This is a genomic window from Mycobacterium sp. NS-7484, from assembly GCF_001953975.1.
Taxonomy (GTDB): Bacteria; Actinomycetota; Actinomycetes; order Mycobacteriales; family Mycobacteriaceae; genus Mycobacterium.
On sequence record NZ_MBEJ01000083.1, the window covers coordinates 1 to 57671 of the forward strand.

The 57671-nt window shown below is 67.3% G+C and carries 55 protein-coding genes, 1 tRNA gene and 1 pseudogene (1 of these 57 running past the window's edge); 27 read left to right on the plus strand and 30 right to left on the minus strand.

The features are described from left to right. Window positions 1–59: 59 nt before the first annotated feature. The 4 genes and pseudogenes from A5733_RS28150 to A5733_RS14650 form a co-directional block, all read right to left on the minus strand. A pseudogene (locus A5733_RS28150) lies at window positions 60–1208 on the minus strand (hypothetical protein); the annotation flags it as partial. Between the two features lie 220 nt (window positions 1209–1428). After that, window positions 1429–2745: an ammonium transporter gene (locus tag A5733_RS14640; protein ID WP_076240645.1), complete on the minus strand. Its 1317-nt coding sequence runs from the start codon at window positions 2743–2745 to the stop codon at window positions 1429–1431. A gap of 375 nt (window positions 2746–3120) precedes the next feature. Then, window positions 3121–3687, minus strand: coding sequence for a dCTP deaminase (gene dcd, locus A5733_RS14645; protein ID WP_076240646.1), 567 nt, complete (start codon window positions 3685–3687; stop codon window positions 3121–3123). 16 nt (window positions 3688–3703) lie between these two features. Further along, window positions 3704–4885, minus strand: a complete 1182-nt coding sequence (locus A5733_RS14650) for a hypothetical protein (protein ID WP_076240647.1) — start codon at window positions 4883–4885, stop codon at window positions 3704–3706. A gap of 321 nt (window positions 4886–5206) precedes the next feature. Between A5733_RS14650 and A5733_RS14655 the strand changes: the two genes are divergently transcribed. Together A5733_RS14655 and A5733_RS27945 are read left to right on the plus strand one after the other, a co-directional pair. After that, window positions 5207–5280, plus strand: a tRNA-Gly gene (locus tag A5733_RS14655). Window positions 5281–5698: 418 nt separating this feature from the next. Then, the gene (locus A5733_RS27945; RefSeq protein WP_231965610.1) at window positions 5699–6034 is read left to right on the plus strand and encodes an MmpS family transport accessory protein; all 336 of its coding nucleotides are present in this window, start codon (window positions 5699–5701) and stop codon (window positions 6032–6034) included. On the opposite strand, the gene A5733_RS14665 is transcribed toward A5733_RS27945, so the two are convergent. Continuing rightward, on the minus strand, window positions 6031–6285 hold the full coding sequence (locus tag A5733_RS14665; RefSeq protein ID WP_231965612.1) for a tyrosine-type recombinase/integrase: 255 nt from the start codon (window positions 6283–6285) through the stop codon (window positions 6031–6033). The genes A5733_RS27945 and A5733_RS14665 overlap by 4 nt on opposite strands. Before the next feature lie 474 nt (window positions 6286–6759). On the opposite strand from A5733_RS14665, the gene A5733_RS14670 reads away from it, so the two are divergent. Beyond that, window positions 6760–7245, plus strand: a complete 486-nt coding sequence (locus tag A5733_RS14670) for a MarR family winged helix-turn-helix transcriptional regulator (RefSeq protein WP_067767074.1) — start codon at window positions 6760–6762, stop codon at window positions 7243–7245. 3 nt (window positions 7246–7248) lie between these two features. Next, complete coding sequence (locus A5733_RS14675; RefSeq protein ID WP_067767076.1) at window positions 7249–7866, plus strand: maleylpyruvate isomerase family mycothiol-dependent enzyme; 618 nt, start codon at window positions 7249–7251, stop codon at window positions 7864–7866. A gap of 175 nt (window positions 7867–8041) precedes the next feature. On the opposite strand, the gene A5733_RS14680 is transcribed toward A5733_RS14675, so the two are convergent. The 3 genes from A5733_RS14680 to A5733_RS14690 all read right to left on the minus strand — a co-directional run bounded on the left by A5733_RS14680 (window position 8042) and on the right by A5733_RS14690 (window position 10546). Further along, window positions 8042–8935 (minus strand): hypothetical protein, encoded by an 894-nt coding sequence (locus tag A5733_RS14680; protein ID WP_076240648.1) that lies wholly within the window; start codon window positions 8933–8935, stop codon window positions 8042–8044. A gap of 57 nt (window positions 8936–8992) precedes the next feature. Beyond that, on the minus strand, window positions 8993–9667 hold the full coding sequence (locus A5733_RS14685) for a hypothetical protein (protein WP_076240649.1): 675 nt from the start codon (window positions 9665–9667) through the stop codon (window positions 8993–8995). Window positions 9668–9820: 153 nt separating this feature from the next. After that, window positions 9821–10546: a GntR family transcriptional regulator gene (locus tag A5733_RS14690; protein ID WP_142254003.1), complete on the minus strand. Its 726-nt coding sequence runs from the start codon at window positions 10544–10546 to the stop codon at window positions 9821–9823. Window positions 10547–10724: 178 nt separating this feature from the next. Between A5733_RS14690 and A5733_RS14695 the strand changes: the two genes are divergently transcribed. The 4 genes from A5733_RS14695 to A5733_RS14710 are packed head-to-tail and all read left to right on the plus strand — an operon-like array spanning window position 10725 to window position 15090. Then, window positions 10725–11690, plus strand: coding sequence for a phosphate/phosphite/phosphonate ABC transporter substrate-binding protein (locus tag A5733_RS14695; protein ID WP_142254004.1), 966 nt, complete (start codon window positions 10725–10727; stop codon window positions 11688–11690). Window positions 11691–11696: 6 nt separating this feature from the next. After that, on the plus strand, window positions 11697–12509 hold the full coding sequence (phnC, locus tag A5733_RS14700; protein WP_076240651.1) for a phosphonate ABC transporter ATP-binding protein: 813 nt from the start codon (window positions 11697–11699) through the stop codon (window positions 12507–12509). Then, a complete protein-coding gene (gene phnE / locus A5733_RS14705; protein ID WP_076240652.1) occupies window positions 12506–14098 on the plus strand; it encodes a phosphonate ABC transporter, permease protein PhnE in 1593 nt (530 codons plus the stop codon). Before phnC ends, phnE begins: the two co-directional genes overlap by 4 nt. Further along, window positions 14074–15090 carry a zinc-binding dehydrogenase gene (locus tag A5733_RS14710; RefSeq protein WP_076240653.1) on the plus strand — a complete coding sequence of 339 codons (1017 nt, stop codon included), beginning with the start codon at window positions 14074–14076 and terminating at the stop codon, window positions 15088–15090. Before phnE ends, A5733_RS14710 begins: the two co-directional genes overlap by 25 nt. 11 nt (window positions 15091–15101) lie before the next feature. On the opposite strand, the gene A5733_RS14715 is transcribed toward A5733_RS14710, so the two are convergent. The 3 genes from A5733_RS14715 to A5733_RS14725 form a co-directional block, all read right to left on the minus strand. Beyond that, window positions 15102–15995 (minus strand): family 16 glycosylhydrolase, encoded by an 894-nt coding sequence (locus A5733_RS14715; protein ID WP_076240654.1) that lies wholly within the window; start codon window positions 15993–15995, stop codon window positions 15102–15104. A gap of 88 nt (window positions 15996–16083) precedes the next feature. Further along, entirely contained in the window at window positions 16084–16533 is a 450-nt protein-coding gene (locus A5733_RS14720) for a cupin domain-containing protein (RefSeq protein WP_076240655.1), read from the minus strand. A 47-nt stretch (window positions 16534–16580) separates the two neighbouring features. Then, entirely contained in the window at window positions 16581–18419 is a 1839-nt protein-coding gene (locus tag A5733_RS14725; protein ID WP_076240656.1) for an Hsp70 family protein, read from the minus strand. A 228-nt stretch (window positions 18420–18647) separates the two neighbouring features. Here A5733_RS14725 and A5733_RS14730 point away from each other — a divergent pair, with 228 nt between their 5' ends. Together A5733_RS14730 and A5733_RS14735 are read left to right on the plus strand one after the other, a co-directional pair. Continuing rightward, window positions 18648–20150 carry an FAD-dependent oxidoreductase gene (locus A5733_RS14730; protein ID WP_076240657.1) on the plus strand — a complete coding sequence of 501 codons (1503 nt, stop codon included), beginning with the start codon at window positions 18648–18650 and terminating at the stop codon, window positions 20148–20150. 31 nt (window positions 20151–20181) lie between these two features. Then, window positions 20182–20640 (plus strand): nuclear transport factor 2 family protein, encoded by a 459-nt coding sequence (locus tag A5733_RS14735; protein ID WP_067765195.1) that lies wholly within the window; start codon window positions 20182–20184, stop codon window positions 20638–20640. Window positions 20641–20643: 3 nt separating this feature from the next. On the opposite strand, the gene A5733_RS14740 is transcribed toward A5733_RS14735, so the two are convergent. After that, window positions 20644–21297: a L,D-transpeptidase gene (locus A5733_RS14740; protein WP_076240658.1), complete on the minus strand. Its 654-nt coding sequence runs from the start codon at window positions 21295–21297 to the stop codon at window positions 20644–20646. Window positions 21298–21375: 78 nt separating this feature from the next. Here A5733_RS14740 and A5733_RS14745 point away from each other — a divergent pair, with 78 nt between their 5' ends. Continuing rightward, window positions 21376–22839, plus strand: coding sequence for a bifunctional phosphatase PAP2/diacylglycerol kinase family protein (locus tag A5733_RS14745; RefSeq protein ID WP_076240659.1), 1464 nt, complete (start codon window positions 21376–21378; stop codon window positions 22837–22839). Here the strand turns inward: A5733_RS14745 and A5733_RS14750 are convergent. Continuing rightward, window positions 22793–23464 (minus strand): phosphatase PAP2 family protein, encoded by a 672-nt coding sequence (locus tag A5733_RS14750; RefSeq protein ID WP_067765115.1) that lies wholly within the window; start codon window positions 23462–23464, stop codon window positions 22793–22795. The two genes, A5733_RS14745 and A5733_RS14750, sit on opposite strands and share 47 nt — an antisense overlap. Window positions 23465–23522: 58 nt before the next feature. On the opposite strand from A5733_RS14750, the gene A5733_RS14755 reads away from it, so the two are divergent. The 3 genes from A5733_RS14755 to A5733_RS14765 all read left to right on the plus strand — a co-directional run bounded on the left by A5733_RS14755 (window position 23523) and on the right by A5733_RS14765 (window position 26378). Beyond that, entirely contained in the window at window positions 23523–24005 is a 483-nt protein-coding gene (locus A5733_RS14755) for a hypothetical protein (protein WP_067765118.1), read from the plus strand. Window positions 24006–24116: 111 nt separating this feature from the next. After that, entirely contained in the window at window positions 24117–25460 is a 1344-nt protein-coding gene (locus tag A5733_RS14760; protein ID WP_076240675.1) for a sulfatase, read from the plus strand. 78 nt (window positions 25461–25538) lie between these two features. Further along, window positions 25539–26378, plus strand: coding sequence for a Stf0 family sulfotransferase (locus A5733_RS14765; protein ID WP_076240660.1), 840 nt, complete (start codon window positions 25539–25541; stop codon window positions 26376–26378). An 11-nt stretch (window positions 26379–26389) separates the two neighbouring features. On the opposite strand, the gene A5733_RS14770 is transcribed toward A5733_RS14765, so the two are convergent. Continuing rightward, window positions 26390–27154 (minus strand): trans-aconitate 2-methyltransferase, encoded by a 765-nt coding sequence (locus A5733_RS14770; protein ID WP_076240661.1) that lies wholly within the window; start codon window positions 27152–27154, stop codon window positions 26390–26392. Between the two features lie 46 nt (window positions 27155–27200). Between A5733_RS14770 and A5733_RS14775 the strand changes: the two genes are divergently transcribed. Both A5733_RS14775 and A5733_RS14780 read left to right on the plus strand, forming a co-directional pair. Then, entirely contained in the window at window positions 27201–28100 is a 900-nt protein-coding gene (locus A5733_RS14775) for an amidohydrolase family protein (protein WP_076240662.1), read from the plus strand. Window positions 28101–28128: 28 nt separating this feature from the next. Continuing rightward, window positions 28129–29337 (plus strand): S9 family peptidase, encoded by a 1209-nt coding sequence (locus A5733_RS14780; RefSeq protein WP_076240663.1) that lies wholly within the window; start codon window positions 28129–28131, stop codon window positions 29335–29337. Here A5733_RS14780 and eccE read toward each other — a convergent pair. The 12 genes from eccE to A5733_RS14840 all read right to left on the minus strand — a co-directional run bounded on the left by eccE (window position 29293) and on the right by A5733_RS14840 (window position 44933). After that, a complete protein-coding gene (eccE, locus tag A5733_RS14785) occupies window positions 29293–30210 on the minus strand; it encodes a type VII secretion protein EccE (RefSeq protein WP_076240664.1) in 918 nt (305 codons plus the stop codon). The two genes, A5733_RS14780 and eccE, sit on opposite strands and share 45 nt — an antisense overlap. After that, entirely contained in the window at window positions 30207–31613 is a 1407-nt protein-coding gene (gene mycP, locus A5733_RS14790) for a type VII secretion-associated serine protease mycosin (RefSeq protein ID WP_076240665.1), read from the minus strand. Before mycP ends, eccE begins: the two co-directional genes overlap by 4 nt. 7 nt (window positions 31614–31620) lie before the next feature. After that, window positions 31621–33045, minus strand: coding sequence for a type VII secretion integral membrane protein EccD (gene eccD / locus A5733_RS14795; RefSeq protein ID WP_067765140.1), 1425 nt, complete (start codon window positions 33043–33045; stop codon window positions 31621–31623). A gap of 61 nt (window positions 33046–33106) precedes the next feature. Next, window positions 33107–33967, minus strand: a complete 861-nt coding sequence (locus A5733_RS14800) for an ESX secretion-associated protein EspG (RefSeq protein ID WP_076240666.1) — start codon at window positions 33965–33967, stop codon at window positions 33107–33109. A 30-nt stretch (window positions 33968–33997) separates the two neighbouring features. Then, on the minus strand, window positions 33998–34285 hold the full coding sequence (locus tag A5733_RS14805; RefSeq protein ID WP_067765147.1) for a WXG100 family type VII secretion target: 288 nt from the start codon (window positions 34283–34285) through the stop codon (window positions 33998–34000). Between the two features lie 29 nt (window positions 34286–34314). Then, on the minus strand, window positions 34315–34608 hold the full coding sequence (gene esxG / locus A5733_RS14810) for a type VII secretion system protein EsxG (protein WP_067765159.1): 294 nt from the start codon (window positions 34606–34608) through the stop codon (window positions 34315–34317). A gap of 61 nt (window positions 34609–34669) precedes the next feature. Further along, on the minus strand, window positions 34670–36244 hold the full coding sequence (locus A5733_RS14815; RefSeq protein ID WP_076240667.1) for a PPE domain-containing protein: 1575 nt from the start codon (window positions 36242–36244) through the stop codon (window positions 34670–34672). A 1-nt stretch (window position 36245) separates the two neighbouring features. Beyond that, window positions 36246–36557 (minus strand): PE family protein, encoded by a 312-nt coding sequence (locus tag A5733_RS14820; protein WP_067765164.1) that lies wholly within the window; start codon window positions 36555–36557, stop codon window positions 36246–36248. After that, complete coding sequence (gene eccCa / locus A5733_RS14825; RefSeq protein WP_076240668.1) at window positions 36557–40525, minus strand: type VII secretion protein EccCa; 3969 nt, start codon at window positions 40523–40525, stop codon at window positions 36557–36559. The genes A5733_RS14820 and eccCa overlap by 1 nt, the downstream gene beginning before the upstream one ends. After that, window positions 40522–42075: a type VII secretion protein EccB gene (gene eccB / locus A5733_RS14830; RefSeq protein ID WP_076240669.1), complete on the minus strand. Its 1554-nt coding sequence runs from the start codon at window positions 42073–42075 to the stop codon at window positions 40522–40524. The genes eccCa and eccB overlap by 4 nt, the downstream gene beginning before the upstream one ends. Then, window positions 42072–43841, minus strand: coding sequence for a type VII secretion AAA-ATPase EccA (eccA, locus tag A5733_RS14835; RefSeq protein WP_067765171.1), 1770 nt, complete (start codon window positions 43839–43841; stop codon window positions 42072–42074). Before eccA ends, eccB begins: the two co-directional genes overlap by 4 nt. A 186-nt stretch (window positions 43842–44027) precedes the next feature. Next, entirely contained in the window at window positions 44028–44933 is a 906-nt protein-coding gene (locus A5733_RS14840) for a class I SAM-dependent methyltransferase (protein WP_067765173.1), read from the minus strand. 70 nt (window positions 44934–45003) lie between these two features. Here A5733_RS14840 and A5733_RS14845 point away from each other — a divergent pair, with 70 nt between their 5' ends. Together A5733_RS14845 and A5733_RS14850 are read left to right on the plus strand one after the other, a co-directional pair. Further along, entirely contained in the window at window positions 45004–45261 is a 258-nt protein-coding gene (locus A5733_RS14845) for an antitoxin (protein WP_076240670.1), read from the plus strand. A gap of 6 nt (window positions 45262–45267) precedes the next feature. Then, the gene (locus A5733_RS14850; RefSeq protein ID WP_067765183.1) at window positions 45268–45693 is read left to right on the plus strand and encodes a type II toxin-antitoxin system VapC family toxin; all 426 of its coding nucleotides are present in this window, start codon (window positions 45268–45270) and stop codon (window positions 45691–45693) included. On the opposite strand, the gene A5733_RS14855 is transcribed toward A5733_RS14850, so the two are convergent. After that, window positions 45690–46595, minus strand: a complete 906-nt coding sequence (locus A5733_RS14855) for an oxygenase MpaB family protein (protein WP_067765185.1) — start codon at window positions 46593–46595, stop codon at window positions 45690–45692. The genes A5733_RS14850 and A5733_RS14855 overlap by 4 nt on opposite strands. Before the next feature lie 76 nt (window positions 46596–46671). Between A5733_RS14855 and A5733_RS14860 the strand changes: the two genes are divergently transcribed. Genes A5733_RS14860 through A5733_RS14870 form a run of 3 tightly spaced genes read left to right on the plus strand, consistent with a single transcriptional unit; the run spans window position 46672 to window position 49026 of the window. After that, on the plus strand, window positions 46672–47286 hold the full coding sequence (locus tag A5733_RS14860; RefSeq protein ID WP_067765187.1) for a TetR/AcrR family transcriptional regulator: 615 nt from the start codon (window positions 46672–46674) through the stop codon (window positions 47284–47286). Window positions 47287–47330: 44 nt separating this feature from the next. Further along, complete coding sequence (locus A5733_RS14865) at window positions 47331–48212, plus strand: alpha/beta fold hydrolase (protein WP_067765190.1); 882 nt, start codon at window positions 47331–47333, stop codon at window positions 48210–48212. A 28-nt stretch (window positions 48213–48240) separates the two neighbouring features. Beyond that, window positions 48241–49026 carry an SAM-dependent methyltransferase gene (locus tag A5733_RS14870; protein ID WP_067765192.1) on the plus strand — a complete coding sequence of 262 codons (786 nt, stop codon included), beginning with the start codon at window positions 48241–48243 and terminating at the stop codon, window positions 49024–49026. Window positions 49027–49160: 134 nt separating this feature from the next. Here A5733_RS14870 and A5733_RS14875 read toward each other — a convergent pair whose 3' ends face one another. Next, window positions 49161–49739, minus strand: coding sequence for a VOC family protein (locus A5733_RS14875; RefSeq protein ID WP_067766787.1), 579 nt, complete (start codon window positions 49737–49739; stop codon window positions 49161–49163). Window positions 49740–49836: 97 nt separating this feature from the next. On the opposite strand from A5733_RS14875, the gene A5733_RS14880 reads away from it, so the two are divergent. The 6 genes from A5733_RS14880 to A5733_RS14905 all read left to right on the plus strand — a co-directional run bounded on the left by A5733_RS14880 (window position 49837) and on the right by A5733_RS14905 (window position 55601). Continuing rightward, a complete protein-coding gene (locus tag A5733_RS14880) occupies window positions 49837–50466 on the plus strand; it encodes a TetR/AcrR family transcriptional regulator (RefSeq protein ID WP_067766784.1) in 630 nt (209 codons plus the stop codon). Continuing rightward, window positions 50463–51584 carry an alpha/beta hydrolase gene (locus A5733_RS14885; protein WP_067766781.1) on the plus strand — a complete coding sequence of 374 codons (1122 nt, stop codon included), beginning with the start codon at window positions 50463–50465 and terminating at the stop codon, window positions 51582–51584. Before A5733_RS14880 ends, A5733_RS14885 begins: the two co-directional genes overlap by 4 nt. Then, complete coding sequence (locus A5733_RS14890) at window positions 51560–52549, plus strand: 2-hydroxyacid dehydrogenase (RefSeq protein WP_197508203.1); 990 nt, start codon at window positions 51560–51562, stop codon at window positions 52547–52549. Before A5733_RS14885 ends, A5733_RS14890 begins: the two co-directional genes overlap by 25 nt. 86 nt (window positions 52550–52635) lie before the next feature. After that, window positions 52636–54855: an acyl-CoA dehydrogenase gene (locus A5733_RS14895; RefSeq protein ID WP_067766778.1), complete on the plus strand. Its 2220-nt coding sequence runs from the start codon at window positions 52636–52638 to the stop codon at window positions 54853–54855. Between the two features lie 261 nt (window positions 54856–55116). Next, the gene (locus A5733_RS27950) at window positions 55117–55272 is read left to right on the plus strand and encodes a hypothetical protein (protein ID WP_085980328.1); all 156 of its coding nucleotides are present in this window, start codon (window positions 55117–55119) and stop codon (window positions 55270–55272) included. 17 nt (window positions 55273–55289) lie between these two features. Next, window positions 55290–55601: a hypothetical protein gene (locus tag A5733_RS14905; protein ID WP_067766775.1), complete on the plus strand. Its 312-nt coding sequence runs from the start codon at window positions 55290–55292 to the stop codon at window positions 55599–55601. Between the two features lie 8 nt (window positions 55602–55609). On the opposite strand, the gene A5733_RS14910 is transcribed toward A5733_RS14905, so the two are convergent. Continuing rightward, window positions 55610–56392 (minus strand): SDR family NAD(P)-dependent oxidoreductase, encoded by a 783-nt coding sequence (locus A5733_RS14910; protein ID WP_067766772.1) that lies wholly within the window; start codon window positions 56390–56392, stop codon window positions 55610–55612. Between the two features lie 49 nt (window positions 56393–56441). After that, on the minus strand, window positions 56442–57671 hold the 3' portion of the coding sequence (fadD2, locus tag A5733_RS14915; RefSeq protein WP_067766770.1) for a long-chain-fatty-acid--CoA ligase FadD2. Its footprint extends 444 nt past the window's final position; the window shows 1230 of its 1674 coding nt (coding positions 445–1674); its start codon lies off the right edge, out of view; the stop codon is at window positions 56442–56444.

Here is a 57671-nt window from a genome sequence, read left to right on the forward strand (position 1 = left end):
GACCACCGAGATCTCCACGCGTAAGATCGTCGGCAGCGTCAGTTGTGTATAAGAGACAGGACATAGACCGTGCGGGGCGGGGCCTGCGGGGCCGGTGCCGGAGCTTCCTGGACCACCGGAATCGGCGCCTTGATGGTCTCCGGTGGCGGGGCCGGCGGCGGCGCCTGCTGGACGGGTTGGGCCTGCGGGGCCGGCGGCGCCGGCGCGGGCAGCTGCACCGGGACACTCGGCGCCACGGCGCCCTGCGCCGGAGACGGCCGCTGATCGACCGTCGGCCGGATGCTCACCGCGAGCGAAATGACCAGGGCCACAACACCCACCACGAACACCGAGGTCAATGCGCTGCCGACCAGCAGGAACGGTTTCCGTTCCTCCTCCAGCGGCATCTCGTCGGCGGCGTAATCGATGCCGTCGATCGGTTCGGCACCAACCGGGGCCATCTCGGTGGCCAGGCCGGCCAGCGAATAGGCACTGCCGGCGGTGGTGCCGTCGGGATCTTGCGAGTAGGCCAACCCGACGGTGGACGCCTCGAAGGCGGGCGCATTGGCCGAGGCCAGTGCCGCGCCCCGGGCCAATGCCATCTCCGGCTCGTCGGGAGCGCTGACCGGGAGGGACACCAGGTGTTCGAGGTGGGATTTGACCGAGGCGACATCCACACCGGAACCCAGAACGAACATGCCGTCCGGCGCGGTATCGGACGCCTCGACCGCGGCGGCCATGTCGGTGAGCACGGCCATCGCGTCGGTGCTGTGTAGAGACTGCGCCAGCACCTTGACCACCGAGCCGTCGTCGGTCTTGACCACCGACAGCGTCGCGGCGTCACGGTCGATGAACAGCAGGGCCGTCGTGTCGTAACCGACCGCTCGGCCGACCGCCTGTGCCAGTGCCGCGCCGGCATGACCCTCGGAGACGAGCATGACGTCGTCGATGCCGTGAGCGGCCAGCTTGTCACGCAGGGCGGAGGCATCGGAATGGTCGGTCCAGGTGACGCCGATCGCCTTCAGGTGGTGCCCACCCGTCGTGGCGCTCTCTTTCGTCCCGAGGATCGCGGCGAGCACCTGATCGGCCGCGCCGACGGTTGCCGAATCCTCACCGGCGGTCACGTCGAAGACGTCGTGATCGACGGTGACGCCGTCGGCTTTCTCCCCCTCGACCAGCACCATGCGGACCGTCGTAGGTGCCATCGCCACACCCAGTACGATGTCCACCAAGCCCTCCAATGTGTTTGCTGCACTGTCGTTGTCGCCATTGCGCACACATTCCGCACGAGCCGACAACTAGAACCTTCATCGGTGCAACCTGCTCGATCGTTACACCCGCACGTATTAGCTACAGCGCTGGATTCCGGTCGGACCGCGACGGCCTGGTGCACGCCGGCGCCGGTTAGTTAGACACTACTCGGTATTACGACAGATGGCGCCGACCGGTTCATCCCGCCGGCTCTTCTTCGGCCGGATCTGGGCGCTGCACGAGATGTCCGCCGAACGTGCCGGGCCGGCGCTGCGGCAGGTGCCCGTGCACGCCCTCGGCGTAGGCGGACTCGGCGTGCTGCGTGAAGTCGACGCCGGTGGTCTCGTCCTCCGGGCTGAGCCGGAAACCCATGAACCGATCGATCAGTTTGGCCAGACCGTAGGACACCGTGAAGGCGTAAGCGGCCACCACGACCGCGGCGAGCAGCTGCTTGGCCAGCTGGGTCAACCCGCCGCCATAGAAAAGGCCCTGTGGGCCTTGGGTCATCACTTCGGTGGCCAGGAATCCGATCAGCAGCACACCGACCACGCCGCCGACGAAGTGCACACCCACCACGTCGAGGGAGTCGTCATAGCCGAACCGGAACTTCAGGCCGATCGCGAACGAACAGACCACGCCGGCGGCCAGACCGACCACGACCGCGCCGAGGGTGTTGACTGTGCCACACGACGGCGTGATCGCGACCAGACCGGCGACCACACCCGAAGCAGCGCCGAACGTGGTCGGCTTGCCGTCGCGGACCTGTTCGACGGTCAGCCAGCCGAGCATCCCCAGGCAGCCGGCCACCAGAGTATTGAGGAAGATCGCCGCGGCGGTGCCGTTGGCGGCCAGCGCCGAGCCGGCGTTGAACCCGAACCAGCCGAACCACAGCAGGCCGACCCCGAGCAACACGAACGGCAGATTGTGCGGACGCATGGCGTCCTGCTTGAACCCGATGCGCGGGCCCAGCACCAGCGCCAATGCCAGCGCTGACGAGCCCGAGACGATCTCGACGACGAGGCCGCCGGCGTAGTCGAGCACACCGAGGCCGGCCAGCCAGCCACCCGGTCCCCAGACCCAGTGCGCGACGACGGCGTACACCGCGACCGCCCACACCGGCACGAACAGCATCCAGGCGGCGAACTTGGCCCGGTCCGCGATGGCCCCGCTGACCAGGGCCGCGGTGATGATGGCGAAGGTCAGCTGGAACGTCGCGAAGAGAAGTTCGGGCACCGAGCCGTGGGCCGTGGTCGGGGTGATGCCGAGCATCCCGAAGTGCTGCAGGCCGCCGATCAGACCGCCGCCTGCGTCGTCGGAGAACGCCAGGCTGTAGCCGACGAGCAGCCAGGCCACGGTGACCAACGGGATCGAGATGAAGCTCATCATGATCATGTTGAGCACGCCGGTGGTGCGCACCATGCCGCCGTAGAAGATGGCCAGGCCGGGGGTCATCAACAAGACCAGTGCAGTGCTGGCGAGCAGCCAGGCGGTGGCGGCCGGATCGATCTCGTGCATTTGGCGAGAATGTCGGCCGCGGGTTTCAACTGCGCGGCGGATGTGTTTCAGCCGTGTTTCTGACTTCTCACGCTGTGCGTTGGGCTTCTGTTTCTGTTTCTGGCGCGCGTTTCTGGCCCGCCGATTTCTACCCCAGGGCTGTCGATCGACGCTCGGCACAACCCTCTGGTCGAAAGCGGCGCAGACAAGAACCAACGCCCAACCCCAGCCCACCGATTTCTACCCCAGGGTTGTCGATCGACGCTCAGCACAACCCTCTGGTCGAAAACCACGCAGACATGAACCAACGCCCGACCGTGCCGCGCCGATTTCTACCCCAGGGCTACCGATCGACACTCAGCACAACCCTCTGGTCGAAAACCACGCAGGTGCTCGCTAGTTGACGAAGTTCAAATACGACCGCGACGGCGTCGGGCCACGCTGACCCTGGTATTTCGAGCCAACCTTGTCGCTGCCGTAGGGATGCTCGGCCGGGCTGGTCAACCGCAGCAGGCAGAGCTGACCGATCTTCATCCCCGGCCACAGCGTGATGGGCAGGTTGGCCACGTTGGAGAGCTCCAGCGTGATGTGTCCGGAGAAGCCCGGGTCGATGAACCCGGCCGTGGAGTGCGTCAACAATCCGAGCCGGCCCAGTGAGGACTTGCCTTCCAACCGGCCGGCGAGATCCTCGGGCAGCGTGCACACCTCCAGCGTCGACCCGAGAACGAACTCGCCGGGATGCAACACGAACGGCTCGCCTTCGGCCGGTTCGACCAGCGTGGTCAACTCGTCCTGCTGCTTGGCCGGATCGATGTGGGTGTAGCGGGTGTTGTTGAACACCCGGAACAAATTGTCCAGGCGGACGTCGACGCTCGACGGCTGCACCAGCGCATCGTCGAATGGCTCGATGGCGAGGCGTTTCGCAGCGATCTCGGCCCGGATGTCTCGATCGGAGAGCAGCACCCGACGAGCGTATCCGCTACTTACCGATCATCTCCGTCAGTGCCGGCAACGTGATGTCGGTGTGCGGGACGGTGATGGGCGTCTGCGCTGCATGCACCGCCGGTGGCACCACCTTCTGCGCGACGGCGTTGATCTGCGGGTTACTCAGCGCCGCGACGAGCAGCGGGTTGGGCGGCTGGGCCGGAGCCATCGGCGGCGGAGCCGCAGCGGGGGGTGGCGGCATCAGCACCGGCGGCGCTTCGGGAGCCGGTGCGGGCGGCGGGAGCGGCTCGGCACGCGCGGCCGGTTTCGACGCCTGCGGCGGCGGATCGCCGTCGCCCCCTTCCACGGCGAGCGCGACGAACAGTGAACCGGCCAGCACCAACACGGCGGTGACCACGACCATCGTCAGGGTTCGGACCAGTGGGTCTTTGGCGGGTGTCGGTGCGTCGGCGTCAGGCTCATCCAGTTCCGGCGCGACCGCCAGCCGGGCGGCGCGGGGAACGAAGATCGACCCGGTCGCCTCGTCGGTTTCGGGATGTTGGGTGCCCGCACTGGCAAGCAACGCACCACGACCCATCAGGAAGGCCGCGTCGTCGCTGAGTGCGACCGGGCGCTCCATCACCGAATTGACTTCTTCCACAAGGCTTTCCAGTCCAGGGTCAGATCCGGCGATGACGACGGCGTCGATCGGTTCACCGAAGCTGTCGCAGGCGCCGCGCAGCGCCAACACCGTGGCGGCCTGATCCGCGCCGTCGAGAAGGCGGCTACGCATGTGTTGCGCCCCGTCGTCGCTCACACCGGTCACCGCCAGCAGCGTCACGTCGGGTTCCACCACGCATAGCGCGATCGAGTCCCGGCCCGTCGTCGTGCACGTGTACTCGGCGGCCGCTTCGAGCGCATCGGAGGTGGGGGCCACCGCGACGTTGGTGATGCCGGCCTCGAGCAGGGAGTCGAGAACCAACTTGGCCTCGATGGAGACGGCGTCGGTCCAGGTCAGCGCCACGCGCACAACAGTGTTCCCATTCGCCGAAGCCGCGGCATACGTCCCGAGGACCGCGCTGACTACATGCTCGCTGAAGCCCGGTTGCTCGACGCCGGTGCGGGTGTCCACCTCGAACGAGTCGTGGTCGATCACCGCCCCGTCACCACAGCTGCCCTCCACCAGGAGCAGCCGGGCGTCACGCGACGTCATGGCAATACCGATGACAACATCCATTCGTTGAAATCCCTCGGTTGATTCGGACCCGACGGGATTCGACGCTAGCGACGGGCCCTGAGAACATCGGCCCGAGGATTTACACGACTCTCAGGGTGGGGCGCGATCGGCAATCATGTTTGTGGGCCGAATGTTTCGCCCCGGCTGCCTGGCTTCAAGATCCACACTGGACAGCACTGCGACGAGTGCGTCGGCGACCTTCGCCACGGGGCGGCAGTCGACGTAGGGCTTTCCCAGCGTCAATTTCTTAGACTCACCGGGTCGAGGCCGCACCGCCTTACCCATCGCGGCGGCCGGCTTGCTATCCTTCGTCAGCACCAGGCCGATGTAGTTCAATGGCAGAACATCAGCTTCCCAAGCTGAATACGCGGGTTCGATTCCCGTCATCGGCTCCACTGTTTTAGCAGGTCAAGCACTGTTTTCTGTCGCACTGTCGGCGCTCCACCACCTGCCTGTGCCCGCATTGCGCCCGTACTTGGGCAGTCGCTACCGCCGAACGCATCGGGATTACGTTTTGCTGAGCAGCTGGATCCTGCCCCGTAGAACGCTGGTAATCGCCTACATTGGGCAGTCGTCATCGCATCGCCAGGGGGAATCGTGACTCAGCCGACGCCCGAAAACCAAGAGCCACAGAACGCGCCTGGCGCGGTGCCGCCTCAACCACCGTATGGCGGCCAGGGCGGCTATGCCGGGTATCCCCCACCGGGCTACACGCAGCCTCCGTACGGATACCAACCGCCCAAGAAACGCCGTGTGTGGCCGTGGGTCCTCGGCGGGATATGCCTTGTCATGTTCCTTGGGATCGGCGGGTGCGTGGCATTCATCGGCGGGGTTGCGAAGAACATTGATGACGAATCCAAGCGCGAGGTAACGGTTACCTACAGCGTCACCGGTTCCGGCGAATCGGTGGCGATCACGTACTCCGGTCGAGACTTCAACACCGCCCAGGAGACAGACGCCAGCCTGCCGTGGAGCAAGGACGTCACGATTGATGGGCTGGGCAAGACGGTTACGCTCACCGCCACCAACGGTTCTGACGGCGGCACGATTACGTGCGAAATCTCTGCCAACGGCAAGACGCTCGCGCAACAAACATCCAGCGGCCCTTTCGCATCTGCGAGTTGTATCGGAAACGCGGGTGACGCCTAGCTAGCCGCCTCGGCGAATCGGCACAACGTTGTTCGCTGCTGCGACTGGCTTCGCGGGGTGTCATCGCGCCAAGTGCGCCCATCTCGTCCGCGTAGTCGTCGGCGAACAGGTGCATATAAATGGATTCCCGTCGTGCTCGGCTTCGCGTGACCCATGAACCGGCTCACCTTGACTGTCGGGATACCGGCAGCAACGCACAAGCTGGCGTAGGTGTGCCGCAGTGCATGAAACCCCAACGCGGGCGGAAGCACCGCATACCGGCAAGCCGGTTAGCACGCAGCACGGCGGGGCGGTAGACCGCTTTGGCTGGGGCCAAGGTAAGCGCGGCTGACCGGCAAGTCGCAGGCAACGGTCAACGCGGCCAGGGCTTGCCATACCACCGCGGTCGTTGTGACGAATGTGTAGCTTTTCGTCGCACATCGATCACTTCCACACCGATAACCGACACGTTCGTCACAGCGCAGTGCGCCCCATACCGCCCGCCCGAGGCAGCGAGAGTCCTCATCGGCAATCGAGGTTCACCGCTTTCGACGCCAGGGCGGTTAACCGCACGCGATCACAGCCGTGCGGTAGAAAGCGGCGCGATGGCGAGGACGGAGACAACTCACCCAATAGCGGTGCCCGCCAATAACTTCCACAAAATTGTGAAATCCGTTGCACAACTGGGCCGCGGACACGATGAACACTCACAGCCGCCACACGGCTTTGCGTGGGATACTCGCGGGATGGGCAGCGCGCCGCAGCACGAGATGACCCGCACACCGGTCGACGAACTGTCGGCGTTCGAAGTGGCAACCAGGGATCTGGTCGGCGTCGCCCTGCGCAGTGTGGACCAGTTGGAGATCTCGCTGCCGCAGTTCCGGCTGTTGCTCGTCCTGCATGAGCGCGGCACTTCCACCTCGACGGAGTGCGCCCAGGCGCTCGGTGTCGTCGGCTCGACGGTGACGCGCCTTGCCGACCGGTTGGACGCCAGCGGTCACCTGATCCGGGGTTCCGATCCCACCAACCGCAGCGTCGTCACCTTGGAGCTGACCAGCCAGGGCCGCAAGCTGGTCCGCCAGGTCAGCACCCGGCGCCGGCGGGAACTGAGCCGGGTGCTCGACCGCCTCGACCCGGCCGAGCGTGCGGCGTGCGCCTCGGCGTTGCGCCACTTCCACGAACTGCTCGCCGCCGACGACGCGGACGACCTGAATCGCCCGATCCCGCTGTAAGACATGGATTCTCAAGCGATTTGGCGCACCGTCGACGAGCAGCGGGCGCAGTTGGCCGATCTTCTCGACACGCTTAAGCCGGACCAGTGGGCGACACCGTCGCTGTGCCGGGATTGGACTGTGAGAGACGTCGCGGTCCATCTCACCCATACCGAGTTGAGCCGCGCGGACATGATCCGTGCAGTGCTCAGATCAGGTTTCCGATTCGACGCCATGATGCGCCGGTTGGCGCTTGAGGACCGCGCCGACCCGGCCAGCATCACCGCGCGCCTGCGCGCCATGGTGGGCTCACGCAAGCGTCCCCCGATGACCAAGGAGATCGATCCGTTGATGGATCTCCTGGTGCACACGCAAGACATCTGCGTGCCCCTGAACATCGATCGGGCCATGCCCACCGAGGCGGCCGTCGCCGTGGCAAAACACCTGTGGCAGATGAAGTTTCCGTTCGCCCCACAGCGGGATCTCCCCGGTTACCACTTCGTCGCGACGGACGCCGATTTCACCGTGGGCCCGTCGTGGGGTGCGCGGCGTGAGGCCCCGATTCGCGACATCGTGATGATGTTCGCGCGCCGACGCGACGTGCCGGATCCCGAACCTGAGCCCGACGCCGAAGACGACTGAGTCAAGCGCGGTCAGCCCCGGCGGGAGTCCGCGTCCCCGCCCACAGCGCAAAGGCCACCAGGCCGCCCGCCCACACCACCGCAACGAAACCCGGTGCGGGCGGTGCTGATCCGGCCATGGTGTGTCCTCACTTCTCGATCTGCGGACAAACCTAACGTCACCGGCTTTGAATCAGCTATGTCCCGGTATCGGGCACGGTCACCGGTGCATCGTCTTCGAAGAAGCGCCGGATCTCGACGAAGCCGCCGCGCCGGTACGCCTCATAGGCCCAGATCGCGGCGATGACCGGCAGCGGGCCGAACGCCACCCACCACCGCGCCGATGGCGGTACCAGTTCGGCGATCACCTGGGCACTGGGCCGCCCGTCGACGACGGCGGGCAACCATTCGTGCAGCAGGATCGTCAGCATGCGGGTGGCTTCGAATGGTCCGGCGGCGGTCGCCAGCACCCAACTGAGCGAGGCGATGATCAGCGCCCAGGGCCAGGCCAGCAGCAACGACTGGTTGTCGACGATGTCGGCGGCCGAGCGGATCGATTCGGCGACGAACAAGAATCCCAGCGCGACCAACAGCACACCGATCTGAGCGGCCAGCAGGTCGTCGAGCACCGAGTTGGCCAGTTCGTCCGCCTTGCGCGTCGGCAGCCCGAACGCCAGCGACAGCAGCCCGGCCAACAGCGCCAGCAGCGTCAGCGCGGACGTGGAATCGTCGATGCGCATGAAGGAGTCGGTCAGGATCCGCACCACCAGGCGTGAGGAGGACGACGGCGAGGTCCGATACAGGATCATCACCACCAGCCCGGAGATGATGATCGAGATCATCCAGGCCACCACGGCTGCGCAGATGATCACCAGCGCCAGCGAGCCGATCACCGGGACCAGTCGCGCGTTCTCGGTGTCGCCGTTGCGGACCACCAGGAGTGGCACCAGCCCGATGACGACCACACCCAGGACGCGCACCAGGATGGGCAGGGTGAAGCCGGCGATGTCGCCGGGGTCGAGGTCGGGATCGGAACGGCGGATGGCGGCGATTTCGGCGCTCATCACCGACCGGGCCCGGCGGAATGACATTCTGCGCGCCACGAGGGGAATTTAAGCCGATCCCTCAGCCGCGGGCTGATGACACGCTCAGCGCAGGTACAGCTCGCCGCCGGTCGGGTAGCCGCCACCTTTGGTGGTGAGGTGCACGTGGTCATAGTGGCCGTAACCGCCGGACTGCGCACCGCCGTCGGGCGTGTAGTAGGTGCCCCGCCAGATGGCGTCCTGCAGCGCGAACTTGTCGGCGTTTTTCAGCGCGTAGGCGACGATCCGGTTGCCCAGCTCGATGCCCGCGGCGCTGCTGGCGTTGGGAATCATCACGTCAAGCGCCAGGCCGTTGGGATGCCAGCGCAACGCGTCCGGACGGACGCCGCCGATCTCGTGGATCTGCGGGAAGTCCGCGCTGACGCTGCGGGCGGCGAGGATCGTCTTGACTTGCAGACCCCGCTCGGGGGCGACCCCGACGGGCAGCAGCTGCGGAATATTGATGACGCGCCAGCGCGAGGCCGTGCCGGGCTGCGTCTGCGCCGCGCTCAGTGCGATGGTCTGGGCGACGGCTGTCGACGCGGACGGTGCCGACACGATCTCCATACAGCAGGGCGGCGCCTCGGGCGCGGGAGCCGCGGCTGGTTTGGCGGACTCTTTGGCGGGGTACGGATGAGCATCGGCACCGGAGGCGAGGAACGCAGCGACCGGAGCGACGAGGACAGCCGCAACGGTCGGAAGTTTGCGCCGCCGCGGGCTGGCTAATGCGTGTCGGCCCACACGGGCACCATACGGGCACTTATGGCGGGTTGCAGCAACCCCTCCCCCGTTCTGAGAGTTTCCTTAACCGCCTGTCAAGCTTGCCGCCGGCGTGTTTCGGCAGGTCAAAGGTCACAAATTGGTCACGGGAAAACCGGCTTTTTAAGACCGCGCTCAGCGTGCTTCAGAGGCGTGCATCACCGCGGTGAACGTCATCCGATCACCCCGATACAGGGAGCGGCGCTGCTCGATCGGCACTCCATCCTGGTCGTAGGAGACCCGGTTGAGCAGAAACATCGGCGTGCGGCTGTCGACGGTGAGAAGTGCCGATTCGCGGGAGTCCGGAAGCGCGGTCTCGATGCTGTCGACAGTGCGCTCGAAGTGAATCCCGCGGCTGCGGATCTCGGCGTAGAGCGAGTCGCGGTAGTCGAACGTCTCGCGCAGGCCGGGATACCGCGCGGCGGGCAACTTGGTGGTCTCCAGCCCGACCCGCACGCCATCGGTGGTCAAGACACGTTCGAGCTGCAGGATGGGCGCCCCCACCTCGATCGCGAGTTGCGCCGCCAACAGGTCGTCGGCGGTCAGGTCGCTCCAGCCGACCAGGATGCGCCCACCGCTGCGGCCCTGTTCCTTGGCGGCCTCGGTGTACGAACCCATCGACAGCGGCTGCAGGATCTTGGGCCGCGCGACGACGGTGGTACGGCCGCGTCGTTCGATGCGGCCGGCCAGCAACAGCTCACGCAGCGCCTGACGGACGGTCTCGCGCGCGACGTCGAATCGTTCGGCGAGTTCCCGCTCGGCCGGGAACGGGTCACCGACCGCCAGATCATCGAGCAGTCGCTCGAGTTGGGCGCGCACCACCTGATGCTTGAGCACCCGGGGTTCTGCACTCGCGGACACCCGCTCACCGTAGCAAGCTTTGGTCTAGACCAAAGACGTTCAATGTTGTTAACCTCGCGGCCCCCTTCGGTGCACCAGTTGGTATAGACCAACCCACAGGGTGTGGGGCGTGGCAGAACCCCGTCCGCGGGGCCCTGCCCGTCAATCGTTCCCACCCCGAAAGGTCCCGCGCGCCATGATGTTCCGCACCGCCTGTACCGCAGCTGCCGCGGTCGCCGCCAGCGCCGCCCTCACACTGTCCGGGTGCTCAAGTTCTGAGGGCTCGGAGGCCACGACCGCTCAGGGCTTTCCACAGACCCTGACCTTGGCGGCGATCCCGGCCGAGAACTCCACCGATCTCAAGGCCAGTTACGAACCGCTGATCAAGCTGTTGGAGAAGGAGACCGGCGCCAAGGCCGAGTTCGTCCAGGCCTCCGACTACGCCGGGGTGGTCGAGGGAATCATCGCCGACAACGTCGACCTCGCGTTCTTCGGACCGTTCGCCTACGTGGTGGCCGGCGTCAACGGCGCCAAGATCACCCCGGTCGGTGCGGTGATCCAGGAGCCGGGCGCCCAACCCGGCTACCAGTCCTACGGGCTGGCCCGCGCCGACGAATCGAACATCAACGGCCTCAAGGACTTTGCCGGTAAGAAGGTGTGCTTCGTCGACCCCGGATCCACCTCGGGATTTCTCTACCCGACCGCCGGGCTGATCGAGGCCGGCGTGATCAAGTCCGGTTCCGAAGCCGACATCTCCTCGGCCATGTCCCCGATCTACGCCGGTGGACATGACTCCTCAGCCCTCGCGATCGCCAACGGTGACTGCGACGCCGGCTTCGCGTTCGACACCATGGTCGACAAGACCATGGTCGCCAAGGGCGATCTCAAGCCCGGCCAACTCAAGACCATCTGGAAATCGGAGATGATCGCCGGCTCGGTGGCCGCCGCCAACGACTCGCTGGGCAGCGCGGCCATCGACAAACTCAAGACGATCTTCACCGACAAGGCCAACGTGGCCAACCTTGAGGCAGAAGGCTTTTGCCAAGGTGACGCGTGCCGGATGACCGACGAACGCGCCTGGGGTTTCGCACCGGCCAAGGATGCCGACTACGACGGAGTACGTCACGTCTGCGATGTCACCGGCTCCGAGAAGTGCAAGGGCTGACAACCCGTGAGCACCCCTGACCCCCACCATCCCGTCGCGGGCGACGATCTCGTCGTCCTCGCCCGCGACGTGACCAAACGCTTCGGGGACACCCTGGCACTGGACCGGGTCAGCCTCGAGGTCCGGCGCAGCGAGATGCTGGTGCTGCTGGGCCTGTCCGGCTCGGGCAAATCCACCCTGCTGCGCTGCCTCAACGGACTGCAGCCCGTCACCTCCGGCAGCGTGGAAGTCGGTGGTACCCAAGTCGATACCGCGTCGGCCAGACAACTACGCGCACTGCGCCGCAATGTGGGCTTCGTATTCCAGCATTTCAACCTGGTCGGACGGTTGAGCTGTCTGGAGAACGTCCTGATCGGCGGGCTCGGGCAACTCCGACTCCCCCGCTACGGCGCGTTGACCTACCCGAAGGCCATGCGGGCCGAAGCCTTGGGACATTTGGACCGAGTCGGTCTGGCGGATTACGCCGACCGGCGGGCCGACACCCTCTCCGGCGGTCAACAGCAGCGCATCGCGATCGCGCGGACCCTGATGCAGCGGCCCGGCCTGCTGTTGGCCGACGAACCCGTGGCGTCGTTGGATCCCGAGAATGCCGATGTGGTGATGGATCTGCTGTTCCGGGTGTGCATCGAGGAAAAGCTCACCGTGGTGTGCACGCTGCACCAGGTCGACCTCGCGTTGGGGTGGGCACACCGACTGGTCGGTCTGCGCAACGGCCAGAAGATCCTGGACCGCCCCGCCGTCGGGATGACCCGCGACGACGTCATGGAGATCTACCAACGCGTCGACCCCACAGCACGTTCGGCGGCCCGGCCGTCGTGAGCACCGACCTCACGGAACGCCCGGCCCCGCCCGCGCCGTCAGCCCAGCGCCCGCCGCTGCCCGGCCTGCTTCACCTGATCACCCTCGGCGCGCTGCTGGCCACCCTCGTCGCCGCCTGGTCGATCGACTTCGCCCCGACGACGCTGCTCAACGGTTTCGACGAGGTAGCGGCGCTGCTGCAACGCATGCTCCCGCCGCGCCTGGACGACCCGGGACGTATCACCGGACTGGCCGTCGAGACCCTGCTGATGGCGGTCCTGGGCACTGTGCTCGCCGCGATCGTCTCGGTGCCACTGGCCTTCCTGGCCGCCCGCAACACCACACCGCATCCAGCGGTACAGGCGGTGGCGCGGGCCATCATCACCTTCTGCCGGGCCATGCCGGACCTGTTGTTCGCCGTGCTGTTCGTCCGCGCCCTCGGGATCGGCGTGCTCCCAGGCATCCTCGCGCTGGCCCTGCATTCCGTCGGCATGCTCGGCAAGGTGTTCGCCGATGCTATCGAACAGACCGATCCGGGACCACGCGAGGCGGTGCGCAGCACGGGCGCGGGCTACTTCCGCGAGATGCTCAACGCCGTCGTGCCGCAGGCGATCCCGTCCTGGATCGCGACGTTCATCTACCGCATCGACATCAACCTGCGCATGTCGGTGGTGCTCGGCTTCGTCGGCGCGGGCGGCATCGGTTTCGCGTTGCAGGATGCCTTGCGCGGCTTGATCTATCCGCGGGCGCTCGGCATCGCCTGCGTCATCCTGGCGATCATTGCCGCGATGGAGTTGCTGTCCATCGTCATCCGGCGCATGTTGCTGGACTCCGGCCACTCGAGCCCGGTCCGCGACCGCATCGCCCGGTTCGTGTTCGGCGGTGCCCTGGCCGGGGTCTGCCTGGCGTCCCTGGTGGTGCTCAAGGTCAGCCCCATAGCCCTGATCACCTGGATTGGGCCGGCCATCGAGGTGTTCACCCGGATGATCCCGCCGAACTTTTCGGCGCTGGGCAGCGAATTGTTCACCGCCGCCGGACAAACCGTTGCGATCGGGGTGGTATCCACGGCGATCGGCCTTGTGTTGTCGATCCCCGTCGGAATCCTGGCGGCCCGCAACATCACTCCGCATCCGGCGGTGTACTGGGCGGCGCGGGCCTGGATCCTGGCGGTGCGGGCGGTGCCCGAACTGGTCCTGGCCGTGGTGTTCGTAGCCGCATTGGGTCTCGGTCCGATCGCCGGAACGTGCGCGCTGGCCATCGGGTCGGTCGGCTTCCTGGCCAAACTGGTCGCCGACGCGGTCGAGGAGATCGACCCCGGACCGCTGGAGGCAATCCGGTCCGTGGGCGGCGGTTGGTGGAAGACGTTGTTCGCCGGGGTGATTCCGCAAGCCATGCCCGCCATGGTCGGCTCCAGCCTGTACCTGTTCGACGTGAATGTGCGGACCTCGACAATCCTGGGCATCGTGGGTGCCGGCGGCGTGGGATACCTGCTGTTCGAGTCGATCCGCACGCTGAACTTCGACGTCGCCGGGGCCATCGTCATCGTCATCTTCGTCATCGTCTACGCCATCGAAAGGTTGTCGGGGTGGATTCGCTCGCGCCTGGTGTGACGGTGGCCGCGGTCTGGACCGGCGCCTCGGACATCGAGTTGAGAACGGTGCCGATTCCCGAACTCGGCGCCGGCGAGGTTCTGGTGCGCGTCCGGTTGGCGACGGTGTGCGGAAGTGATCTGCACACCGTGTCCGGCCGGCGCCCCGCGGCGTGCCCGTCGGTCCTCGGTCATGAGGCGGTCGGCGAGGTTGTCGGTGTCGGCCGCGACGCGAATGTTCAAGTGGGCCAACGCGTTATCTGGTCAGTGACGGTGGCCTGCGGCACCTGCGGGCGCTGCCGGTCCGGGCGCAGCGCCAAATGTCAGTCGGTGCGCAAGGTGGGCCACGAACCGTTCGACGGGGACTGGCCGCTGTCGGGTTCCTATGCCGCACATGCGGTTCTGCCGCGCGGCACCGCGATCGCCGTGGTTCCCGAGACGCTGTCCGATGCGGTCGCGGCGCCGGCGGCATGTGCCACCGCGACGGTGATGGCCACGCTGGAGGCCGCCGGTGACCTGTCCGGACGGCGCGTACTGATCGGTGGGGCAGGCATGTTGGGGCTCACCGCGGTGGCGGCGTGCGCCGAGGCCGGGGCACGGGTACAGGCGGTGGATATCGACGCCGACCGGTTGGCGGCGGTGTCGATGTTCGGTGGACGCCCCGCAGATGACGCCCCGGTCGATGTGGCCATCGACTACACCGGTGCGACCATCGCGGTTGCCGCCGCTTTGGCCCGTCTGGACATCGGCGGCACCCTGGTGCTGGCCGGGTCCGTCACGCCTGGGCCACCGTTGGCAGTGGATCCGGAAACCGTGGTGCGGCACTGGTTGACGATCACCGGGGTACACAACTACGAGCCCCGGCATCTACGGCGTGCCGTCGACTTTCTCGACCGCACCCGCGACCGCTACCCGTGGCACAGCTTGGTCACGCCGCCCGTCACGCTGCCCGAGATGGCCTCGGCGCTACACCCGCCGCCGGCGGGCAAGCTGCGGCGGGCAATCTCACCCTGAGGCCCGAAAACTCAACCCTGGAAGACGCGGATCCAGTCGACCAACATCTCGGCCGGGTAGTTGCCACCGCTCGGGTCGCGGCCCCCCGAGCCGCCGACGGCGATGTTGAACACCGGCACCAAGGTGTAGCCCGGATCGTTGAAAGGCCAGTCCTGCAACGAGTTTGCCGGCACCTCGAAGAAGGGTTCCATGCCCGGGGCATAGTCCTTCCAGAAGTACATACCCTGCGGGGTCCACGACATCCGCCAGGTGTGCCAGGCGCTGTCGATCGGATGCGGGTCGGTGGCGAACGACTCACCATCCAGACGCGCGTGCACGGTGGTGCCCGACGGCCAGTCCCGGTTGCCGTACCACTCCACCAGGTCGACCTCGCCCCCGCGGACCGGGTCGTCATTGAGCAGCCAGAACGCCGGCCAGGCTCCGTCGGTGAGGCAGTTGAGCTTGACCCGGGCCTCCCACGTGGTGCCGATGCCGCCACGCCACAAGCCGACGACCTTGGCGCTGGCGTACTTCTCCTGGACCGTGGTGCCCGGGCCGCGGGTCGCGCGGATCACCAGGTTGCCCTTGCCGTCCTGGAATGCGTGGTTGGTGTCGGCGACGTAGCGCCCCATGTTGAACGGTTTGTCCCATTCGACCGGGTTTTTGATGGTCTCGCGTTCGGGGACCAGGTGCCACCACGCCGGATCCGGCGGAGCGCCGGCCGGACCGTTGAACTCGTCCTGGAACAGGAATGTCGGCGACGGCGCTGCGGCACCCGGAGTTGTCGACCCACCCGGCGACGGCGCGCTGGGCCCCGGTCCCGGCGGATTGTCACCAATTGCCGGGTCGGCGTTGGCCGTCCCGACCGGCAGCGCGGCGGCTGCCACCCCCAGACCCATCATGAACATCACACTGCGACGATCCATCTCAGGCACAGCAGAACCTTAACCGAACTCTTACCCACATATCCGAAGGCCGCCCAAGTTCTCCGGGGCTCGAACAGATTTCCGCAGGCTACGGGCACAGGGCTGGCGCGTCGTCACGCACCGGTGCCTCGGCAGGCAATGTGTAGGTCACCACGACGTCGGCGTCCTCGGCCCCGGCATTGGTCACCCGATGAACCACGCCGCCCGGAATGACCACCACCTGGCCCGCGGAATACGTCACCGACGAGCAGTCCGGTGCCGTTTGCAGCGCCACGGCACCGTCATTGATCACCGACTGCTCCGGCCCGGGATGGCTGTGCCAGCCGGACCCGGCCCCCGGTTTGAGCAACAGATTCTGGACATACAGGGTGGTGGGCTGCCCCGCGGTGACCACCCAGATGGGCGTCGTGGTGGTGCCCTGGCCCAGATCGGTGCGCACCACCTCGCCTTCGGCGGGTGTGGCGGCGGTCGGCGCGGCCAATACGCCTGCGGCTGCGGTGATCGTGGCGCCCACTGCGATCAGGTGTACGAGCCTCATCTGCCCTCCCGGTGTTGACCGAAAGGTACAGCGACCGGGTCGGGCCGTCAGGGATACGGCTGGAACGGGTTCTGCGGCTGCGGCTGGAACGGGTTCTGCGGCTGGTACGGGTACGGGTTCTGTGTCTCGCCGCGGTTCGGCACCTGAATCGGAATCGGCACCGGGACGAACGGCACCGTGACGTACGTCGTCGTCATCGGATTGGTTGTCGTCGTGGTGGTGGTCGGTGTCGTCGTGGTGGTCGTCGGCGGCGTCGTGGTTGTGGTGGTTGTGGTGGTCGTCGTCGTGGTGGTGGTCGTGGGAGGCGGCGTCGGCGTCTGCGTGACGACGCGCGTCTCGGTCACCGGTGGCGGCGGTGCCTGCGTCACCGTCACCGGCGGCGGCGCGGGCTCTTGCGTCACGGGCGCCGGCGGCGGCTCAACCGCGGGCGGCGGCTCGACCGGGCTCGGTGCCACCTCCTGCGGCATCGGCTTGGGTTCGGCGGTCTTGACCTCGGTGCTTGGTGCCGTGCCGGTGGCACTGGTCAATGCGTACGTCACCCCACCGATGGCCACCACGACCAGGGCGGCGGCCACCGCGAACACCGTCAACGGCAACCGCTGCCAGCCGTCACGCGGTTGCTCGATCGGCCCGGTGGGCGGTACGTACTGCACGGCCGGCCGCGCCGCGGTCTTAGTGCCGTAGGACTCGACCAGATCCGGCCCGGTGTAGGGCACCACGTCGTCACCGGCGTCATCTTCCGACCAGGCCAGGGCCCGGAAGGTCGACGACGCAGGGCCGGAATCCGTTGTGTCGGCAGGTATTTCAGCGGTAGGGAGCGCGGCCACCACACCCAGCGTGGGCGCCATGCCGGTTTGCGCATCGGCGTCGGCCACGTGGACGGCCGACAACGCGGCACCGATCGCAGCATCCAGCGCCGGCTGCGGAGTCGTCACCACCAACGCGCGCGAATGTTGCGAAAGTTGTTGTGTGACCAGGGGGATGCTTGCACCCCCGCCGATCGTCACCACCGCCGAGATCGTCGACCAGCTGATCCCGTTGCGCTCCAACGCTTTTTCCAGGGCATCCAGCGCACCCGACAGCGGCGAGTGCATCAGCGACTCGAGTTCGGTACGCGTCACACGCACGGTGGCGGAGTAACCCGGGAGCTCGACCACCAGATCCGTCGCGGTGTCCGCGGACAACCGTTCCTTGGCCTGGCGACACTCCTCGCGCAGGCGGGCCAGCGACCCGACCGCTGCGGTACCGGCCGGGTCGATCCCGCCGGCCTGGGCGACGCCGTCGAGCACATGGCTCAACAACGCCTGGTCGATCTGATCTCCGGAGAAATCCGGATACCGGACCGTCTCGTCGATCGGTTCGAACGCCGAGGCGGCGTCCGCGAGCGTGATGCTGGTGCCGCCGCCGCCGAAGTCGAGCAACGCCACCACACCGGTGGGCGGCAGGCCTGGGTTGGCCCGCAGCGCAGCCAGGGAGGCGACGGCATCGGGGATGAGCCGGGCGGGCATTCCGGCGCGGGACAGGTTCGGATTGGTGCGCAGCGCATTGCGCAGGGCGCGCGTCGTGGGGGCACCCCAGTGCGCGGGAACTGCGATGGCCAGTTGCTCGGAGGGGCCACCGGCCAACTCGACCATCGCGTCGAGGGCCTCGACCAGCAGGGTATCGGCGGGATAGGAGGCCCCGTCGGGCGCGACCAACGGCACCGGGTCGCCGACGCGCTCGACGAATCCGCTCAACGTCACACCGTGACCGGATTCGGGCACGCCGACCTGCGGCGTCCGGTCAGTCGACAACGTCAACACCGAACGCCGGCTGACAGGTTGATTGCCGACACGCGCCGCAACCAAGTTGGTGGTCCCGATCGACAACCCCAACGGGCCGCTCATAACGCAGGCCACGATAGCCGCCGCGGCTGTGCCCAGCCGTCCGACACTCCGCGAGCGCCCTACCCAAGCCCCTTACGCCAGTGCAAGTTTGAGACTTTCAGCAACCCGGCGAGCATCTGCAGATAACGCGATGATCACCTGGGACAGCAACTCCGCCCGCGGCGTGGGCAACCACTTTGTCGCACTGCTGTGGGTTTGCGTCCGGCTTCTGCGGGTACAGCCAACGCCATGACTTCCCTGTGGCTTGCGAACCGTCCGGACCGCCCGCTCGCACCCGCCCTCGCCGAGGAATCGGCCCGGCGGGCCGATGTCGTCATCGTCGGCGCCGGCATCACCGGTCTTGTCACCGCCGTACTGCTGGCCCGGGCCGGGAAAGACGTGCTGGTCTTGGAGGCACGTACCGCAGGGGCCGGCACGACCGGTAACACCACGGCGAAGATCAGCCTGTTGCAGGGCACCAAGATGTCGCAGATCCTGGCGAAGCATTCAGCGAAGGTGGCGCGTCAATACGCCCAGGGCAACCTCGAAGGCCAGCAGTGGTTGACCGGTTACTGCCAGACGCACGGGATCGACCTGCAACACGAGGATGCCTACACCTACGCCCAGTCCTCCGACGGTGTGGCGAAAGCCAAGGCCGAACTGGAAGCCTGCCGGACGGCCGGGCTCGACGTCGAATGGCTCGACGACGCGGACGTACCGTTCCCCTTCCATGGTGGCGTCCGACTGGCCGATCAAGCCCAGTTCGATCCGATGCCATTGCTGGACAACCTGATTGCCGAGCTCGGTGAGCGTAACGGGCGGCTGGCCGAAGGTGCCAGGGTGCAACGGGTTTCGCACGGCCGGGGCGGCCTCACCCTCCGGGTGCAGACCACCAGCGGCGACGTCGACGTGCACACCGAGCAATGCGTCCTGGCCACCGGAATCCCGATCCTGGACCGGGGCGGATTCTTCGCCCGCCTCAGCCCCCATCGCTCGTACTGCCTGGCGTTCCGGGTGCCGGGCAACATCACCCGGGGCATGTACATCTCGACTGATTCCCCCACCCGCTCAACGCGTTCGGCGCCGACGGCCGACGGGGAACGACTCATCGTCGGCGGGGCCGGCCACACGGTGGGGCGCAGCAGTGACCCTGCGGCCTCAGTCCAGGAGCTGGCCACCTGGGCCAAGTTGCACTGGCCCGGCGCCGAGCAGACGCACTACTGGTCGGCGCAGGACTACACGCCCGCCGATGCGCTGCCGTACGTCGGCCCGATCCTGCCGGGCTCCGACAAGATCCACGTCGCAACGGGTTTCGACAAGTGGGGCATGACCAACGGGGTCGCCGCCGCGTTGGCGTTGTCAAGTCGGATCCTGGGCGGCCGGATGGACTGGGCCGAGGCGTTCGCCAGCTGGAGTCCGCACGAGTTGTCGGGCCTTTCCACCGCGGTACAGACCAACCTGACGGTCGGATTGAACATGGCCAAGGGCTGGATCACGCCGGTGACCCGGATCGGTGCGGCCGCCGGTGAGAACTGTGGTGTCGTCAGCGGACCGCCCTGGCACCTGCAGGCCGACAGCGTCGTCGACGGGGTCGAACACACGGTGTCGCCGGTGTGCCCACACCTGGGTGGCATCGTCAACTGGAACGACGCCGACAAAACGTGGGACTGCCCGCTGCACGGCTCCCGCTTCACCCCGGACGGCACCCTGATCGAAGGTCCGGCCACCCGCAACCTCACCCGTTCCGGATAAGCCGTGGCCCGGGTGTGCTCAAATGTCGGGCATGGGTGACATCGACGACATCAAGCAAGTCAAATACCGGTACCTGCGTGCGCTGGACACCAAGCACTGGGACGATTTCGCCGACACCCTCACCGAGGACGTCGAGGGTGATTACGGGCAGTCGATGGGGCAGAAGCTGCACTTCACCGAACGTGACTCCCTGGTCGAGTACATGAAGAGCTCACTGGGTCCGGAGGTGATCACCGAGCATCGCGTCGCGCACCCCGAGATCGTGGTGGACGGCGACGAGGCCACCGGCACCTGGTATCTGCAGGACCGGGTGATCGTCGCGAGCCTGAACTTCATGTTGTTCGGCTCGGCGTTCTACCGCGATCGCTACCGGCGGACCGCCGACGGCTGGCGGATCAGTGCCACCGGCTATGACCGCACCTACGACGCCACCCTGTCGCTGGAGAATCTCAACTTCAACCTCGAACCCGGTGCGGCCCTGAACATTTGACGGCTATTGCGCGATCGCGATAACCGCGCCCGGGCGCAGCCACTGCATGATCTTCACCAGGGTGGCGTCGTCGATCGCCACGCAACCGGCCGTCGGCCCGCCGTCGGTGGTGTGCACGAAGAACGCGCCACCGTTACCGGGCACCCGGGCCTTGTTGACACCCATCACGACAGCGTGTTTGTACTGCGGTATCCGCAGGTTCTCGGTGCCGCTGCTGGGATCGGTGTCGAACGGGCACTGCGCCTTCTTGCACACCTGCATGGTGTTGTAGGTCGGACTCTTCATGTCCCCGTCCCACCAATGGTCCGGACCGACCTGCACGTAAGGCAGGCCGCCACCTGGATTCGGCGCTGTGCCGAAGGCGAAGTCGAGGGTGAACACGCCCATGGGCGTCTTCATCTCGCCGTCATGGGTCTGCGGCGCCATCCCATTGGCCCCGACGTTGGCGTCGATTCCGGCCGCGACCGGCTGCCATCCGGCGGGCCCACGCTGCCACACATCCATCTTGGCTTTCGAACCGCCCACCCCGACAACGGAAATCACCTGGGTGGCGGCCCCCACCGAGGAGGCGAACCACGGCGGATCGACCGCGCCGGCGGTGGGCGCGCACGCCAACGCCAGCACCCCGGCACACAGCATGGCGAGCAGTCGGCGCATCAATTCATCGTCGTCGTCGGCGCTCTCGTCCCGATAAAGCTCGGAGCACGATCAGGTCGCGGAAGCTACGTTGGCGGGATGGATCTGCGTGCGATCGGCAAGGGGTTGGGAACGCTGGACCGTGAAGTGTTCGAGGCGGTCGCGGAGTCCCCGAGCCCGCTTCTGGACACTGTCATGCCCGGGCTGACCAGGGCGGCGGACCATTCCAAACTGTGGTTCGCCATCGCTGCGGCCATGGGCGCCGTCGGCGGCACGTCCTTGAAGCGCGGGGCGACCCGCGGCGTGATCTCCCTGGCGGTCACCAGCCTCGTCACCAATCAGGTGGCCAAGCGGATCTGGCGCCGTCCACGTCCGGACCGCACCCTGATCCCGCTGGCCCGACGGACCCGGCGCGTGCCCACCTCGCATTCGCTGCCGTCGGGCCACTCGGCGAGCGCCGCGGCGTTCGCGGTGGGCGTCGGCCTGGAATCGGCGCCGGCCGGGTTTCCGCTGGCACTGTTGGCCGGCCTGGTCGGGTTGTCCCGGGTGGCCACCGGCGCGCACTATCCCGGTGACGTGTTCGCCGGGTTCGGCATCGGCGCGGCGATCGCGATCCTCGGCGCCCGCGTGGTGCCCACCGCCCCGGCAACCACCATGCCCGCCGCCGATCCGCTGCGGTTCCACACCGAACCCCGCCCGGACGGGGCCGGCGTCGCGCTGGTGATCAACCCGGCCTCCGGCGACGGCACCGGCGCGCGCATCCTCGACGAGGTACGGAACGCGTTGCCGCGCACCGAGATCATCGAAGTGGGTGACGACGACGACATCGGGGCGGTGCTGCGGGACACCGCCCGTCGCACCGAAGTGCTCGCGGTGGGCGGCGGTGTCGGCACCGTGGCCGGCGCCGCCGCCGCGGCGGACGAGGCAGGGGTGCCGCTGGCGGTTTTCCCCGGTGGCACGTTCAACCACTTCGCCAAGGACATCGGTTGCGATTCGGTGGCCCAGACCGTCAAGGCGATCACCGAGGGCAGCGCGGCCTACGTCGACCTGGTGTGCCTCAACGAGGAACAGCTGGTGGTCAACACCGCCAGCATCGGCGCCTACCCCCGCTACGTGCGGACCCGGGAGAAGCTCGAACACCGGCTCGGCAAACGGCTGGCCGGGATATATGCGCTGTATCTGACACTGCGCCGGGACAAGCCGGTACGTATCCGCTACGACGACAAGACGCTTCTGACGTCGCTGTTCTTCCTGGGCAACTCGACCTACATTCCGTCGGGCTTCGCCCCGTCGCAGCGCCCTCGGCTCGACGACGGCCTGCTCGACGTGCGAATCCTGGAGACGGGTAAACGGTTCAGCCGGTTGCGCATCGCCACGGCCGTGGCACTGGGCCGGCTCGAGCGCAGTCCGCTGTATCACGAGTTGCGGGTGCCGCAGTTCAGCTTCGTCGCCGTCGACGGGCCCACCACCGTGGCCCATGACGGTGAGGTTGGGGAGGCGCTGCGCGAGGCCAGTTTCAGCGTGCGCTATCGAGCGCTGCCGGTGTTTCGTCCACTGCCGTGACGGACGGGTACGGCGGACAGATCAGGTACACCACGATGAACCACACGTAGCCCAACGCCCAGCCGGCCACCACATCGGACGCGTGGTGGACGTTGAGCACCACCCGGCCCACACCGATCGCCACGACCAACAGCACCCCGGCCGCCACCCACCATTTCCGCAGCGGCGGATGAAGCGTCGGCCAGACGAGCACCGACAGGGCCAGCACGGCGACCATCACCCCCAACGCGTGCCCGGAGGGGAACGAGCTGGACAGGGCGTGCACCAGTGCGGTGTCCGGACGTGCCCGGTTGACCACGGCCTTGGCCACCTCGGTGACCACCGCGCTGAGTTCGATGGTCAACACCAGGAACAGCGCGAGACGACGCCGGCGCCGCACCAGCGCGACGCCGATGAGCACCACGGCCAGCAACCGGAAGGCGAACGGCCCGAGCACCTCGCAGAACGCGTTCCACGCGATCACCCAGCCCGGGTGTGCCGACAGATACCGGTACGGACCGGCCAGGCCGGCGGTGTCGAGGTCGGCCAGCCACGGCCAGCGCTGCGCATAACCGACCCACAGCGCGGCATACACCGCCACGGCCGCCACGGCGGTCACGATCAGCCACCTGGCACGGGTTCCCACCAGATAATCTCTACCAGCTCCAATCGTTCCGCCATGTTTGCGCGCTACCGTCGGAGACATGGCATTGATCCTGCGAAAGCTGATGCACATCGGCGGACTGCCCGAGGGTCTGCGGGCGGAAGCCGAAGCCGAGGGCATCCTGTTTCTTGCCGAATACATCCCTGTGACCAGGCGCTTCACCGGAACGATTCCGGGTATGCGGTCGTCGGGCAGCGTCGCGAGCTACGCCGGTTCGCTGGTCCTGACCAATCACCGCGCATTGGCGACGATGTCGACCCTGCCCAAGCTTGCCGGCCGCAGCATCGATCAGCCGTGGTCGGCCCCACAAAGCGGCGCGGTGCACGCCGAGTTCACCACGACCGGCCTCACCCTGCAGGCCGACGTCGGCGACATCGACCAACGCTGCGAGGGTGAGCTCTCACTGCACTTCAAGACCGACATCGGCGACGAGGTGCTGGAGCGGTTGCCGAGCCGGTCGTTGGCCTTCGACGTGGGCCCGGAGTACGTTTTTCGCGCGGTCGGTGTGCCGTATCACCCGTAGCAAATAACGTGCTCGCGATGAGCCAAACGGTTGCCGTGCGGCGGCGCACCCGGTTCGGTTGTGCGGGGATGGAAAGGATGTGACGTGACCGAGCCGCAACGGCAGAACCTGATGATCGTGCACTGGCACGACCTCGGGCGCCATCTGGGCGCGTACGGCCACTCCGACGTGGACAGCCCGCACCTCGACCGGTTGGCCGCCGAGGGGATTCTGTTCACCCGGGCGCATGCCACCGCGCCGCTGTGCTCGCCGTCGCGAGGTTCGCTGTTCACCGGGCGCTACCCGCAGAGCAACGGCCTGGTCGGTTTGGCCCACCACGGCTGGGAGTATCGCGCCGGCGTGCGTACCCTGCCCCACATTCTGGGTGAATCCGGTTGGTACACAGCGTTGTTCGGTATGCAACACGAAACCTCCTACCCGGCCAACCTGGGATACGACGAGTTCGACGTGTCCAATTCGTACTGCGAGTACGTCGTCGAGCAGGCCACGGCATGGCTCACCGATCCACCGCGCCAACCGTTCCTGCTGACCACCGGCTTTTTCGAAACGCACCGACCCTACCCACACGACCGGTACGCGCCCGCCGACGCCGACGAGGTGACCGTGCCCGACTATCTGCCCGACACCGGCGCGGTGCGTGACGACCTGGCCGAGTTCTACGGATCGATCGCGGTGGCGGACGCCAAGGTCGGTGAACTGCTCGGGGTCCTGGCGCAGACGGGTCTCGACCGGAACACCTGGGTGGTGTTCATGACCGATCACGGGCCGGCGCTGCCGCGGGCCAAGTCGACGCTGTACGACGCCGGCACCGGCATCGCGTTGATCGTGCGTCCACCGCGTGGGGCCGGCACGTCGCCGCGCCGTTATGACGAACTGTTCAGCGGCGTCGACCTCTTACCGACCCTGCTCGAATTGCTCGGCGTCCCCATCCCCGACGAGGTCGAGGGACTGTCGCACGCCGGCAACCTCACGACATCCGCCGCCGAGCCGGAACAGATCCGGTCCGAGGTGTACACCACAAAGACCTACCACGATTCTTTCGATCCAATTCGTGCCATCCGCACGAAGGAATACAGCTATATCGAGAACTACGCGGCGCGACCATTGTTGGATCTGCCCTGGGATATCGCCGACAGTCCCCCCGGACGTGCGCTCGGCAACCAGATCCGTACCCCGCGGCCGGCGCGTGAACTGTACGACCTCGTCGCCGACCCGACGGAACGTAACAACCTGCTCGGGGCCGATGCCACCGACAAGGCCGAGGCGATCGCCAACGACCTGGCATTGTTGCTCAATGATTGGCGAGAGAAGACGCTCGACGTGATTCCCTCCGAATTCGCCGGCACCCGGATTTCCGAGCGTTACACCGAGACATATTTGAGCATCCACGGCCGCCCGGCAACCAGTCGATCCGCGATCGCCACCGACCGTGGCATCACCGAGACCCATCAATAGTTTTTCTCATCGCAAGCGAAAACTCTTGACGCCCATTTGAATAGGCGCCGCAAACAAATCATGGTTAAAGTCTCGCCCATGTCAGATCATCCGACTGCCTACCTGGTGCTCGCTTCCCAGCGCAGCGGCAGCACCCTGCTGGTCGAGTCCCTGCGGGCCACCGGCATGGCCGGCGAACCTCAGGAGTTCTTCCAGTACCTGCCGACCACCAGCATGTCGCCACAACCGCGGGAATGGTTCGCCGGTGTCGAGGACGAGTCGATCCTGCGTCTGCTCGATCCACTGGTGGAGGGCAAGCCGGACCTGGCCCCGGCCGAGATCTGGCGCGACTACATCCGCACGGTCGGTCGCACGCCCAACGGGGTGTGGGGCGGCAAGTTGATGTGGAACCAGACCCCGCTGCTGCTGGACCGCGTCACGGGCCTGCCCGAGCGGTCAGGGCCGGGCCTCCTCTCGGCGATCCGCGATGTCGTGGGCAGCGACCCGGTGCTGATCCACGTCTACCGGCCCGACGTTGTGTCACAGGCGGTTTCGTTCTGGCGGGCGGTGCAGACCAGGGTCTGGCGCGGCCGGGCCGACCCGGTCCGTGATGCGCGCGCCGAGTACCACGCCGGTGCGATCGCGCACGTGGTGCGGCTGCTGCAGGCGCAGGAAGAAGGCTGGCGGGCCTGGTTCGCCGAGGAGAACATCTCCCCCATCGACGTGTCCTACCCGTATCTGTGGCGCAATCTCACCACCGTGGTGGCCACCGTGCTCGAAGCGCTGGGCCTGGACCCCCAACTGGCCCCGCAGCCGGTGCTGGAGCGACAAGCCGACCAGCGTTCCGACGAGTGGGTGGACCGTTACCGCCGCGATGCCGAGAAGGAGGGCCTACCCACCGGTGATTTCGGTGCATCCAGTAACGCCTCGCGTTACTAAATGCGCCGAAATCACTGGACGCGGGCGACCACGAACACGCGCCGGAACGGGAAGAACGTGACGCCGTCGGCCCGCCGCGGATAGGCCTCGGCCAGCATCGGGATGATCTCTTGGCGGTACTGCTCCCACAGTTCATCGCTCAGCCTGCTCTTGACCTGGGTGAGTGCCGTTCCGGTGATCCAGTCGAGAACCGGTGTCTCCCCGGTCAATTGATGCACATAAGTGCTCTCCCAGGCGTCCACCGCACAGCCGGCGTCAGACAGTAGCCCGGCGTACTGCGCGGGCGTGTCCACCTGGCCCACATCACGCCAGGGCATGTCGCGCAGCGCCTCGGCGAACGGTTCACGCCGCGCCAACGCCCGCACCGCATGGTGTGACGGCGCGTCGAAGTTGCCCGGCACCTGGAACGCGATCCACGCTCCCGCCGGCAGTTGCGCAACCCACCGCGCCACAAGTTCGCGATGCGTGGGCACCCACTGCAGTGCCGCGTTGGAGACCACGACGTCGGTGTCGGGTTGGGGCTCCCAATCCTCGATGGCGCCGAGGTAGGCCTCGATCCCCCGGTCCTGTGCGGCCGCCACCATCTCCAGTGAATTGTCCCAGGCCTCCAGCGTGGCGTCGGGCCACCGCTGGGCGAGGGTCTCGGTCAGGTTCCCCGGCCCACAACCCAGATCCACCACCCGTCGCGGAGCCGTCGCCGCCACTCGCGAGAGCAGGTCGTAGAACGGCCGCCCTCGGTGATCGGCAAAGGCCAGATACGTTTCCGGGTTCCACACGCCCCGATCATCCCCCGTCGGGCCGGTGGGTGCATGATCGTCGACGATGCCCGAAACCACCGACTACACCGACGAGGCGCAAGCGGTCCGCGCGATCTGGACGAACCTCGGACTGCCCGGCATCGTCGACGTGCACACCCACTTCATGCCCAAGAACGTCATGGACAAGGTCTGGCAGTACTTCGACAGTCAGGGCCCGCTGATCGGCCGGGAATGGCCGATCACCTACCGTGCCGACGAGGCGCAGCGGGTCGCCACCCTGCGGGAGTTCGGGGTCCGCAAGTTCTCCTCGCTGATCTACCCGCACAAGCCGGACATGGCAGCGTGGCTCAACCGGTGGGCGATCGGGTTCGCGAAGGACACCCCGGACTGCCTGGGCACCGCCACCTTCTTCCCCGAACCGCAGGCCCCCAGCTATGTCGCCGAGGCGATCACCGCGGGCACCCAGGTGTTCAAGGCTCATATCCAGGTCGGCAACTATGACCCCAACGATCCCCTGCTCGACGAGGTTTGGGGATTGATCGAAGACGCCGGTGTGCCGGTCGTCATCCACTGCGGCTCCGGTCCGGCGCCGGGAACGTTCACTGGTCCCGACCCGATCGCCGCGCTGTTGGGGCGCTACCCGCGGCTGGCGCTGATCGTCGCGCACATGGGCATGCCCGAGTACTCGGCTTTCCTCGATCTTGCCGAGCGCCACGAGAATGTGCGGTTGGACACCACGATGGCGTTCACCCCGTTCGTCGAAGCGATGATGCCGTTTCCCACCTCCGAATCAGCCCGGCTGAGCGCACTGGGTGAGCACATCCTGTTCGGCAGCGACTTCCCGAACATCCCCTACGGTTACGCCGAGGCCGTGCACCACCTCATCGACCTGCCGGGAGTCGACGACACCTGGCGCCGCAACGTCCTGCACGACAACGCCGCGAGGCTTTTCCGGCTCGACTGAGCGCCCGCACCGATTAGCATCGGCAATCGTGGACCCGTCTCGCGTCGACCCTGTCGATCCGGTGGAACCTCCCATCCCGGTTCCCGACGTTCCGGGCGGTGATGCCGGTGCGCGCGGGCTGCCGCGCCGGGTCGACCTGACCCTGCGGCAGCGGGCCATTGTCGACGCCTCCGCAGTGGCCGACATCGCCCTGCGCACCGGGGTCGCCTCGGTCGTGGCGACGTCGATGGTGCCGACCACGCTGGCCTCGATGGTGCGTCCGTCGACTTCGCGAACCGAGCACGAGTACATGCGGTTCTATGCCGACCTGGCCGCGGCCCAGGACCCTGCGGCGTCCTTTCCGGCGCCCACCCGGGCCCCGCGCGTGTCCACTCGCCCGGCCAATCCGGTCGCGCAGCTGATCGCCCACGGCCGCGTCGAGAATCTACGGTTCGCCAGCAGCTTCACCGCGGTCAACCCGGCGCTGAGTGAGATGTGCGGCGGGTTCACCCGTAACAACGTTGTGCGGGCACAGCATTGGCGTCACGACGACGGTCCGCACCCCACCTTGTGTGTGATCCACGGCTTCATGGGTTCGCCGTATCTGGCCAACGGCCTGTTCTTGTCGCTGCCCTGGTTCTTCCGATCCGGCTACGATGTGTTGTTGTACACCTTGCCATTTCACGGCCGCCGCGCCGAACGGTACTCACCGTTCAGCGGATACGGATTCTTCGCGCACGGTTTCGCCGGGTTCTGCGAGGGCATGGCCCAGGCCGTGCACGACTTCCGGTCTGTGATCGATTATCTGGAGTTCACCGGTGTCGACCGCATCGCCCTGACCGGAATCTCCCTGGGCGGTTTCACGTCGGCCCTACTGGCCGGGGTGGACGACCGGATTCAGGCGGTGGTGCCCAATGTCCCTGTGGTGACGCCGGATCGCACGGTCGACGAATGGTTTCCGGCCAACAAGCTGGTGGCCCTGCAGCGACTGGTGGCCAGAACCGACCCGGCCCTGGTCGAAGCCGCCGCCCGGTATGCCTCACCGCTGAACTATCGGCCTCTGGTGCCCAAGGACCGACGGTTGATCATCACCGGCCTGGGTGACCGGCTGGCTCCACCTCAACAAGCCGAAATGCTGTGGGAACACTGGGATCGCTGCGCGTTCCACTGGTTCCCCGGCAATCACCTGCTGCACGTGAGCCAGCCGGACTACCTACGCCGGATGACCCGCTTCCTGCGGGATTTCATGTTCGACTGACGGCTGCAGCGCTGCGGGCACCGCGGCGGGCGTGCCGTCCAACCGCTGCGACGACAACGGGTTCAACGCCGCCAGCGCCGGCCGATGCCGACCGCGCACCGGTGTCAGACCGGCCAGCGGAGCCTTGGCCGACGGCCGGTCGGCCGTACGGATCGCCGCACTCACGGTCACCTGCGGATCGGTCGGCGAACCGGTGAATTCCAGTGCGGTCCAGGTCTCCTGGGCGCCCAGCGCACCGATCCCGGCCAGCACCGCCTCCACCTTGTCGCTGACGCCGACGCGGTAGGCCGCCACGAACCCCGAGTCGTCCGTCACCCCGCGCCAGGTTTCCTTGCCCGGATCGGGTAGCGGCGAATCGACACCGTCGACGAGCGTGACCGTCCAGCCCTGCTCGCGAAGGTGGTCGGCGAGCCGGCGACCGACGACCTCCGTGGTCTCCCGCAACGGGATTCGCGAGGACCGCGCGCGCAGCGCATCGAGATTGTCGACGGCAGCCACCGTCAGGCTGATCCAGCTACGGCGCGCACCACCGGCGTCGCGGTGAGTGATGCGGACCTTGTCGCAGCGGATGCCGTAGCGGTCCAGGTAGCTCACCACGATCGGCAGCTGTGCCGGGTCGGCGGGATCGACCCGCAGCACAACGGTTTCCGCGTCGGCAGACTCGGCCGGTGCACTCTTGGCGAGGTTGCGCCGCCACATCGACACCCGGCGGGCGATCCGGGTGGTCAGGAACAGTCCACCCCACCATGCCAGCAGTAGGACGACCGCGGCCACCGACACCCCGAGCACCCAGCGTTCGGTGACGGTCTGCCATGGCCGGGCCAGGATCGCCGCCACGATGAACAGGGACGCCAGCGCAAGTCGGGCGGTCATTTGGGTTCCTTCCGTCGATGTGCGCTGGAGGTGGTGCGCACGCGAGGAGCTAAAAAGGCCCACGCGATGGCCGCCAGCGCGAGTGCTCCGGCGCCGGCGAACGCGACGATTCGCCCGGTGTTGTCACGTGGGGCCGGTTCTGGTGGCGCGGCAATCGCTTTGCCCTCGGGGGCCGCCGGCCCGTCCAACGGCATGTCGGCGACGTCCCAGGTGAGTGCGGCCACCGGATCCACACCGCCGGCGCCGATCACGTTCGATGGCGTCCGGGCCGCGCCCTGGGCCGTCGTCGTCAGCCGGTGCACCACCTGGCGGGCATTCAGCTCGGGAAACTTGCTGCGTACCAGGGCCGCAACCCCGGACACATAGGCCGCGGCGTAGCTCGTGCCGCTGAGCGGGACCACCTTGTCCTGATCGGTGGGCAGCGCGTTGGCCAGCCCGCCGTCGGGCGCATTGCTGACCGAGGTGATGTTCTCCCCCGGCGCCGCGATGCCGACCCACGGGCCGGCCATGGTGAACCCGGACGGCTGACCGGTCGCGTTCAGCGCACCCACGGACAGCACGTAGGGCTGCCACCACGATGGGATCGACACCGAGGAGACCCCGCCCCAGTTGCGCGAATCGCCCGGCGCCCCGGCGTCGGCGAGCGGATTCGATCCGCATGCCGCCCCGGTGGTCACGCCGCCCTGGGTGTTGCCCGCGGCCGCGACGATCACCGCGTCCTTTTCCACAGTGGCATACCGCAGTGCCGCACCGAGTTCGGTCTGGTCGATCTGTTTGTCGACGGGCACGCAGGTCACCACGGAGATGTTGATGACGCGCGCACCCATGTCGGCCGCCCGCACCACGGCCCGGGCCAGGCTGGCCACATCGGCTGCCGCACGGGTCTGCACCGCGTCGGCGGCCGGAACCCGCGGCGCGAAGCGCGGCGAGTTCTGCCGGATCGAGATCAGCTGGGCCTCAGGCGCCACGCCCGAGAAGCCGTCGGGACCGGGCTGCCCGGCGATGAGGCCGGCCACCGCGGTGCCGTGGCCGTCACAGTCGGTCAGTCCGTCGGTGGATTCGATGAAGTCACCGCCACCCTTGACATGGGGCAGCCGGGGACCCGGTTGCACGCCGGTATCGATGACCGCCACCGTCTGTCCCTGTCCGCGACTGTGTTTCCACGCACCGGAAAGGTTGAGCGCCAACTGGTTCGGGCTGACGGCACCCGGGTCGGTACCGGGCAACACCCCGGTGGTGACGCACTCGGCGCGCTGCGTCATCGCCTCCACCGGGCCTGCACTGCCGGCCGGTGGGGCGACCTGCGGGTCGACCTCGGGCGGGCTGATGGCGCCCGCCGGCGGGGAGCTGACCAACAGCACCAGACCGGCTGAGGCCAGAACTCCCAGGCTCTTGTGGATCACCGATTCATCACCTGTCGAGAACGAGGCTGAACAACCCGACGAGGAAGGCCATCACCGGGATCAGCGAAGCGTCGAGGCCGGTCGCGAGGAAGCCCACCAGGCGCCGCATCGGCAGCGAGTACGTGTCCGGGGACGCCATCCGCGGGTTCAGCACGGCGACCACCCAGACCACGACGAGGCCGGCCAACGCCGCCAGCGCCCACCAGGCGGCCTGATAGCGGTCGTCCATCGCAAACGTCACCAGCAGCACGGCCGCAAGCAGGTAGGGATGGCCGAGCAACCATGCCTTGCAGGAGGCGGAATCCCACACCCGAGCCCGCAGGACAGCCCCGAGAGCCAGCGCCACCACGACGTACCAGGCCCACGGCGACGCGGTCGGCGAGCCGACCAGGGCCACCGAACCGGCCACTCCGAGAAGCACACCCGCAGCGATCACACCGGTCTGGTGCGACTGGCTCACCCGGACCCGGCGCGGCAGGTCGGCCAGAACCGAAAGCGGTTGAGGCGACGGCGACGGATCGCCGGGCGCCGGGATCACCGGAAGCGGGAACCGGGCCCACATGGCCGAGAGTTGAGCGGCCTGCACGGTGACCACCAGGGCGATGAGGATCAGGGCGCTCCCGATCACCGTCGCGTTGAGCTCCCACAGGCTGGCCGCCGCAGCGACCAGCAGCACGCCGGCTCCGGCCACCGTCGTCGCCGTAAAGACCGCGATACCACGGTCTTCGGATGAGCTGGCCATGCTGATCAACGACCACGCGGCCACCCCGGCCGCAGCCAGCAGGATGTTGGGGGCGCCGAAATCACCTGGGACGCCAAGGGCGAACGCGGCGGCGATCGGGATCAGCGCCGTGATCGACAGTGCGGTGGCCAGTGCCGGTGAGCGGCCCCGGGTCGACAGCGCCGCCAGCACGGTGGCGACGGCGATGCCGCCGACGACGAACAGGCCGAGCGCCTCGCCGGTGACAACCCGGTGGGCGACACCCAGACCGGTGCCCACCAGGATCAGTCCGATCAGGGCCAGCGCCGCGGCCCGGGCGATGTGCGCCGGGCCCCACGGGCGCCGGCGGGCGGCGGAGAAGATCACGGCGGCGTCGGCGATGTCCTCGACGATGCGCGGGGCCGCCGGGCCGGCCGGAACGGCTTGCAGCGCAAGCAGATCCCCGTCCACCACGCCGACCGTGTCGAGGGTGGCGTCCAGGCTGAACGGCGCACCGCCGATCGGGGCCAGGCTCAGCCGCACCGGATCCGGGGCACTCGCACCGTCGTCGCCGCGTTCACCGTTGGAGGGGACGACGATCCGCTGGACCGCAGGCAGTATCTCGCGCAGCGGCAGCTCGGACGGCAGGGCCATTTCGGTCAGCCGGCCACCGTCGTCTCCGGCGGCCAGCACGGCCACCCGGACGATCGGCATCACAGTGTTGTCGGACATTCCTATGCTTTCTGGGTTCTTCTCGTGGAGCGTGGATCTCGGTGGGATAAAACGTGGTCGGTCAGTGCGTCGCCCTGATCGCGACGTCGTCGAAGTCGCGGAAGATCGGTTGGTCGGGGAACCAGGAGCCGCTGGGCAACGAGGCGGTGAGCCGTTCGATCGCCATCGCGATCGCCTCGGCAGTGCCCGCCGTGAAGGTCGAAATCCATTCTCCGTCGAAAGCTTTCGACGGGGAGACCAGAATCCGGCCCTCGGGGGTGTCGATGATGCTGACACCCACTCCGGTGGTGACCCGATGGCCGTCGCGGTGTTCTCCGGCGACGATCTCGACGTAGGTACGCCGTCCGTCGAACACCGATTCCACCATCGGCCGGGCCGATTCCGGGACCCCGAGGAATCCCAGTACTTCGGTCAGCGGAGCGCCGTTACGGATCTGTTCGTCCGCGCGGGCACCGGCCGCGGCCGGGAGCGCGAACTCCTCGAACCGGGCCGGCTTGCGCCGGGACAATCCGGCGGTGAGCACGGGCACCAGGGCGTGCGGGTGGTTGATGTCCATGTCGGTGAACGTCACCAACTGCGCGTTGCGCAACACCACCACGGTCTGGTCGGCGCCTGCTCGCGCGACGATGCCGCGCAGCAGATCCCCCGGACCGGAGACAAACCGCAGGTCGAGCCACTGGGTTGCCCGGCACACCAGCCGAACCCATTGCGCCACCTGCGGATTGACCCTGCCATCGGCGTCGAGCACACCCATCCTGGTCAGCTCAGCGGTCTGTTCGGCGACAAAGCCGAACCGCTGGGCCGGTTCGCTGTAGGGCGGTGTGATGGCCAGCACCCACGGATACGCTCCGGCGCCCAGTACATCGGCGAGGTACCAGGCCTGATCGGTGGTGAGCTCGACGGCGTTAACTCTGGTGCTCAATGCGGAGCCTCTGGCTCCGGATGTCGGCGCTCAGCCCCACTTGGCCCCTTCGGCGGCGTCACGCGCGCTCATCGACATGGTGTTCATCTCGTGAGTGGACGCCATGGCGCGGTAGGCCCGGGTCAGCTCTTCCATGGCCTGGTTCCACTGCACCTGCCAGGCCTGGTAGGTCATTCCGGTGTCACCCTGCCAGGCGCTGGCGAGCGCGTGCTGCTCGGCGGCGATGTCGGCGCCGACGGCGTGCAGGGCACCGGAGTAGGTGTTCATCTCCCCGGCGTGCGCCAGCATGGCCGGGTAGTTGTACATGATCTGAGACATGAAAACTCCTGTATCCGTTCGGTATCCGGTTAGACGGAGGTGTAGGTGCTGGCGGCGGCGGCATCCTGGGCGACGTAGGTGCCCGCGGCGTCGCCGAGGTTGAGCTGGGCGATGTCGAGCAGCGCGTTGACCTTGGCCGACACCTCGACGAACCGGGCGTGTGCGGCCTGGAACGCTGCCGAGGCCTCACCCATGTGGTAGGCCTGCGAGGACATGGCGGCCTGCTCGGCCTGGGCGATGGTGCTGCGCATCAGCGCGGCCTTCGCGCCGAAGGCGGCCTCGGAAGCGATCAACTGAGGGATGTGAGCGTCCAACAGACTCATGGATATTCCTTTCGGGTCGTAGACAATTGGCAGTGCGTCTTCAGTGCTGAGGGTGATCTGGTCAGCTGCGCGGGCCCCCCTCCGGATCGTCGGGATCCCACGTTCCCGGCAACATCGGCGATACCGGGCGGTCGTCGAACGTCTCACCGGCCAAGGTGGTCAACCCGGCGGCGGCCGCCTCGGATCTCGTTGCGGTTCCGGTGAATCCCATCTCCCCGGCCCCCTGCTCGGAGGCGCGTACCCGTGGCTCCGGCTGGGGTGCGGGGTCCGGATCGGGCTCCTCGTAATCCATGTACGCGTCGGCGTAGGCGTGGTCCTCCAACACCGCGCCCCGCTTGCGGCGGCGTTTACGCCGCGCGGCCAGTGAGGCCGCCACACCCGAGGCCGCCGCCGGGATGCCGGATGCGGGCGCGTGGGCGCTGGACTTACCGCCCACGGTCGGGCTGAAACCCTCGTCGGGGTCGTTGGTCATCACCGCATACGGCGCGAATGCCGCGGCGGCCACCGGAGCCGGGGCGGCCGGGGCTCCGGCCGCAGGTGCCGCCGCCGGCGCAGCCGCAGCCCCCGCACCGGCGCCGACTCCGGCCGGGGCGAGGCCCACCACGGGCAGCCCTTGGTCGCCACGCACCGGCGCTACCGGAGCGGCGTCGCCATCGGCCGGGGCGTCGGCCGGAGCATCGGTGGGGAGCAGGCCCAGAGCGCCCAAGCCGGTCAACCCGATGGCGAGCAACGGAATCAGGAACGGCGACAGCGCAACGCTGATCCATGTACCCCAGCCCACCGGCTGGAAGATCAACTGATAGATGACGCCGAACAGGAACGGCCCCCACGCCGTCAGGAAGCCGGACGGGTTGGTCATCAGGTCGGTGAGCATCTGCTGCAGAGTGCCCAGCGGATCGTTGAGGAACCTCAGCAGTTCCTTGCCACCGATCATCGAGTCATTGCCGAGGTAATCCACCAGCCACTGCGGGAGGTTCGGATACTCGTTGGTGGCCGTCGCGTCGGCGTTGGTCAGCGCCGTACCGGAATCGGTCGCGGTGCCCTGCGCCATCATCTGCTGTGCGTTGGCCGATGCGGTACCTGCCTCGCCCACGCCCGGCTTGAGCAACATCGGCGACGGGGTACTCATCGGAGCCGCCATCACCGCGGCTCCCGAGACAGCCTGGTAGGTGGCCATGGTGGTGGCCGCCTGAACCCACATCCGCACGTAGTCGGCCTCGTTGACCGCGATCGGAATCGTGTTGATACCGAAGAAGTTCGTGGCCAGCAACACACCGTGCACCACGTGGTTCAGCGCCAGCTCGGGCAGCGTCGGCATCGTGGCCAGGGCGGTGGTGTAGGCCGCGGCCGCGGTCTCGTGCTGCACCGCCACCGCGGCGCTGTTGGCGCTCTGCTGGGCCAGCCACGTCAGGTACGGTCCGTGCGCGGCGACGTACTGTTCCGAGCTCGGACCCTCCCAGGACCCGGCCTGCACCCCACCCAGAACGCTGGTGAGCTCCGCTGCCGCCGATGCGTATTCGGTGCTCAGCGACTGCCAGGCCCCCGCTGCGGCCAGCAGCGGCCCGGCACCCGGCCCGCTGGAGAGCAGGGTCGAGTGCACCTCGGGCGGTAGGGCCATCCAGATGGGGGCGGTCATGTCAGAGACCGCGCGCAGTCAGGTACGACGACGCGGCCATCGCGTCGCCGGTCATGTAGCTGGCGCCGGACTCGGCGACACCTGCGCCCGAGCGGCCGAGTTCTTCGACGCCTTGGGCGGCGACCGTCGTGTGCTGGGCACCGTGGGCACTGAAACCGGTTGCGGTCTGCAGGGATACGGCGTCGGCGGCCGGCGGGATCACCGCCGAGACCAGGGGGGCGGCCGCGGCGTGAGCGGCGGCCAGACGCGCGGTGAGCGCCTCCACGGCCGCACTGGCCGCGGTCAATCCTTCCGGAACTACCCGCAATGTCATCAGAATTCCTTTCTCCCGTTGTTCACGGACAGTGCCGCGTCATCGATGAGTGGGTTCACGAGTTGGACGAATTCAGGTGCGTCACCGTCACCCAGCAACATGCCGCGCCCGGCCGGGAACCGGGCGAACCGGTGCCCGCGGAGCTTGCCGCTGTCGGCCGGATTGCCGGACAGCATCAGCGTCGTGGCCTGCAGGTCGTTGAGGCGACGCAGCAGCGGGGCGGTCATCACGGCATGTGCCGATCCGGTGGCCCGGGCCGTCACGATGACGCGCAGCCCCAGATCCGACGCCTCGGCCAACAGGTTCACGATGTTGGTCCACGGTCGCTGCCCGACGAACTGTCCGCTGACCGCGGGCCCGTCCGGGATCTGGTCGACGTCGTCGACGATCAGGTAGTGGGTGTGGGTGTCGGCCCCGGACCGGTAGTCCCAGGCGCTGAGCTCCTGCGGGCTCAAACCGGCCGGCGAGCGGCGGTTTTCGATGAGGGCCGACAGGCCGAGCATCGCGGGCAGCACCCGGTCGATGTTGGCCGTGTACTCGTTGTCCGGGAACAACGGCTCCTCCACCAGGTGCAGCCGTCGGTCGATGACGGTGAAGGCGACCTCGTCCGGCCGGGAATTCTCCCGGATGGTCCGGATGATGTGGCGCAGCAGCGTGGTCTTACCGGACCGCGCATCACCGAAGACCGCCAACAACGGGTTGTGCTTGAAATCGAGCAGCACCGGCGCCAGGTCTTCTTCGCGCTGACCGATGACCACCTGCTCGGGCCCGGGGTACAGCGGGGCCAGCGCGGCCGGGGCCAGTTGGGTCGGCAACAGCCGCACCGGCGGTGCGCTCTGTCCCGGGTAGCGGGCGTTGATGACGGCGATGTCGGACAGCTGAGGCTCGGCGAACAGGAAGTGTTCGGCGGCCATGGTCAGGCCGCGGCCCGGCTGATCGGCCGGCACCGACTCGGCCGGACGGCGCATCGCACCGACCACCCGCACGATGCTGTCGTGGCTGTCGTGCAGCTTGAGTTCCAGCCGCAGGCCCAGCCCGTCGCGCATGGCCAGCGGCACCTCCAGCCAGTTCGGTGTGGTGATCACGACGTGGATGCCATAGGCCAGCCCGGCATTGGCCAGCTCGGTCACCTTGGCCAGCAACGGGTTACGGGTGTTGAAGGTGTCGGTGTTGTCCCGGCTGAAGGCGTACAGGTTGTCGATGATCAAAAAGACTTCGCCATACCCGTCGGCATAACGACCGACCCGGCTCACCGCGCCCTGCTGCTGACGCGCCCGCAGCAGTTGCTCGAGCTCGCCGAAGGTCCGGCGGATGCGCTCGGGCTCCAGCGGGGTGGCCACACTGCCGACATGGGCCAGCTCGGCCAGGCCGGCGAGCTGTCCGCCGCCGTAGTCCAGGACGTAGAAGCTCACTTCGCTCGGCGAGTGCAGGGCGGCCGCGGACAGGACGAAGGTCTGCAACGCCGTCGACTTGCCCGATCGCGGACCACCGTGAATCAGCATGTTGGCCGCCGACGAGTTGGCGTCGAACACCAGCGGGTCCCGGCGCATCTCGAACGGCTTGTCGATCTCGCCCAACGGCCAACGCAATTGGCCGGCTTCGATGTCGGTGCGGGCCAGCACGTCGTCCAGCGCGATCGCGTCGTCCAGCGGCGGCAACCACAGCTTGGGTGCCTGCGGGCCGTAGGTGGCCAGCTGGTCACCGATGGTGGCGATCAGCTTGCGCGGTGGGGCGATATCGATCTCGGGCTCGTTCGTGACGATGACAGTGTCGGGCTCGGGCTCGACGCGCGAGGCGGTGAACAGCTGCGGCTGCGGCAGGGCGCGCACCACGATCGACTTCTCGGCGCGCGGCGGATCGTAGATTCCGTCGACGTAGGTGCTGCGGAACTTGATCGGCACCGCACCGGGAGCCGGCACCAGGAAGCCTTCGCCCTTGTGCTCACGACCCGATTCGATGTGGTAGGCGTCCTCGACCCCGATGATCTGACGAGAGATGCTGGGGCTGGCCACCTTCAGGCCGATCCGGTACGACGTGTTCTTGTCGATGTCCTTGATCCGGCCCACGTCCAGCGTCTGCGACGCGAACAGGATGTGGATGCGGAACGAGCGACCCTTGCGGGCGACGTAATCGAACAGGTCCGCGTACTCGGGATGCTCGGCGAGCATCAGGGTGAACTCGTCGGCCACCACGAACAGCGTCGGCATCGGGGGCAGATCGTGCCCGGCCGCGATGGCCGCCTCGTACTCGGTGACCGAGTTGAAGGCGCTGCCCTGCACCCGGCGGCCGGCCTCCTTGAGCAGCTGCTCACGACGGGACACCTCACCGCGCAGGGTGTCGGCGAACCGGTCGGCCAGCGACCGCTTCTCGGCCATGTTCGAGATGACCGCGACGACCTGCGGGAAGTTGCGGAAGATGTCGGCGCCGGCCTCACCCTTGAAGTCGGCGTAGATCACGATGAGTCGCTCGGCCGAGTGAGTGGTCAACAGCGACAACAGGATCGACATCAGGGTCTGGGACTTGCCCGAGCCGGTCATACCGATCATGAGGCCGTGCGGGCCCATGCCACCTTCGGCCTCGTCCTTGAGGTCGAAGTACAGCGGCTCGCCGGTGGCGGTGACGCCGATCGGCACGCGCAGTTCGTCGTCACGGTTGCGCGGGGCCCACAGGCTGGCCACGTCCAGCGCCGCGGCATCCGGAATGTCCAGCAGCGTGGTGAACGTCGCGCCGCCGGTGGCGGTGGAGCGCACGTAGCCGGGGTTGGAATCCCAGCGCGACAACCGCCGCGCGATGTGGGCGGCCTCGGCGGCCGACAGCCGGTCGGCCTGGTCGACGTAGGGCTGCCAACCGCTGCTCTGCCAACGCTCGAGGCGGCCCTCGGTGACCCGCAGGATCGGTCGCTCCGGATCGGGGTACTGCTCACGGTTGGGCAGCTTGTCGCTGCGGTGGATCACGGTCACCCCGGTCAGCCCGGGCTTGCGCGCGATGTCGTCGGGATCGGCCTCCGGATCGTCGAGCACCACCAGCAGGTGCTTCAGGGCCTGATCCGCCTCAGCCGGGAACGCGGGCCGGCCGGCCAGGGCCGAATCGAGTTGTCCACGCAGCTCAGCGACGCTGTTGGTCAGGTACCGAGCCGGACCGACACCGTCGGCCTGGTTCGGAACGTCCACGTGCGGCAGCCATTTCAGCCAGGACCAGTCCGCGCCGTCCACGTTGGGTGCGGCCAGCGCCACCCCCAGCATGGTCGGGTCATGCCAGGTGACGGCCTGTGCGATCCAGGCCCGCAGCGCGTCGCGGACCTCGTCGGCCTCACCGATGACGGTGATCCGGGCGAGCTTGGTGACGTCGATGCCCGTCGGGGCGTCGCGCACGGTGCGCTGCACATCGAGCAGACCGCGAAGCGTACTGTGCGACACCGGTTCCAGGTCGATCTCGTCGGCGGTGTCCTTGACCTTCAGCGCGGCATCCAGCGGCACGTCGTGCAGCCCGGCGCGCAGCACCAGGAAGTCACGGTCGCGCGGGTCGCGCTCCCACTGACGTCGGGTGCCGGGAATGGTCGCCAGCACTTCGGGATTCGGGTGCGACCACTCCAGCGCCTTGCGCTGCTCGGCGGCGTGGGCGCGGACGTTGTCGCGGACCACCGACAGGTAGCGCAGATAGTCGGCGCGTTCGGCATCGACCTCCTCGGTACGCATCTTGTTGCCGCCGCCCCGGTAGAGCGCGGTGGCGGCCAACAACAGCACGAACGGGAAGAACAGCATGGTCGGCGAGATCATCCGCATGCCGGTGGCGAACAGCGCCACGATCATGCCGACGATCAGGATGACGATCAGGTATGGCAAGACCCTGCGGAGCAGCGACGGCGGGACGATCCGCTCCAACTGGGGCGGCGGCTCGATCGTGATCGTGCCCTTGCGGGTGGTCGGCGGGGCCAGCCTGCGCTGGTGCTCGAAGATCAACCTACTCATCGCGTTGCCTCCAGGCGGGCAGCATTGGCGTTGACCGACAGCGCATCATGTGCGGTCAGGGCGTCGCCACGGGACAGGGTCGGACCGGCCGCGAACTGCGTCAGAATCGACCAGGGGATGGGCAGGGCAGGTGAGGTAAGACCAAGCGCCGCAACGATTTTGTCGTCACCTGCGGTGTCGATGCCGTAGCGGACACCAGTGTCACTCACCCAGAACAACGAGCCTGCGGTCGGCGACCCGGGCTCGGCCCCGACGGTCTGTACGAAATAGCCGCTACCGGGGGTCAGCGCCACCCGGGAGGCGGTGCCATTGCTGCCGGCCCCGACCAGGTCGACGGTGCGCAGACCGTCGCGCACCGGCAGTGTCGCACCCGCAAGCACCGACAGCGAGCTCTCGGTGGCACCCGCCGGCTTGATCCACTGCGCGCAGGTGACCGGCGCCGCGGACGGCGACACCAACGACACCGGTGCGTCCGGGTATCCGGTGGTGTCGATCGCATGGGAGACGGGCATCCGAGATACCTCGTCGGGACCGATCCGCGGAGCCTGGTCCAGTCCGTAGGAGTTGGTGTTGCGCAGAATCGAGGCCAGCACCGGCGAGACCGGCTGCAGACCGTCGGACAGCACCGCGTAGTAGCGGGCGGTGTTGTCGGCGTCGTAGGCAGCGACCACACCGCCGACGGGCACCGGGGTCGACAACGCGTAACTCGTCGGCGCGCCGGCGGCGGCGATGGGCGGCGCCGTCAGTGCCGACGACTCGGGAATGGCGTTGAACAGCCCGGCCGCGATCAGTCGGGGCGCCGGGATCTGCGCGCCGAGACCGAGCGCATCAGTGACCGCGCGGTTGGCCAGGTCGATCGGGCTGCGCCTGCCGTCCCACAGCAGCCAGTCACCCGGGGTCGGTCCGACCGGATTGTGTACCAGCACAGCCTGATCGGACGTCAGCGGCAACGCACGTCCTTCGCCGCTCGCGAGCTCACCGGCGATCACCGTCACGCCGGCGTTGGCACCTGACACCGCATCGCAGACCGTCCAGTCGGCGGCACTCGCGCCGCTTTGGACCATGCGCTCGGGCGCGCCCGGAATGCCCAGCAGGTTGCCCCGCGGGAACTTGTCGATCTCGCTGGTCTTGACCGTGGTGGGGTTGTCCGACTTGCCGGAGATCAGCCGCGCCGAGGTCAGGTTCAGCACCGGATGCAGCTGCTCACCGACCCGCACATACAGCGCCGCGGTCGACCGGTCGGCCAGTATCGCGTCGTTGCCGGCGACTCCGCCCGGCCGGAACAGGGAGAACAGAAAACAACCGATCAGTCCGGTGACCAGGATCAGGGCCCCGGTCAGCACGGCCCGGCTCTGCGTGCGCAGCGGGTCGACCAGCATCCGGGTGTCGTGCAACGCCACGCCAGAAGCGATGCGGCGCTGGACAAATCGCCAGCCGGTGACCTGGTTCTTGGTCACAAAGCCGCGCCGGTAGGACACCTGGTCTGGGTTCTCGTTGGTCGGGGTGCGGGAGCTGAACGAACGACGGTCGTCGTTTTCCGGCGCGGTCATGCCGGCACCGTCAGACCCAGGCCGCGCAGCAGCGGGGCAGCCGAGTTGTTCACGTCACCGGCGGTGATCGTCATCATCTCCTCGTCGGTGAAGTCGTCATGGTCGGAGTGATCGAGGCGGTACTCGCGCTCCTCCTCGGAACGCTCGACCAGGTTGCGGACGAAACGACCGTTACCGGCGATGTCCAGGCTGCGCCGCGGCACACCGTTGGCGTCGGGCGTGGTGGCCTCCGCCAGGTAGCCGAAGAGCCGCTCCATCTCGTCGTGCGCGGCCTTCTCGAACGTGCTGTCGCGCTTCTCGGCCATCCGCTCGGCGATCTCGACGAGTTCCGAGGACGAGTACGACGGGAAATCGATGCTGCGGGTGAAGCGGGAGCGCAGACCTTCGTTGGTGTCCAGGAACATGTCGAGGTCCTTGCGGTACCCCGCAACGATCACGACCAGCCGGTCGCGGTCGTTCTCCATGCGGGCCAGCAACGTGTCGATGGCAACCAGACCGAAGTCGTTCTTGGCGCCGGTGGACACCAGGGCGTAGGCCTCATCGAGGAACAGCACACCGTCGAGCGCACTGTCGATGATGGCGTTGGTCTTGGCCTCGGTCTCGCCGATGTGCTGACCGATCAGGTCGGCACGGTGCACCTCGCGGACCGTTTCCTTCTTCAGAAGCCCCAAGCCGCAATAGATCTTGGCGACGACACGCGCGATGGTGGTCTTACCGGTTCCGGGCGGGCCGGCGAACACCAAGTGGTTGGTGCGCTGCGCCACGGCCAGCCCGCGTTCCTGACGCCGGATCGACATGGCGACCGAGCTTTTCAGCCGGGCTACCTGAAACTTCACTTCTTCCAGACCGATGAACTCGGCCAGCTCAGCCTCTGCCTCGACGAGCAGGTGCGCCTTGCGTTCCTTGGCGCCCGGGTCGACGAAGTCGGACTCCGACGGTTCGGTCTCGGGATCCCATGGATCCGTCCTGGCGTCGATGCGGGCGGCGGTGGTGATCAGCAGCCCGAAGGTCGGATCCGACAAGGCGTCTTCGACCTGCTTGTTCTCCGGGTGCGCGGCGAAGAGATCCTGCAGCACCTCTGCCGCGTCCTCTTCCTCACCCTGCGCGCGCAAGGTCAGCGCCTTGGCGAGCGCACCGTCGAGTGCGGCCACGGCGATGGGGCCGGACGGATCCTCCAGATAGGACAGCGCCGGTGCCAGCATGCCGAGACGGGCCAGGGCGATGCCCAGGGTGACCCGCGCGGCGTGTGAGGTGACCTCGTCGAGCGAGGGATCGGTGACGACCGGCGTCAGCAGGCGCACCACGTCAGACCACCGCTGCGCACGATGGTTGATCGCCACCCGCAGCCAGGTGGCGTTCAGCCATCCGGGCCGGCGGGTGAGCACCTTGCCCACCAGCGCGTCGGCCTCGGCAGGAGAGCCGGCCGAGGCGATCCGGGCGGCGTAGGCAAGCTGGAAGTCGTCCACGTCGGTGGCCCGGAACTGCAGATACAGCCCGGTGTCGTAGGTGAATCCGAGATCGCCGGCGGACAGGTCGATCTCCCGCTGCAGCAGCCCGGCGCTGGCCCGGGTACGCCACACCGCGTCGATCACCGGACCCGACACGTCACCCGCAGCGGCCAGCCCCGTCCACGCGTCGCAATGGTCGTGCGCGATGCGCGTCAGGCCGGCGAAGCCGCCCCGGGCCGCAGCGAAATCAGCCGGCCGCTGCCGGTCGTTCACCGTCAGGCCGAGCGCACGACAACATGTGGCGAAGCGGCTGATCACATCGCGATCGAGCCGGGGTGCTCCGTGAGGCGGAGCGGCAAGCGTGTCACTACCCATATGTGTGCACGGGAGCGACAAAGCCCCCGTCCCTCTCCCTTATGTATGGCTAAGCTAACTTTTGCTGAAGTTAGCATTGCATAACTTAACTGTCGAGAGGCACCTGTACGGGCTAGCTCGTGAACTGCCTCACCTTTTGGTCGCGACCGCCAGGGTGATAGTTCCCGTCATCAGGCCCGCCTCGGAATCCGGAGCCGGAACCGGGCGGCCGTTTTTGGCCAAATACGCATGTAGGGGCGTCGGACTCGCATCCCAGCCGCGCGCACCGAACCACTGCTCAGCGGGAGCGTGCTGCTCGTTGTACACCAGGGTGAAGAACGCATTCTCGTCACCGGAAGCCAGCGCTTCGGCGCGCTTGGCCTCGAATGCCTCGGCCGGGATCGGCGTCGCCTCCTCGATGCCGACGAAGCTGCCCGGCGCGGCCAACCCGTCGATGCCAGCAAACAACCGTTCCTGTGCTGCGGCAGGCAGATAGATCAACAACCCTTCGGCGATCCACGCCGAGGGCTCCGACGGGTCGAAACCGGCGGCGCGAAGGGCGGCCGGCCAGTCCTCCCGCAAGTCGATCGCCACCTCGCGCCGCTCTGCCGTCGGCACTTCGCCGTGCCGGGCCATGGTCTCGCGCTTGAACTCGAGCACCCGGGGTCGGTCCAACTCGTAGACCACGGTGCCGTCGGCCCACGGCAGCCGGTAGGCCCGCGAATCCAGCCCGGCGGCCAACAGCACGACCTGTTTGACGCCCGCATCGATGGCCCGGGTGAAGTACTCGTCGAAGTACTTCGTACGGGCCCCCTGGAAGTTGACGAAGCTCTCCCCGAACTCGGTGCGCAGAGGATGCTCGGGGTCGGTGCCCTCGACCGCGGCCGTCCAGTCGCCACCGACGGCACGGCAGAACACCTCGGCATGCCGGTCGACGGCCAAGGGATCGGCCTTGCGCGCCTCCAATGCCCTTGACGCAGCGACGAATAACGCGGTCTGTCCGACGCTCGTCGTGATGTCCCAGTTGTCGTTGTCTGTTCTACCCTCGCTGTTCACGAGCGCGAGGGTACGCCGCGATTCTGACAGCCGACCTAAGTGATGCGTGTGATGCGCGTATATTGACATCATGCGCACCACCATTGCCATCGCCGACGAACTGCTAGCCGCGGCCAAGCGTCGCGCGCAGCAACGGGGTCAGACACTCGGCTCTCTCGTCGAGGACGCGCTGCGCCGTGAACTGGCGGCGGATTCCCAGGCCGCACCACGGCTCGCGGTCCCGGCGTTCACCGGCGGTAGCGGGCCACGCCCAGGCATAGACCTGCGGTCCAACCGGGCACTGCACGAGGCCCTCGACGAGGGCGTCGACCTCAACGCGCGGCGGTAACAGCGCGTGCTTCTCCTCGACGTCAATGTGGTGCTCGCCGTCCATCGCGGAGATCACCCTGACCACGCATCCGTCCGGGCGTGGTTCGACCACATGCTCGACACCGCAGAACCTTTCGCGGTTCCGGCCATGGTGTGGGGATCATTTCTCCGGCTGGCCACCAATCGCCGGATCTTCGAGGTTCCGTCACCGCGTCGCGAGGCATTCGCCTTCATCACCGCAGTGGACGCGCAGCCCAACCACCTACGGGTCGGGCCCGGCCCGCGCCATCTGGCCCTACTGCAAGAGTTGTGCGATGAAGCCGACGCGGCCGGCGATCTGATCCCCGACGCCGTCCTTGCCGCGATCGCCGCCGAACACCACTGCGACGTGGTCACGCTTGATCGGGATTTCGCCCGGTTTACCTCGGTGCAGCACCTGCGTCCGATTTAAACGAGCGGACGGCCGGTGCGGATGCGCCAGTCGAGGTCCTTGAGCAGCAGGTTGAACGGGAACTGTCGCAGGAACGAGGGCAGCAGGTCGTTGACCGTGCGCAGCACCGCGATCAGCCGGTCGAATCGCTTCTGACGCTTGGCATCCCACGGCAACTGCATCTCGTCCCGGAAGCGCTGCGGCAGGAATCCCGTCGTGATCAGCAGGGCGGTCGCGTCGAGGCGGCGCTGAATCGCGCGGGGCAGCACCGGCTTCTTGGGTCGGCCCGCCGCGATCGGATAGAGGTAGGAGCGCACGGTGTCATCGATGTGCAGTTTCTCGAGCGATTCTTCCCAGTACCGGTCGAACGCGGCCCGGTCGGCCGGCCACATCTCCTCGGGCACCTGCAACGTCGTGCCCATCGTCACGCTGTCGCGGTAATGCCGATCGGCGGTCTCGTCGTCCAACTCGCCGACGAACATCCGGAACACGTCAACCCCGCCCTTGTACAGGCAGGCGGCGACCCACAGCTGCAGGTTCTTGTCGAAAGCGTTGTACTGCACCGGGCTTTCCTTGGTGGAGTACACCTGCGCGTGCGCCTTGTTGACCGCACGCCGGAAGGCCGCCTTCTGGGCATCGGTGCCGCGGGTGGCCACCGCCAGGTAGGTGAACGTGGTCCTGGCCCGCTTGATCGGGTGCAGATCCGTACGCCCGCTCTCGACGCGGCTCTCGACGACGCCGTAGCCCACGCCCGGGTTGGCCAGCTGCATGATGACGTTGGCCGGGCCGGCCAACAACGCCACGCCCATCAGCCCGTCGTCGAAACTCGCACCACGCCGACGGCGCCTGGGCGCAGACCCCGGCGTCAACGACTCGCTCATCGACCGTTCGACAACATGCGGCACCGGTTCGCTGACCGTCATGGCCACCCCTTCTAGAACTGAGAACATCTGTTTCCTGATACTGGCCTGGCAGTCTGACAGGTGTCAAGATATGGGGATGAAGCAGGTCCGCCCGTACCGCGGCGTCGAAGCGGCCGACCGCGTCGCGCAACGGCGCAGCCAGCTGCTGGAAGCCGGCTTGGACCTGCTCGGAGCCGAGGACGCCGAGGTGACGGTGCGTGCCGTCTGTCGCACCGCCGGGTTGGCCGCACGGTATTTCTACGAGAGCTTCGCCGACAAGGACGACTTCATCGGGGCCGTCTACGACTGGGTGATCGCCGATATCGCGACGTCCACCCAGGCCGCCGTCGACGCCGTCCCGCTGCCCGAGCAGACCATGGCCGGAATGGCGAACATCGTGCACCTGATCGCCCAGGATCGCCGCATCGGGCGGCTGCTGTTCAGCGTCAAACTGTCCAACGAGGTTCTGACCCGCAAGCGCGTGCAATCCACGGCGCTGTTCGCGACGCTGCTCGGTCAGCACGCCGGCGATGCCCTGCAGCTGCCTGCCAACGACTACCTCAAAGCCACGTCATACTTCGCGGTCGGCGGGGTGACCCAGACGATCAGCGCGTGGCTGTCCGGTGAGGTCGCGCTGACCCCCGAACAGCTCATCAACCAGCTGCGTTCGATGCTCGACGCAGTGGCCGGCATGCAACAGCCGGGGAGTTGACGTGCCGGGCGGGCCCGCGAACCCGACTTTGATTAGATGAGCCCATGGGCTCCCTGACCGGCGCTGCCAACCCGTTCGGCCAGGTGTCCTCTGCGACGACACCCGACGCCCGAACTTTGCACTACATCGCGAAGGACCGCGGATCTGACATCACAGTGGCGTTTGAGTCCGGCCTGGGCTGCGCCCACGGGTTGTGGGCACTCGTGCAACCCGATATCGCCCGATTCGCGAACACCGTCGTGTACGACCGCGCCGGTTACGGATGCAGCGAGGCCGACTCAGCGCCCCGGACAGTAGCCCGCCTTACCGATGACCTCGAAGTCATTCTCGACGCAGCATCAGTATGGGGAGCAAGGAAATTCGTCATTGTCGGCCACAGCTTGGGCGGGCTGGTTGCGCAATATGCGGCCGCCCGAAGGCCTGAGTGCGTTGCCGGACTCGTACTCGTTGACTCAATCGCCCTTGACGTACCGCAACTGCACGGGCTCTGGTACCGGACTTCGTTGAAAGCTATCGACCTCTCGATGCGGATCGCAGCCCGGGTCGGGTTGCTGCAGCAGGTGGGCGGTCGGTTCATCGACCGAATCTCCCCACCCGGATTCGCCGACGACATCAAAGGCTGTGAGTTCACCCGGGCCGGTGGACAGGCCCGGAAGCGCGAGGCGCGGGGGTGGCTGACCACTCTCGACCATGATGGCGTTGCGGCTGTCTCGCTTCCCGACCTCCCGGCGGTCGTGATGAGCAGCACCCGAGTTCCGAAGCCCATGGCGAAGATTCAGGCCGCCCTCATCGCCAGTCACCGATCGTTGGCCGATGCGCTGCCACGTGGGAGCCATGTCATCTTGGACTGTGGCCACAACATCCATCTCGACGAGCCGAGCGCGGTCACCGCAGCAGTGCAACAGGTAGTCGAAAGCTGTATGTGATCAGCAGTGGACCACGCATGATGGGGAGATGACCAACTCCGAGCAGTCGCCAGGCCAGGCGGTAGCCGATACGGGCGTGCTGGTGGCAGCCATCCGCGCGGCGGAAAACAGCCGTCCCGACCGGCTTTTCACCGATCCGTTCGCCGAGAAGCTGGCCGGTGAGTCCGGGCAGCGGATGCTTGCCGACGCCGTTGCTGTCTCCGGCGACAAGTCGACCCTGCAGATCGTGGTGCGCACCCGCTTCTGGGACGAGGCACTGTTGAATGCCGTGCCACCGGTGCGGCAGGTGGTGATCCTGGCCGCGGGCCTCGATGCCCGCGCCTACCGGCTGGCGTGGCCCGACGGCACCACGGTGTACGAACTCGACCAACCCGCGGTGATCGCGGCCAAGGCTGAGGCGTTGGCCGGGGACCAACCGCGTTGCCGACGGGTGGGGATCGGCGTCGACCTTACGGAAGACTGGACTGATACGTTGCGGGCCAACGGCTTTGATCCGGACGCGCCGACCGTCTGGCTGATGGAAGGGCTACTGCAGTACCTCGACGAGAGCGCTGTGCACGCGCTGTTCGAGCGGGTCGACGCGCTCTCGGCGCCTGGTTCGGCGCTGCTCTACGACATCGTCGGCAAGGTCCTGCTGGACAGCGTGATGCTGGCAGCGGTCCGCGAACAGATGTCCCGTAACGGGGCGCCATGGTTGTTCGGGACCGACTCCCCAGAGCAACTGTGCGAACCGCTGGGCTGGTCGGCGGTCGTCACCGACGTGGCCGAGCCGGGCAACAAGTGGAACCGGTGGTTCGCCCCCGCAGTGCCCTAGGATGTTCCGGGCGTGCCGCGCGGGTACTTCGTCGTCGCCACCAAGCCGTAAGCGGCAAACGTCGTCGAGCGTGAACTTGTTGCTGAAAATACGCCGGATCTTCGACAACAAGTTCACTTTCGAAGCATGGGACGTCAGCCGGCGGCCACCGGCGGACGTCGATCCGCCGCGGTCTTGGGTGGCGTCTGCGCGTCGTTGTCGGTGAACTCCTTGGTCCAGCAGGCGAATTCCAGCGTGATTCCGTCGGGATCGAGGAAGTAGAACGACCGCACATACACCCCGGGATGCACGGTCGCCGAGGCCTGCATCGGGCTGTCGTCGTGGTTGAGCACCGGGCCGACGCGAACACCCTTGGCCTTGAGCTTTTCCCGGTACTCGTCGAACTTCTCCGCAGGTACGTGCAGCGCGATGTGGTTGAGCGAGCCGGTGGCGCTGACGAATTCGCCGATACCCGGGATCGCCGCCGGCGCCGAGATGCCCGGCACCCCGTCGGGGGCATCGCGGAACCAGAAGAACGCGATGCAATCGCCGTTGCCTGCATCGAAGAAGAAGTGCTGGCCCATGTCCCCGGGCAGGTCCAGCGATTTGATCAGCGGCATGCCGAGGACGTTGGTGTAGAAGTCCACCGTGCGGGCCATGTCGGCGCAGACCAACGCCACATGGTTGATGCCGCCGAACTCGAACTCCGGGTTGGGATTGTCAGGCTTGATCACGTCGATACACCTCCGGGCGAACGCGCCGAGGACTGGCGCGGCTGCGAATCTGAATCTAACATCAGATTCAGATGTGATCAATGGAGTGAGGAAACACGTGACCGTCAGCCCTCGTACCCCCCTGCCGACCGCGCGCGGCCGCCAAACCCAGGCGGCGATCGACAACGCAGCCCGCACGGTGGTCGCCCGCAAGGGCATCCTGGCCACGACGATCTCCGACATCGCCTCCGAGGCGGGCCGCTCCGCCGCGTCGTTCTACAACTACTACGCCTCGAAAGAGGCCATGGTCCGCGAATGGGCCCTGCGGTTCCGCAACGAGGCCCGCGAACGCGCACTGCCCGCCACCGCACCGAATCTGTCCAACTGGGAACGCAGCTACCAGGCCGCCTCCGCACACTGGATGACCTACCGGCACCGCCTGGCCGAAATCATCAGCGTGTCCCAGATGGCGATGGTCGACGACGACTTCGCCGAATACTGGGACGAGATCTGCCAACTGCCGATCGCGATGATCACCGGGATGGTCAAACACGCTCAGCAGCAAGGGTTTTGCCCCGATGATGACGCCCACCTGACCGCGGTGGCACTGGTGTCGATGCTCAACCAGTTCTGCTACACCCAACTGTCCGGCGGTCGTGACGCCGTCGCCGACGACGCGGCCTGCATCACCACCCTGGCCAATGTGTTCTACCGGACCATCTACCACGAGGAGAGACCCCACACATGAACCAGCCGGAGGTGGTCCGCGAGTTCATCGGCCTGGAATCGCCGACCGCTCAACGCGCCGGCGCCGGCGGGTACCCGTGCCAGGGCCTCTATTACCGGAACGCAGCGCACAAACCCACAGTGGCCGTCATCGCCACGCACTACCAGATCGACTTCTCGGAGCACTACATCGCGGACTACCTGGCCGCCAGGGGCATCGGCTTCCTCGGCTGGAACACCCGATTCCGCGGCTTCGAGAGCAGCTTCCTGCTCGACCACGCACTCGTCGACATCGGTGTGGGTGTGCGCTGGCTCCGCGAACAGCAGGGTGTCGAAACCGTTGTCCTGCTGGGTAACTCCGGTGGCGGCTCACTCATGGCCGCCTACCAGGCCCAATCCAAGGACCACCACATCACGCCGCTGGACGGCATGCGGCCGGCCGCGGGACTGACCGATCTGCCACGAGCCGACGGGTATGTGGCCAGCGCGGCCCACCCCGGGCGCCCGGATGTGCTGACCGCGTGGATGGACGCCTCGGTGATCGACGAGAACGACGCCATCGCCAGTGATCCCGAACTCGACCTGTTCGACGAGCGCAACGGTCCGCCCTTCTCGGCCGACTTCGTCACCCGCTACCGCGCAGCCCAGGTGGCACGCAACGACAAGATCACCGACTGGGCCACCGACGAGCTCAAAAAGGTACGGGCTGCCGGATATTCGGACCGCCCGTTCACCGTCATGCGCACCTGGGCCGACCCCAGGATGGTGGATCCAGCGATCGAGCCCACCAACCGGCAGGCCAACCTCTGTTATGCCGGAACCCCCGTCAAGGCGAACCGCTCGACCCGCGGCATCGCCGCGGCCACCACCCTGCGCAACTGGATCGGCATGTGGAGCCTGCGGCACGCGCAGACACGCGCCGAACCGCATCTGGCCCGGATCACCTGTCCGGCGCTGGTGATCAATGCCGACCAAGACACCGGCGTGTATCCGTCGGACGCCAAACGCATCTACGACGCACTCGCGAGCACGGACAAGGAACAGTGCTCGATCGACACCGATCATTACTTCACCACCCCGGGCGCCCGCGATGAACAGGCCGATACCATCGCCGCATGGATCACGAAGCGGTGGCGGTGAACCCGGGACCGATCAGGGTCCTGGCACATTTCACCCCGGGCGACAAAGTGTTGGATCTCCTTGCGCCCCATCAGGACTGGCTGGACGTCCGATTCTGCGACGAGGACGACGACGCTACGTTCTACCGCGAGCTGCCCACCGCCGAGGTGCTCTGGCACGTCCTGCGTCCGGTCTCCGGCGACGATCTGCAGCGCGGGCTGCGACTGCGACTGGTGCACAAACTGGGCGCCGGCGTGAACACCATCGACGTGGATACCGCCGACCGGCTCGGCATCCTGGTGGCCAACATGCCCGGCGCCAACGCGCCCTCGGTGGCCGAGGGCACCGTGCTGCTCATGCTGGCCGCGCTGCGCCGGCTACCCGAGCTCGACCGCGCCACCCGCACCGGGGCGGGGTGGCCGTCGGATCACACTCTGGGTGAGACCGTCCGCGACATCAGTGGCTGCACGGTCGGCCTGCTCGGCTACGGCAACGTCGCCAAGCGCGTCGAGAAGATCGTCGTCGCCATGGGCGCCGACCCGGCCCAGGTGATCCACACCAGTACTCGCGACACCGGTCATCCGCAGTGGCGCAGCCTGCCGGATCTGCTGGCCGCCAGCGACATCATCTCGCTGCATCTGCCGTTGACCGACGCGACCCGTGGATTGCTCGACCGTGAGGCCTTGGCGACGATGAAGCCCGGTGCCGTCGTGGTCAACACCGCGCGAGGGCCGATCATCGACGAGCCCGCCCTCGTCGAGGCACTGCGCACCGGCGCGTTGGCGGCAGCCGGGCTGGATGTGTTCGCCGAGGAGCCGGTGCCGCCCGGCAATCCCCTACTTGAGCTGCCCAACGTAGTGCTGACCCCACACGTCACCTGGCACACGGTCGACACCATGCGGCGTTATCTGACCATGGCGATCGACAACTGCCGTCGGATCCGTGACGGGGAGCCGCTCGCACACGTAGTGAACGGGACGAGTTAGGCCGCCGCAGTGGCGCTCGTCACGTCGGAGTACCCTCGGCCCAACCGACCGGTTATTGGAGAAATGCCCCCTGATGGAGGTACCACATGCCCCTTGCGATCACGTCTGAGCACAGCGATCTGGCCGATTCGGTTCGCTCGCTGGTAGCCCGGGTAGCACCGTCAGAGGTGCTGCACGAAGCGATCGACGCGGATTGGCAACACCCCATCCCCAACCCTCCGCCGTATTGGAAAGCCGCGGCCGATCAGGGTCTGCAGGGTGTGCACCTGTCGGAAGCCGTTGGCGGGCAAGGCTTCGGCATTCTCGAACTGGCCATCACGCTGGCCGAGTTCGGCTACGGCGCGGTGCCGGGGCCGTTCGTGCCCTCGGCGATCGCCGGCGCCTTGATCTCCGCCAACAACCCCGAGGCGAAGATCCTCACCGGCCTGGCTTCCGGTGACACCATCGCCGCCTACGCCATCGACTCCGGCCTGACCGCGACGCGCCACGGCGAGAGTCTGGTGATCCGCGGAGAGGCACGGGCGGTGCCGGCCGCGGCACAAGCCTCGGTGCTGGTGCTCCCGGTCGCGATCGACTCCGGGGTGGAGTGGGTGGTGCTGGACGCCGCTCAACTCGAGATCGAGCCGGTGCGCAGTGTCGATCCGCTGCGTCCGCTGGCGCATGTGCGGGCCAACGCCGTCGAGGTCAGCTCCGACGAAGAGGCCGAGCGCGTGCTGGCCAACCTGGACACCGCGCGGGCTCGGGCATTGATCTCGACGCTGTTGTCCGCCGAGGCCATCGGCGTCGCACGCTGGGCCACCGACACCGCGACCGGTTACGCCAAGATCCGTGAGCAGTTCGGCAGGCCGATCGGCCAGTTCCAGGCGATCAAGCACAAATGTGCCGGCATGATCGCCGAGACCGAACGGGCCACCGCGGCAGTCTGGGATGCGGCCCGCGCGCTCGACGAAGTGCAGGAAAACGGCTCGGCAGAAACCCATTTCGAGTTCGCCGCGGCAGTGGCCGCCACCCTGGCACCCGCCGCCGCGCAACACACCACCCAGGACTGCATCCAGGTGCACGGCGGCATCGGATTCACCTGGGAACACGACACCAACGTGTACTACCGGCGCGCGCTCGTGCTGGCCGCGTGCTTCGGGCGCGCCGCGGACTACCCGCAACTGGTGGTCGACACCGCGACCGCCACCGGTATGCGTCCGGTCGACATCGACCTGGATCCCGACACCGAAAAGCTGCGTGACGAGATCCGCGCGGAAGTCGCTGCGCTCAAAGCGATTCCGAGCGGATCCGAGCGCAATACCGCGATCGCCGAGGGCGGCTGGGTGCAACCCCACCTGCCCAAGCCGTGGGGCCGGGCATCGGAACCGATCGAGCAGATCATCATCGCCCAGGAGTTCAGCACCGGCCGGGTCAAGCGCCCGCAGATGGGCATCGCCTCCTGGATCATCCCGTCGATCGTGGCGTTCGGCACCGACGAGCAGAAGCAGCGGTTCCTGCCGCCGACGTTCCGCGGCGAGATGATCTGGTGTCAGCTGTTTTCCGAGCCGGGCGCCGGTTCGGACCTGGCCAGCCTGACCACCAAGGCCACCAAGGTCGACGGCGGCTGGCGGATCACCGGGCAGAAGATCTGGACGACGGGAGCCCAGTTCTCGCAATGGGGCGCCCTGCTGGCCCGCACCGACCCGAGCGCTCCGAAACATCAGGGCATCACCTACTTCCTGCTCGACATGAACAGCGAGGGTGTCGAGGTCAAGCCGCTGCGCGAGCTCACCGGCAACGCCATGTTCAACACGGTGTTCATCGACGATGTGTTCGTGCCCGACGACATGGTGCTCGGCGAGGTCAACCGCGGCTGGGAGGTCAGCCGCAACACGTTGACCAACGAGCGGGTGTCGATCGGTAGCAGTGAGCCGCCGTTCTTGGCCAATCTCGATCAGTTCGTGGCGTTCCTCGGTGCGGGGCAGTTCGACCAGATCGACCAGAACCGGGCGGGCCAGCTGATCGCCGAAGGGCATGCCGCCAAGGTGCTCAACCTGCGCTCCACCCTGCTGACGCTGGCCGGCGGTGACGCGATGCCCGCCGCGGCGATCTCGAAGCTGCTGTCGATGAAGACCGGCCAGGGTTACGCGGAGTTCGCGGTGGCCTCCTTCGGCACCGACGGCGCCATCGGCGATCCCGACCAGGAGTACGGCCGCTGGGCCGAGTACCTGTTGGCCAGCCGGGCGACCACGATCTACGGCGGTACCACCGAGGTGCAGCTCAACATCATCGCCGAACGCCTGCTCGGCCTGCCCCGCGACCCGTAACCGTCTTCCCGCGAAAAGACATAAACCCGTACCAAAATGCCGGTTTTGGTACGGGTTTACGTCTGCTCGCCGAGGGTGCCAGGCGTACCGTCGAAATAGACGGCTACCAGAAACGGTTGACACTCAATGATGAGCACGTCACGACACCGCATTCTGCGCTCGGTAGCAGTGGGCGCAGCGGCGGTCGCGGTCGTCGTCACCCCAACCGCTGTGTGGGGGCAAGGGTCACCGGGGTCTACCGAAATTCAGGCCGAGCCATGTGTGAACGGCGTCATTCCGTGGAACCCCTACGTGGTGAACTGCAACCTGCAACCCAGGCCGCCGCGGGTCCGCGGGTCGGCACCCGATGCCGGCGCCATCATCGCGTGCCGCGACCGGCCGGGTTGCCTGGCCTGGTATATCAACGGGCCGCCGTGACGATGTGAGTTGACTTGATGAGCAGCGACAGGAACGACGTCGAAAAGCGTTGGCACGACCCGCAGATGTTTCGCTCTGCGGTGGGTTATGTGGTCGCCGTCGTCGCCGTAGCGGGCGTGGCTCTGGGTTTCTATGCCTTTGACCGCTCCACACTCTCGGCAACGCTCGTGCCGACGATCCTGTTCGTCGGCGGCGTCGGCGCCTTCTTCCGCACGTACCAGGTGTGGAAAGCCGAGGGCACGTGGCCGATCTGGCAGGCAGCAGGCTGGTTCCTGCTGGCCTTGTCGCTGGTGTGCCTGGCCGTACCGGGCTCAGCGCTGCTCGATTAGCGCCGACGCTACGGCAGGATCGAGTCGACGTAACCGCCGTCGACCCGCAACGCCCCGCCCGTGGTGGCCGAGGCCAGCGGAGAGGCCAGGTAGGTCACCATGTTCGCGATCTCCTCCGGCTCGATCAGCCGCTGGATCAGAGACTGCGGGCGATGCTTGATCATGAACTCGCGCTGCGCCTGCTCCCACGGCAGAGACTTGTCGACGAGCTGATAGACGAAGTCCTCGACCCCGGCAGTGTGGGTCGGCCCGGCGATCACCGAGTTCACGGTCACGCCGCTGCCCGCAGCCTCTTTGGCGAAACCGCGTGACACCGCGAGCAGCGCGGTCTTGGACACCCCGTAGTGGATCATCTCGGCCGGTGTCACGATCGCCGAGTCACTGGCGATCTGAATGGCGCGGCCCCAGCCCCGCGACGTCATCCCGGGCAGGTAGCTGCGGATAAGCCGCACTGCGGCAAGGACATTCACGTCGAAGTAGGTGCGCCACTGGTCGTCGGTGATCTCCAGCGGCGGCACGGCACCGAAGATGCCGAGATTGTTCACCAGGATGTCGACGTCGGGCAGCTGACGCAGCAGCTCAGCTGTCCCCTCCTCGGTCGAGACGTCGGCAGCCACACCGAGAACGTCGAACTCGGCCAGCTTGGAGACGGCTTCGTCGACGCGCGCCGCCGTGCGGCCGTTGACGGCCACCCGGGCACCGGCGCGGGCCAGTTGTTCGGCGATGGCCAGCCCGATGCCCTGGGTCGAGCCGGTGACGAGCGCGGTCTTTCCGGTCAGTTCGATGTTCACAAGGCTGTACTACCACCGACGCGGGCAACCTATTCCCACCTATTCCCACCTATTCCAGGTCGCGCAATTCGCGCTTGAGGATCTTGCCGGTCGGGTTCCGCGGCAACTCGTCGAGGAAGACCACCTCACGCGGAACCTTGTAGCGGGCCAGGTGCTCTTTGACGTAGGCCTTGATCGCGTCTTCGTCGATGCTGGCGCCCTCGACCTTCACCACGAAGGCCTTCAGTCGGGCACCCCATTCCTTGTCATCGACACCGAGCGCGGTGGCCTCGACGACCTCGGGGTGTCCGCTGATCAAATCCTCGACCTCGGCGGGGAACACGTTCTCGCCGCCGGAGACGATCATCTCGTCGTCGCGGCCGCTGACGTACAGCAGTCCGTGTTCGTCGAAATAGCCGACGTCACCTGACGACATCATGCCGTCGATGATCTGCTTGTGCCCACCGCCGGTATATCCCTTGAACGGGAAGGTGTTTCGCACGAAAATACGGCCCACTTCACCCTGCGGAAGCTCTTTGCCGTTGTCGTCGAAGATCTTGACGGTTATGCCCTTGACCACCGGGCCGACCGTGGACGGGTTGATCGACAGATCCTGGGGCCGCGCGATGCTCGCAAATGCGATCTCGGTCGATCCGTACAGGTTGTAGATCACCGGCCCGAGGTCCTTGAGCGCGCGCGAGGCCAACTCCGCCCCGAGCTGGGATCCGGAGACGAACACGATCCGCAGCGAGGACAGGTTGGGCTTGGGCTTCATCTGCTCGAGGTGGTCGAGCATGCGCGAGAGCATCACCGGCACCACGACCATGCCGGTGACGCCGTGTTTCTCCACATCCTCGAACACCGTGGCCGGCTTGAACCGGCGGCGGAGCACCAGCGTGGTGCCCAGCATCATCGCGATGGTGGCGTGTAAGAACCCGAGCGCGTGGAACATCGGCGCCGGCAGCGCGGTCACCTCGCCGGCCTTGAACGGGACATGCGAGAGCACTCCGCCCACCGGGGCCAACGATGGCGGTGCGGCGCGGTTGGCGCCCTTGGGTGTTCCGGTGGTGCCACTCGTCAGAATGATGATCGACGGATGCTGGGAGGCCTTCGGGGCGGGCCGGCCGTTGCCGCGGGCGATGACCTCGGCCAGGGTTTCATCCGTGCTGCCGGACGGCTGCTCGGAGTCGGGGTTGACGCCCAGCGCCCGCAGCTTGCCCAGTTCCGGTTCGGCCTGTGCGACGGCACCGGTGTACTCGTCGTCGTAGATGATCACCTTCGCGCCTTCGCGCGCGGACAC

Coding starts and splice junctions, on each gene's coding strand:
- A5733_RS14640 (WP_076240645.1), bottom strand. CDS start 2,745: ATGCACGAGATCGATCCGGCCGCCACCGCCTGGCTGCTCGCCAGCACT.
- A5733_RS14650 (WP_076240647.1), bottom strand. CDS start 4,885: ATGGATGTTGTCATCGGTATTGCCATGACGTCGCGTGACGCCCGGCTG.
- A5733_RS14670 (WP_067767074.1), top strand. CDS start 6,760: ATGGGCAGCGCGCCGCAGCACGAGATGACCCGCACACCGGTCGACGAA.
- A5733_RS14675 (WP_067767076.1), top strand. CDS start 7,249: ATGGATTCTCAAGCGATTTGGCGCACCGTCGACGAGCAGCGGGCGCAG.
- A5733_RS14680 (WP_076240648.1), bottom strand. CDS start 8,935: ATGTCATTCCGCCGGGCCCGGTCGGTGATGAGCGCCGAAATCGCCGCC.
- A5733_RS14695 (WP_142254004.1), top strand. CDS start 10,725: ATGTTCCGCACCGCCTGTACCGCAGCTGCCGCGGTCGCCGCCAGCGCC.
- A5733_RS14715 (WP_076240654.1), bottom strand. CDS start 15,995: ATGGATCGTCGCAGTGTGATGTTCATGATGGGTCTGGGGGTGGCAGCC.
- A5733_RS14720 (WP_076240655.1), bottom strand. CDS start 16,533: ATGAGGCTCGTACACCTGATCGCAGTGGGCGCCACGATCACCGCAGCC.
- A5733_RS14725 (WP_076240656.1), bottom strand. CDS start 18,419: ATGAGCGGCCCGTTGGGGTTGTCGATCGGGACCACCAACTTGGTTGCG.
- A5733_RS14730 (WP_076240657.1), top strand. CDS start 18,648: ATGACTTCCCTGTGGCTTGCGAACCGTCCGGACCGCCCGCTCGCACCC.
- A5733_RS14735 (WP_067765195.1), top strand. CDS start 20,182: ATGGGTGACATCGACGACATCAAGCAAGTCAAATACCGGTACCTGCGT.
- A5733_RS14740 (WP_076240658.1), bottom strand. CDS start 21,297: ATGCGCCGACTGCTCGCCATGCTGTGTGCCGGGGTGCTGGCGTTGGCG.
- A5733_RS14745 (WP_076240659.1), top strand. CDS start 21,376: ATGGATCTGCGTGCGATCGGCAAGGGGTTGGGAACGCTGGACCGTGAA.
- A5733_RS14755 (WP_067765118.1), top strand. CDS start 23,523: ATGGCATTGATCCTGCGAAAGCTGATGCACATCGGCGGACTGCCCGAG.
- A5733_RS14760 (WP_076240675.1), top strand. CDS start 24,117: ATGATCGTGCACTGGCACGACCTCGGGCGCCATCTGGGCGCGTACGGC.
- A5733_RS14765 (WP_076240660.1), top strand. CDS start 25,539: ATGTCAGATCATCCGACTGCCTACCTGGTGCTCGCTTCCCAGCGCAGC.
- A5733_RS14775 (WP_076240662.1), top strand. CDS start 27,201: ATGCCCGAAACCACCGACTACACCGACGAGGCGCAAGCGGTCCGCGCG.
- eccE (WP_076240664.1), bottom strand. CDS start 30,210: ATGACCGCCCGACTTGCGCTGGCGTCCCTGTTCATCGTGGCGGCGATC.
- eccD (WP_067765140.1), bottom strand. CDS start 33,045: ATGTCCGACAACACTGTGATGCCGATCGTCCGGGTGGCCGTGCTGGCC.
- A5733_RS14805 (WP_067765147.1), bottom strand. CDS start 34,285: ATGTCTCAGATCATGTACAACTACCCGGCCATGCTGGCGCACGCCGGG.
- esxG (WP_067765159.1), bottom strand. CDS start 34,608: ATGAGTCTGTTGGACGCTCACATCCCTCAGTTGATCGCTTCCGAGGCC.
- A5733_RS14815 (WP_076240667.1), bottom strand. CDS start 36,244: ATGACCGCCCCCATCTGGATGGCCCTACCGCCCGAGGTGCACTCGACC.
- A5733_RS14820 (WP_067765164.1), bottom strand. CDS start 36,557: ATGACATTGCGGGTAGTTCCGGAAGGATTGACCGCGGCCAGTGCGGCC.
- eccCa (WP_076240668.1), bottom strand. CDS start 40,525: ATGAGTAGGTTGATCTTCGAGCACCAGCGCAGGCTGGCCCCGCCGACC.
- eccB (WP_076240669.1), bottom strand. CDS start 42,075: ATGACCGCGCCGGAAAACGACGACCGTCGTTCGTTCAGCTCCCGCACC.
- A5733_RS14845 (WP_076240670.1), top strand. CDS start 45,004: ATGCGCACCACCATTGCCATCGCCGACGAACTGCTAGCCGCGGCCAAG.
- A5733_RS14855 (WP_067765185.1), bottom strand. CDS start 46,595: ATGACGGTCAGCGAACCGGTGCCGCATGTTGTCGAACGGTCGATGAGC.
- A5733_RS14860 (WP_067765187.1), top strand. CDS start 46,672: ATGAAGCAGGTCCGCCCGTACCGCGGCGTCGAAGCGGCCGACCGCGTC.
- A5733_RS14865 (WP_067765190.1), top strand. CDS start 47,331: ATGGGCTCCCTGACCGGCGCTGCCAACCCGTTCGGCCAGGTGTCCTCT.
- A5733_RS14870 (WP_067765192.1), top strand. CDS start 48,241: ATGACCAACTCCGAGCAGTCGCCAGGCCAGGCGGTAGCCGATACGGGC.
- A5733_RS14885 (WP_067766781.1), top strand. CDS start 50,463: ATGAACCAGCCGGAGGTGGTCCGCGAGTTCATCGGCCTGGAATCGCCG.
- A5733_RS14890 (WP_197508203.1), top strand. CDS start 51,560: ATGGATCACGAAGCGGTGGCGGTGAACCCGGGACCGATCAGGGTCCTG.
- A5733_RS14895 (WP_067766778.1), top strand. CDS start 52,636: ATGCCCCTTGCGATCACGTCTGAGCACAGCGATCTGGCCGATTCGGTT.
- A5733_RS14905 (WP_067766775.1), top strand. CDS start 55,290: ATGAGCAGCGACAGGAACGACGTCGAAAAGCGTTGGCACGACCCGCAG.